The organism is Buttiauxella agrestis (assembly GCF_900446255.1).
Lineage (GTDB): Bacteria > Pseudomonadota > Gammaproteobacteria > Enterobacterales > Enterobacteriaceae > Buttiauxella > Buttiauxella agrestis.
Window position 1 is genome coordinate 1,955,862 of record NZ_UIGI01000001.1, and the last position, 57,671, is coordinate 2,013,532.

The window sequence follows — 57,671 nt, forward strand, 5'->3', positions numbered from 1 at the left end:
CGCGGCACCGGGCCACACGATGGGCTGGTGCGGGTGCGCAGCGATGTGATGAGCCACATGGATTTTGCGCCGATTAATCTGCTGGACAAACAAGCGCCGATTCCGGGGCCGTTTGACGCCATTTTTTGTCGCAATGTGATGATTTATTTTGATAAAGCGACGCAACAGCAAATTTTGCAGCGCTTCGTGCCGCTGCTTAAACCGGGCGGATTGCTGTTTGCCGGGCACTCGGAAAACTTCAGTAACCTCAGCCGGGAATTTTTGCTGCGTGGGCAGACCGTGTACGGACTGAGTAAGGAAAGGTCATGACAAAAATAACCGTGCTTTGTGTCGATGATTCCGCCCTGATGCGCCAGATCATGACAGAGATCGTTAACAGTCACGACGACATGGAAATGGTCGCAACCGCGCCTGATCCGCTGGTGGCACGTGATTTGATTAAGAAATTCAACCCGGATGTGCTGACACTCGATGTGGAAATGCCACGCATGGACGGGCTGGATTTCCTCGAAAAACTGATGCGCCTGCGCCCGATGCCCGTGGTGATGGTGTCATCGCTCACCGGAAAAGGGTCGGAGGTGACATTGCGCGCGCTGGAATTAGGCGCGATTGATTTTGTCACCAAACCGCAGTTGGGGATCCGCGAAGGAATGCTGGCGTACAGCGAAACCATCGCGGAGAAAGTGCGGACTGCCGCGAAGGCGAAACTGGCGGCGCGTGCGCCAGTTGCAGCCCCCATGGCACTGAAAGCCGGGCCACTGCTCAGTTCAGAAAAATTGATAGCTATTGGGGCGTCAACCGGTGGCACCGAGGCGATTCGCCATGTGCTGCAACCGCTGCCGCTTTCAAGCCCGGCGGTGCTCATCACCCAGCATATGCCGCCAGGTTTTACACGCTCGTTTGCCGACAGACTCAATAAACTGTGCCAGATAGCGGTGAAAGAAGCCGAAGACGGCGAACGCGTCTTGCCAGGGCATGCGTACATCGCACCCGGAGATAAACACATGGAGCTCGCCCGCAGCGGGGCGAACTACCAAATCAAGATTCATGATGGCCCGCCCGTGAACCGGCATCGCCCGGCTGTGGATGTGCTGTTCCATTCCGTCGCGAAATTCGCTGGGCGCAATGCCGTGGGCGTGATTCTCACCGGAATGGGGAATGACGGTGCCGCGGGGATGCTGGCAATGCATAAAGCCGGGGCATGGACCATCGCCCAAAACGAAGCAAGTTGTGTGGTGTTCGGCATGCCGCGCGAGGCCATTAACAGTGGTGGCGTCAGCGAAGTGGTCGATTTAAGTCAGATTAGTCAGCAGATGCTGATGAAGATTAGTGCCGGACAGGCAATACGTATTTAACTGAAGGAACTCTATAAATGGCAGATAAAGAACTCAAATTTTTGGTGGTGGATGATTTCTCTACCATGCGTCGCATTGTCCGTAACCTGCTAAAAGAGCTGGGTTTCAACAACGTTGAAGAGGCTGAAGATGGCGTTGATGCGCTGAACAAACTCAACGGTGGTGGTTTTGGTTTTGTGATTTCCGACTGGAACATGCCGAACATGGATGGTCTGGAATTGCTGAAAACCATTCGTGCCGATGGTGGCATGGCAGCGATGCCGGTGCTGATGGTGACGGCGGAAGCGAAGAAAGAAAACATTATTGCCGCAGCGCAGGCGGGGGCGAGTGGTTATGTCGTTAAACCGTTTACTGCCGCGACCCTGGAAGAGAAATTAAACAAAATCTTCGAAAAGCTCGGCATGTAAGGAGAGGCTCATGCACTCATCGACTAATCCCGCGTCAGAGTTACATTCAACCGGCGATATTATCGTCCGGATAGGCAGCCTGACCCGTATGCTGCGTGACAGCTTGCGTGAGCTGGGCCTGGATCAAGCGATTGCCGAAGCGGCGGAAGCCATTCCCGATGCGCGTGATCGCCTGGATTACGTGGTGCAGATGACCGCGCAGGCCGCCGAGCGTGCGCTGAACTGCGTGGAGCTGGCGCAACCGCACCAGAATAAACTGGAGTCAGAAGCCAAAGCCCTGAATGGCCGCTGGGATGCCTGGTTTGAAAATCCCATCGAGCTGGGTGACGCTCGTGAACTGGTGACCGATACACGCAGCTATTTGTCTGGCGTACCGTCGCACACCAGTTTCACCAACGCCCAGCTTCTGGAAATCATGATGGCGCAGGACTTCCAGGATTTAACCGGCCAGGTTATCAAGCGCATGATGGATGTTATCCAGGAAATTGAACGCCAATTATTGATGGTGTTGATGGAAAACATGCCGGAACTGGACGCCCGTGCGAAACGCCCAGCCGACAGCCTGCTCAACGGTCCGCAAATGAACTCCAGCGCGGCTGGAGTTGTAGCAAGCCAGGATCAGGTTGACGATTTGCTGGATAGCTTAGGATTTTAAGTGTGAACATCGTGCGGGGAGGCTTTCCCTGCACGATGATAATTGTCCTTAACGAATATCCATTTTTACCGTGACATTCCCTTCATATTTGCCCGCAGCAGGGCGCGTAGACGTTGTGCTAACTGGTGCGGCTTTGAGTTTTATGCTGCCATTTCCGTCGGTATCCAGCATAACGGGGAAATCGAACGAACCATCCAACACCACGTCCCGATCGTTTTCGTCATACAACCGAACCCCAAGGTCGTCGCGACCAATCATCTTTGCAATCATTCCCTGCGGATCGCTCACGCCTTGATCGGCTGTTAACGTCAGTTTAATTTTGCCGGAGGTGCTTTCTACAGGGTTATCGCAATGATAAGAAATGTCCACATCCCGCAAGCTATAGCCTTTCGGGGGTGCACCGGGTGTCGTGAAGTTGGAACTGACTACGACACCCAGTTCAATCTCAATCGTGTGTCCCGCATTAATCGTGCAGCTTAACGGCGCTGTAAGTTTACCGCTGAGATAGACGTTAGAAACCAGCTGAGTTGTTGCAGCTTTACAACTGCCGCTGCGGCCAAACGAGAGGCAGGAGTAGTATTGAGCCACGAGGGTAGAGGGAATGATCTCCTCCCCCAAAATGGCTTTCTTGATGTAAAACTTAGCGGCAATGACGTTCCATTTGAACTGCCTTTTAATCATGTTAGGTGGGCTTACCGGGCTGGATGAATCGCTGCAAACGGATTCAGACTGCTCGTAGATTGACCAGTTTTGTACACGCGAATTCATGCTTGCCATTTGCGTGGGATAATTGTTGATGACAATTGACGTTAATCCCGAGCCGTCAGGAGAGTTAATCGCGTCGGTGTAACCTTGCACGCTGATATCAATATTACTGGTTAGGAAACCGTAACTGCTGCTATGGCCAGCGCTCAGTGGGCTTCCCACTGCCGTAAGCTCTTTTATTTCTGTATCAGGTTCGAGGCTGGTTGGGCATTCACAACTTGCTGTGATGACAGGGCCGTTGCCCACAAGATGGCCTGGATTTGAGGAAAACTCTTCCCCGGTTTTGTTTATCCCGGCGGATAGCTCCTGCTGATAATCAATGCTGTAAGAGGCCGGGCCGCTGAAACAGTTTTGCAGTACGTCAGCCGAGGCATTGACGTTCCCTAATAACAATGCGCAGCAAAGCAGGTTGCCAGTCTTCAGTGTATGTCGGCAAAAATTAATGATGTTGGGCAACATCGGGCTGCTCCTTGTTGCAGGTTGCACGCAATTCAAGTAACCCAGCAGGGTTGTCCGTTTGGGAGGGGGATTCGGGAAGGATCAGGGTGGCATTGCACTGCTGATCCGGTTTTTCGCCCCATTTTGCGGCGATGTCAGTGTTGCCAGTAATCCCCGCGAGGTAGACCACCCCGTTTTCATCAACAATGCCGCTTTGCGCTGGGTTTTGAATGCTGGCCATGGCACCGAACGGGACTAATTTAGAATTTTCGCGGGTCAATGTGACCAGCGTTCGATAGCCTTTGCGGGCATCGATATGCGCTATGACGGCGGCGTTGCGGGTAGGGACTAAAGTGATTGCCGTCTCGTTGGTTTCAACATCATCAGGCAGGGTGGTGGTATCAACGCCGATGCGATTTTCCTGGTACGCACTTAATGAAGGAATAATCGCGTTACCAAACCAGTCCGTTTGCACGCCGCGTTGGTTTTGAAAACGAACGCCGGATGCGCCGTTAGCATCAATGATGGCGAACTCGTCGCCAAGGGGTTGCGACAGGGTGATTCCAGCAGGGTGCGCAACCAATGCTCCGCTGATGCCGTAACTCAACTGGCTGCTGTTATCTGTTGCGTAATAATATCCCGCATTCAGGTTGGCATATTGCGAGCGATACGTGGCATAAACGCTACTGTTATCAGTACCATCGTGATTCGTTCGGCTTTGCTGGAGCGAATAATTGAGTCGTTGATCATCGAGCATGGAGCCGCTTAACCCGAGTGTTTGGTTAGTGCTGCCATCGCGGCTATTACTGATGTTATAGGTTGCCCAACTGTTCGATAGCCAGCGACCTAAAGGCACACTAAAACCAAAGGCTATCATGCGGTCATCTTCGTTATCGTTGAGCTTGCTGTAGCTGTAGTTCAGATGCCAGCTAATCCCACTGACTACCGAACTAAACCCGGCAGAGATGCTGCGTTCTTTGTTATTAGTTCCCCAGTAGTCTTGTTGATAGCCATTGATATACAAACTACAGTTCAAAATGTTCTGGTTGATGTTGAGCTGAATGCGGCTGCGCTTGTTGTAATTAAATGACCAATCATCTTCTTTACCATCGTATTTTTGGTTTGCATCGGCAAAGTTATAGAAACCGCTGGTCGAATATCGATAACTGGCGACGCTGAAGTTGGTGTCAGTGGTTTCAATGTTTTTGCTGTACATCAGCCGCCAGGATTGACCATCACTTTTTTTACCGCTGTCGAGTTGCGCATCGGCCCAGGTCGCGTCGGCGGAAAGCGACCCAAAATACCCCAACGCCATACCCAGCCCCGAAACCACCGACCAGTAATCAGGCGAACCCAGCAGACCACCATAGATCGTAAAGTTGTTGTTCAGGCCGTAAACCGCACTGCCTTGCACAAACCCAGGCTCATTGGCATAGTCCTCGTCACCCTGCGCGCGATATTTCCCTGCTGTGATTTCATATTTAGTCTGGCCAGGTCGTTGCATTAAAGGGACGCTGGCATAAGGTTGTGTGAATCGATGTTCGGTGCCATCCGCTTCTTTAATGGTGATTTCAAGATCGCCGCTATTGGAGGTTGAGTTAATATCGGTGAGGGCGAAGGCACCCGGAGCGACGTTTGCCCGATAAATCAGATAGCCATTTTGTCGCACGGACACTTCAGCATTGCTGTTGGCAATACCGCGTATTACCGGGGCAAAACCTCGCTGGTTAAAGGGGAGCATCTCATCATCTGAGGCCAGGTTGACGCCGCGGTATTGCAGGCTGTCAAAAACATCTCCACGGGTGTTGCTTTCGCCTGCGGTAAATTGAGATTTCAATGCCTGAACATCGTGCTGGATAAATGTTTGCAGCGCTTCCCAGCTCTGCTGGTCTTCATCTCTATTCCATGTTGAATAATTGCGTAATCGCCAACCTCCAACGTTTAAACCGCTGCGTAAATTCAGATACTGATTCTTTGTCGTCGAGTCGTCGCTACCCTCGGATTGCGACGCTGCAAAGGCATAATCCGAAAACAAAACTGGAACACCGTCGTCCCACAATGCGGGGTCAACGCTGCCCTGGTTCGCCTGAAAAACGGCAATTTGCGGCATACTGATGTTTAAAGTGAGTTTGTTGAAGTCGAACTCTGTGGTGGCGGCGGGGATATAATCACCGATTGGTTTAGCCAGGGGAGTATCGGGCGGTGATGCGGCCAGCTCAGGGAAAGCGTCCACTCTGATTCCCCATTTGCGCAGCATCGTGGGCGTAAGCTGGGGTTGCAGTGAACCATCAGCGGCATTGGTAAAGGCGATGTTTCCTGTGCTCAGGCGCTGTTTATTCATTATCGTAATGGTTTGATAGGTGCCGGGGAGCTGCGCTTTCGTATTTGAAAAGAGCGATAAATCAACATCCTGATATAGGCTGGGATCCCCCTCCAATTCTGACGCATTAAAAGTGTATTCGCCCGCAGTAGCCGTGTGGGAGGACAGGAGATATACCCCGGTGATACACCGTAAAAATGCGTTTAGCCTCCATGAGGAAAAAGGAAAAATGCTGTTGGCGTGATTTGACATTTTTTTGCGTCATCCATGGGTTATTGAGATCTGGCTTCAAACTTCTCCGAGGCATTACCGTAATCAGTAATGCAGTGCCAGTTGACGTTCCTTGCCGCTGCCGTGGAGGGGATTTCAATTTGAACGGTGCTTTTCGGGGCTACCATATCGGCTTTTGGTACGGGTGTAGACCCCAGCAATAAGGAGTCAAAGACAACGTAAAATGCCGCATTGTTGGTTATAGAAATTGCGCTGCCGTGACGTTGAAATTGAAGGTTTTTACAGGCTTCTGCGGGTGTGCCATCGAGGTTTTTAGGACGAAAAAAGAGTTTCAAACGGGTTTTGAAAATCAGTTTTAGGATGTTTTTTTCTTCGTCATCTTTTGGTGTTGCCGGAATGGTGCGGACATTGAGATAGAAGAGTGATTCACGATCCTCAGCCACTGCCGCACCAGTCCACGAAATACGCAAGCTTTGTTCTTTTTGTGCATCAAGCCGGAATAAAGGCGGGGTAACAATAAAGGGACCACGTGTTTTTCCATCACCAGTATCTGTCCAGGATTGCACCAACTAGGGGGATGATTTTTCAGTATTCGCTAACGATAAAGCCACTTCTCTTTTATTTGCATCATAAATAATTCTTGTACGACCTATTTGGATGCCACTCGCATGACCCTGGGGCATAAAAGATGCAGATAAGATAATAAGACAACCTGTGAGAAAAATGCTGCGCATAGGAGTCCTTTCATATTTTTTAATAATGCTAAAATGACATAAAACACCAGTGGGGAGACTGGTGTTTTACGGGTTCAGAATAAGAGGGTTATTTCCCGTTATTAGCGATGGAAATAGTCAGCTCCTAAAAAATATATTCACGCTATCGATACAAAATATTCACCGTCATATCCGCATCTGCAGGGCCTGCGGTCACAGGAATCGCAAAGGCTTTATAACGCGCATTGAAATCCGCAATAATGCTGTCGGTTGCAAGAGATGGAAGCGCTAACGCAATACTCGTCTCATCGGTTCCATCCATTTTCAGCAATGTGGTGCTACCTTTCAGGCTAACTGCAATACCCACATTGGTAGCTGCGGTGGCACCTGCGGAGCTTACATCCAGTAAATTATCACTCTTGGTTAAAGCTGTAGGTCCTTCAAAGGTAAGGTGTATATTGGGTAAGCCGGCGGAAGTCACAGGGCAATTGATAAGCTCAATACTAAACGGTACGAGATCGGATTCATCACTCACTTTGGCAAACAATGAAGTAGGGTACGTGCCTAAAGGAACATTATTAGTCGTACCTGTATCACCTTTGATGGTACAGCTAGGTTCGATAATTTCGCCCGTGAAATGAACAACCCCAGCGTTCATTTCGGCGGCATACGCACTACTTGCAGAGACAGCAACTAGTGCTGTGAGTAATACAAAATCCCTTAACAACATATTGAAATCTCCATGTGTGAGGATACTGCAATGCAAGAAAATTCATTTCTGCAATAAATACTATGATTTAAGATAATTTCATTTTCGAAGTAAAAATCATGTGCGTCAATGTACGGCTATGAACCATTAATACAATAACCACCCATAGGAATTTCGTTAATACAGGCTGGGTGTGCAGCGCGTAGTATATATAATCAGTGAAGCGGTAACAGTCTTTTTTCGGTTAGGTTTGAAATAGGATGCACATTTTGTTTTGATGAATAATATTCATCGGGGTGATCATTTCTTTGTTAAAGATCGATAATTTAAATATATCTGACGGGGTGGGTATTAATAATGTATCGACTTCGAATGTTACTTGTACGCGGAATAAGTATTGATTCTATATATAATAGCTCCATTGCGCAGGGGTTCTCCATAAATCTCCCGTAGCATGGAGCCTCCTGGCGGAGGCTTAAGGATTTAATAATGATTTCATTAACACCGTACAGTTACGCATGAATGTATCTTTAATGTGCTGATTACTAATGTAATTATTTTCATGCTGTTTCTCAAAAAATGTTCTCATTCGTTATTGTCGGTGCTCTCAAAATGGTGACTATTCTGTTTAGCAACTCATCATCCCTATTTTGTTTATGGATGTGCGCGTTGAAATAGAGATTGCTTTGTTGGAAGAAATCACACTTGACCTCTCTGAATGGTAGGAGAGATCGAATGAATGAGGAATATTGTTTAGGAATAATCAGGAGTAAATCTCTTGATAGCGTGGCCAAAAGCAAATTGACTGCGCTTTCACTACGGATTTCAGGGGCAAGAACTCGCGAACTTACCACGCGGCTAAAGTCATTTTTTAACTGCGTATCTGAATGGCGCGGACTAAAGCCGAGGTACTTTTCCTGAGTGAACTGTTCCAGGGTGATACTGTCGCCTACGGTTTTGTGCTGCTGGCGGCATATAATGACGTATTCAAACGAGTAAAGTGTTGTCCCGACAATGTTGCTATCTCCCTGAATCGTAAACCCGATATCCAGGTCCACTTCTCGACTGCGTATTCTATTACTCCGTTGCTCGTTAGTTGGACCTGGGCTGCAGAACTCCACCGTACACTCACCCGGCACGATACCGCTTTCCAACAGTTTCTCGCTAACCCATAGCTCGGTTAAGGATTCTGTTTGGATGAAAATTTTGCGCGTCGCAGTACCTTGTAATTGCTTGAGATTAATCGCTTCAATAATGTCGTTATTGATCAACGTGAATTTCTGATAAAGATTCAGCGCCAGCGAAGTGGGTTTCACACCATTGAGCGAACGAATAAAAAGAGGGTCTCCATAATGATCACGCAGTTTTTTTACCGCGTAACTGACGACTGAAGGCGCAACCCCCAACACTTCTGCTGCACTCACCATACTGCTCGTTTCGACGATAGTGACCAGGTAATGTATTAAATTATAATCAAATTTTCCTTCTTCCTGTTTAGGCATTGCGTCCTTCTCTTCATCTATAGATAAAGACTATAAGTCTAGCTCAATGATTTATTACGTGAATGTATTTCTGTTCAGTGATTTTTACTATGAGCTCATCCATGGTTCAATTACCAGGCACCTAATAAGGCACCTTTAAAGATGAATGTTGGCTAATTTAAAACATGAACTGGAAAGCCACCAGGAAGTGGTCAGACAGAGTATTGTAAACAAATGTTTAACAATCGGGGATAAATGCAAACTTCATCACAAAGCGGTTCAGTTGTAAGTCCTAAATAAGACAAATCCACCCATGTTTTATGGTTTTTGTTTTTCTATTAATATTAATAACTTAAGTTTTTTATCGGTGCATTTATCTGATTTTGTTATTAAAACAAAATTTTGTGTTGATATGGCTTTGTGATGGCCTCGGAGTTAAAGAATCGAAAACTGATCGCTGTGCGATATTTATCTCTTTTTAATATTTTTATGTAGAATTTAAAACTGATTTTAACGTAGCTATAACAATTGCTATCAGTTTTACGTGGAGGATTACGGCTTTTTTGGCTTTATATAGACTACATGAAGTTTGAAGAGAGCCTTAAATTGACAATTAAGATAGTTAGGGCGTTTAACATGTATAAAGATACTTTTGGGTTTTTGATCAATGACAATATCCAGGTGGATATCCGTCGCCGTAGAATCATTAAACTTTTTCTTGATGATGAAAAGAGATCCTACGCGCTGAATGTGAGTGTGATATCCATAAAAGAGTTACAAATGGTGTTGTTAGCCTATTTACTGGCTAATGGCAAAGAGCATCCTGTGAGGCGAGACGATATATTAAAAGCAGTGTGGGATAACCGAAATCTAAAGTCCTCGAGTCAAATTCTCTGGGCTACTCTCAAAGATTTAAAAATTCATCTCTCCCAGGTTGGGTTGGGAGAAGATTTTATAACAAGTGAAAAAGGGGCGTACTACCGAATCCATGCTAAACGGCTGCAGGCATTGTATGTAGGTGGATAAAGGAAATGAAATGATAAAGGATATCAAAAAGGTATAAGTTAGATAGAAAAATTGAGCGCTTATCAAAATCAGAAATAATAAATTTATTGCACTATCCACTTTTTTGTGGCGGCCTGGTTATGCACTAAATTCACTGATTTTGTCTTAGTCACTGGTTGGATATCGTATCAGATATCTATTCCTCATTAATTAAGTCACTCTCATTTAAGTGTGATCAGGTAAAAACATGAACAAATTTTATAGTGTTATATGGAATGCAACTCTGGGCCGTTATATTGTGGCTTCTGAGTTAGCTCAAGGGCGTAAAAAAAGTAAATCTTCCTCAACGGGTAGTGTTACCTCGGAAGGTATTTTCACCAGGAAATTCTTACTGACCTGTATTTTATCCACCTTTGCCACGGAAAAGAGTTTTGCAGCGGACAGTGAAGTTGCGTTTTTCTCACCAGAAACGGCTAATTACTCTATAATAACAGGCCCAATGACTCTTATTCAGGGGGGGAGTAACGGCTTTTCAAATATTTCGAGTGGAGCGTCGGGGTATTATAATAAAACTCTGCAACAAGCATTAGATGCCGGCCTGGTTTCAAAGGGGGCTGAGTATATTAGTGGTGACATTCTAAAATTAGGAACTAAAAGTAAGACGATTTCTTACCTGGACCCTATTACACACAATAATATGACATTCTCTGTCTATGATAGCGCGCAGATGAGCACTTCTCCTGCTGCCAATTTCGTGACGCCTGTATCCTATGCGGTGGGTGAACATGGGCAGTATGTTGATACCAGCCTGTTTTCAATCAACAATTCTGGTGCTCTGAATGTCGAGGTAGGCTCTTCCACTACAGGTTGGATGAACGACCCGGCCAATAGACTTGCTGTTGTTATGAAAGGCAGCCAGGCCGACGTGACTACATCCGCTGTTTTTGATGTGTCGGGTAATGGTGTCCTGAATTACGATGCAAAAACAGTCGCTGAATTAGGCTTTGCGTCGAATAATAACTCTAACTCAAAATCTGCTGCTTCATTTATTGGTGGTTTTAAAGGTGCCGTTGATAGCAAGATCGGTCAATTCACCGTCAATACTCTCAGTGATTTCCAAAGCTATAATACAGCATTGCAAAGCGCTATTATTTCAGGTGCACTTTCAACCACTGATTATGATAGTGAGCTGGAAAAAGCTTATGATAAAACTCTCAAACAAATTTATTTAACTAATAACATCGCTACCAATGATGCTACCAACATGAACGTTGATCGTGGACGTGTTGCGTATATCAAGGCCGATGGTGCCGCGGCGATGGTCAATATTAACCAGGGCGCAAACATTCAAATGTATCGTTCTGATGCGTCGCTGGTTCGATTGTTAAATGGCGCAACACTGAATAATAATGGCGTGCTTGGCACAGTGAATAACTCCCTGCGCGGGGCATATGTGGTTTTTGCCAAAGACAGTGTCATTAATAACAAAGGGGTTATTGATGCGGGCACTAATCAGGAAATGACGGCGTTTAACAAATACTCGTCCAGCGGATATAACACTGGGTCAGGTGAGCAAATTGGGATTAACGCATCAGGAACCAGTAGCATACTTAATGACGGCATAATTAACGTAGCTCCTCGTCAGGATTATGCAGGTACAACAGGCGTAATAACCAACGATACTACCAGCATGGTCAATAACGGTGCGATTAACATCGCGGCACTCACACAACCGTCCACTATTAATGGTAGCTACTTCGCCCAGGGCGTAATATTGCAGCGTCAATCCAGCCTTGATAATAATGGTGAAATCTATATTGGAAGGTTGGCTCAGCAATCATCAAGCGATGGCACAACTGATATTTCTATCACCTCCCCAGGTACGTTGGGTGTCAGTCTTCTCAATGGCGGGACATTAAATAACAACGCCAACGCGAGTATTACCATTGGCAGTAAAGCACAAGGTGTGACGGCTATTCTGGCAAGTGGGGCATCTTCCGTTGTTAACCAAAATGGCACCATTAATATTAATGGTAAAATTTCCAGTAGCGCAGATGCAGGTAATCGCAATATTGGGATCTCGTCCGTAGGGGCAAAAACGGTCACCAACAGTGGAACCATTAATCTCAATGGTATTAATGCCATTGGTATGCAGGTGAGTACCAAAAGTGCGGCCACCAACAGTGGAAGCATCGTTGTCAGCGAAGGTGTTGATACCGCGACAAAAACCGCCAACTACGGGATCTGGTCTGAAGGTACCGGTGCCGTTGCGACTAACTCCGGGATTGTTGAGCTTAAGGGCGATCGCGCCATTGGTATTCACGCGCGTAATCAAGGGGTTGTGAACCTTGAGGGTACGGGCAGGGTAGAGTTTACTACTGGCGAAAATCAGATTGGTTACTTCATCTATGGCGCAGGGTCATCCATTAAAGACAACAGTTCTGGCGAGCAAAATGTTTCAACTAAAGGGTCGACACTGTATCGCATCGATGGAGGCGCAACCTACGCTGGCAGCGGACTCGCCACATCAAGTATGACCGCAGGTGGCGAAAACAGTACCATTTTGTTGGTCACAGGCAAAAGCGCGGATGGCAAAACAACCAGCAAATTAAACACCGGCAAAATGACGCTCAATGTTGATGCGGCTGGAGCCACAGCGGTCAAAGTCGAAGGCGGCGCGCAAGGGGTTTTGGATGCCGGTGTGACGTTAAAACTGTCAGCGGCTAATGCAACGGCAGGTATTGTTGACGGCAATTCGACATCGATTATCGGTGATGCCGGAACAACTGGCGCCTCGCAATTAACCTCTTATGCCACCATCGATAACTCGAATGCTGCAAAGGGGGCGATGGGCTATATCGCGCGTAACAATGGCACGTTAATCCACAAAGGCTCACTGACGTTTACAGCGCAAGACAGCACGGGCGTGCTGGTGGATGGCGGTAAGCTTGAAAACAGCAGTGATATCAGTGTGAACGGCATTGCCGTGGATATTGTTGGCGGCAAATCCTCTGTATCTAACACCGGTACCGTGAAAGCGACAGGTGGAACGGCAGCCTATCGCCTCAAAGATGGTGCATCGCTAGCATTGAGTGGGCAGGGCACGACTATTGCTCAAAATGGTGCTCATGGTGTGTTGATCGAAGCCCCAGCGAAGACGGGGTTACTGAAAGCTACGGGCGATTCTCAACTGACAGTCACAGACGCCACCATCAGTGTGACGGGCTCGGGTAACGCTATCGAGAACGGCGCCGAAGTTGCAGGCATCCGTTTGGTGAATGCCAAACTGAACGTCGATCAAGGTGCGGGTATTCGCTCCGGGGCGGAGTTAGGTACAGCAAACAGCGGTGTGATTACCGTCAATGGTTCGGGTGAGGGCATCTTGCTGGAAAACGCGGATGGCACGACCACAACCGCTACGCTCGACATGCTGGATTCTGATGGCTTAACGATTAATGTTGCTGGGCTGGCGGGTTCTGGCATTGTCACCAACACCAGCGGTGCGGTGAAAAATGGCACTACTATCAACGTCACCGTGGCCGATGGCGGTTCCGCGCTGGCGGTGGGCGGCACGACCAGCAACGTGACTCAGGCAGGGGCGTTAACCTCTAAATCCCTGACCACGGAAGTGGTGAATATCGACAATGGGAAAATAGACAGTTTCACCAATAGCGGCTCGATCAAAGCCAATAGTGCGGCGCAAGTTGCAGTTGCCAGCCAATCTGGCGCGGGGATGACATTCACTAACCTCGCTGGGGCAAGCATTGTGGGTCAGGTGAATTTGTTGACTGGGGATAATACCGTCAACTTAAACAGCGGCAGTACCGGGACCGATTTCACCACGGGTGCCGGGCGTGACATTTTTAATCTCAAAGACGTCACGGCTCAGGAAACGTCTATTTTCACTTCCCTTAATGCGGGGGCTGGTGTTGACGATGTGCTGAATCTGGATAACTCAGCGTATGTTCTGGAAAACGTCAACGCTTTGACTGGCTTTGAAACCATTAATCTGACCAATGGTTCCACCTTTACGGAGCAAAATACCCTGCTGGCGCTGGGTGATGCCGTCGATGATGCAAGCGGGACGACATTTAATATCGATACCAACAGCATCCTTGCGTTAAACAACACCCAGGATGTGGCGTTAAAGAGCCATCTTAAAGGCTCCGGCACGGTCAAAGCTGACCTTTCCAATAAAGCCTTTAGCTTTACCGACAACAACAAAGGTGATGCTTTTGCTGGGACGCTGGAGCTGACAAACAGCAGCTTCGCGCTGGAGGGGATCAACGCTCAAGCGTTAAGTGATGCCAACCTGAAATTGAGCGCCGGAAGCGTTGCGACAGTAGGTGCGGGTACGCAGACTATTGGCGGCCTGAACTTCAATGGCGGGACGGCAAAATTTGGGGCGCTGAACCCAGGTGTGTCGGTGGCAGAGAACACCGTTCATACCGCAAACAGCCTTGATATCAGCGGCCCGGGTGTCGTAGCGGTGTCGTTGACCTCAGCCATTAACGATAATCCATTGCCGGAGAATCATCTTTCTCTGATGGAACAAGACGATGCACAAACGCTGGTCAAACTGGCCGATAGCGCAGGTTCCGTAAGCGGAAGCGGTGGCAATCTTGAGCTGAGAGACCAGGACGATAACGTTATCTCCGACTCTGTAACTGTGGACATCACCCAGCAAGGTGCGACGGTGGCGAAAGGGACGTGGGATTACCGCTTGACCAGCGGCGACAATGCTGACGGTTTGTATATCAACTATGGCCTCAAGCAAGTTGAATTACAAAGCGTGGGAGACGACGCACTGGTACTTAACAGTAACGGTAAAAGCGCACCTGCCAGTGATTTAAGTGCCAAAGTTATCGGCTCAGGCGATTTGCATATCGATAGCCCAACGGGTGCGGTTTCACTTTCTAACCTGGATAACAGCTATACCGGGCAGACCGTGGTTAACAGCGGCACGTTGCAACTGGCAAATGACGGCGTGTTAGGCCAAACCCGTGACCTGCGCATTGAAGAAAATGCGGCCGTCGAGATGCAGGGCCACAGCCAGCAAGTCGGGGCGCTGAACACCGTAGCGGCAAGCCAGTTGCAGTTAACAGCCGGAAGCCAGCTCACCATTTCGGACACCCAGCGCGTAGCGGGTGATACCGATGGCGGGACAATTAATGCTGGCACTCTGAACGGCAGTGGGAAGCTGGTTATCGACCCAAGCGTATTGACGGTAAACGGAGCCAACACCGGCTTTAGCGGAGATGTCACGCTGGAAGGCGGTTCGCAGGCGTTGCTGAATAATGTTTCAGGTTTTGGTGATACCGGCACAGTGACTCTGGCAACGGCACAAGACCGCTTAACCTTTGCAAAACAACTTGCAAGCGATGCCGCCGCAGTTGGGCAGCTTAGTAAGCAATTGGCAGGAGCTGGGGCAGTTGAATTAAAAGATAATTCAGATATCACACTCACGGCGGATAACAGTGCCTTTACCGGGGAATTTGCGGTCGACAGCGGTAGCGACCTGCGTGCTTCGGCGGCTGAAAACCTGGGTGATGCTGACGTGTTGGATAACGGTGTTGTGCATCTGACGGCTGATAGCGACTGGTTATTATCCAACGTCATTACGGGCACCGGTTCTCTCGAGAAATTAGGTAATGCCTCGCTCATTATCGACAACGAGCAGTCTTACAGCGGTACAACTGATGTCCAAAGTGGTCGTCTGATACTGGGCAGTAACGAAAGGGCAAACGGTAAGTTATCCGGCAACGGCGGAGTGAATATCGCCTCAGGAGCAACGCTTGGCGGTAACGGTGAAGTCACTGGCCCGGTTAACAACCAGGGAACGTTAGCGGCGCTCAACGCACTCAGCGGTTATGAAAACCAGGCAGCCAGTACTTTGACTGTTGGAGATCTCCATAACCAGGGTGAGATTCATCTGGCAGGTGCGGCTGTTGGTAACACCTTGATCGTCAATGGTAATTACAGCAGTGACAATGGTCTGCTGGCGCTAAATACCGTATTGGGTGATGACAACTCAGTCACCGATAAACTGGTGGTGACAGGGGATACTTCTGGCAGCACGCGTGTCCAGGTCACGAACCTCGGCGGTAATGGCGCGCTGACCGAAAAAGGGATTGAAGTGGTGCAGGTGGGTGGGGCATCACAAGGTGATTTCACCTTGCAGGGGCGTGCGGTCGCTGGGGCATACGACTACTTCCTGAATAAAGGACAAGCGGATGGCAACTGGTACCTTGCGTCTCAGGCTCCGACTCCTTTCACTCCTGATAATCCGGATACACCGGTTTCCCCTGATACGCCAGTCGATCCGGCGCATTCAGACAACCCGATAGTACGTCCGGAAGCAGGAGCGTATACCGCTAATATTGCAGCGGCGAATACTATGTTTATTACCACTCTCCACGATCGTTTGGGAGAGACAAACTATGTGGATGCGCTGACGGGGGAAACTCATGTCACCAGCATGTGGATGCGTAACATTGGTGGTCACACCGGGTTCCGTGATGACTCGGGCCAATTAAAAACGCAAAGCAACCGCTACGTTTTACAAATGGGTGGTGACATTGCGCAGTGGGGTACAGAAGGCGAGAACCGTACCCATCTTGGCGTGATGGCCGGTTACGGTAATAACCAAAGCAATACCCGTTCGTCCGTCACAAACTACCGTGCGGATGGCTCAGTCAACGGTTATAGCGTTGGAGTTTACGGCACCTGGCTTGCCAATGAAGCGGAAAACACCGGGGCATATGTTGATAGCTGGGCGCAGTACAACTGGTTTAATAACAGTGTTAAGGGTGACGAATTAGCTTCTGAATCCTACAAGTCTGATGGTTTAACGGCCTCGGTTGAGACTGGATATACCTTTAAAACAGGCGAATTCAAAGGCAGTAAAGGCACCACCAACAAGGTGTATGTTCAACCGCAGGCGCAGGCTATCTGGATGGGCGTTAAAGCGGATCAACATACCGAAGCGAATGGTACTCATGTGGAGTCTCAGGGCGATGGCAACGTGATGACGCGTCTGGGCGTCAGGGCGTATCTCAAAAGCCATAACCAAATTGATAATGGTAAAGACCGTGAGTTTGAGCCATTTATCGAGGCCAACTGGATCCACAATACCAATAACTTTGGTGCGGTGATGAATGATGTGTCTTCCTCAATGACGGGGACAAAAAACATTGCTGAATTGAAAGTGGGTGTTGAGGGACAAATTAATAACAACCTTAATGTCTGGGGCAATGTCACAAACCAGGTCGGTGATAAAGGTTATAGCGATGCCTCTGCGATGATCGGCATTAAATATAACTTCAAATAACTGTCACTCAATAAAGGGGAGGGTAGCCTCCCCTTTTTCGGAAGAGTCATAAAATGGATAATATCTCTGTCTATTGCGATAACTGCTATGTTAGGGAAGCGGTGCGTTCTATTATTGGTTGCATTAAAAATAGTCATTATTCTGATGGTGGTTTGTCGGTATTTGTTTTCGAAAAAACATGGCTTAATGAAATTGAACTCACCATGCTACTCAACTGTAAGTCTGAGCGCGTGATAGTCTTTGCCCGCGAGGCATTGCTGGGTTTCTTCTCTTCGTTGATGCTGCCGGGCCACATCTCCTTTGGGCGCTTTGATGTCGCGTTGAATATGATTCGTAAATCATTGGCTGACTTTATTAATCCGACCCTTAAGGATTTACTGATTTCGCGTCGGCGGGTTGCTAATGCAAATAAACTGAGTCCCTGCGAGACAAGAGTGACGTCGCTGTATGTTCAGGGAATATCGGTAATGTGTATTGCAAAATCAATGAATAAAAGTTTTAAAACAGTCAGCCACCACAAACGAAGCGCGATGAAGAAAATGGGTATTTCAAGTAATGTTGAATTAATGCTAAAGGGACGCATATTCTTGATGATGAATAAAGAGTTGTTATTGGCAGCGCAAAAATCAGTTGCATAATGAATTAATGACAATTGCCGGTAGCCCAATTGCTACCGGCAATCATCTCCTCAAATTATCTACCTCAAATGCATCGCAACACCCTTAACGCCACAAACAAACCCACAAATCCCCCCGTTTTCCCGCCATTAGCTTGACCCCCCTCTGGCATGCTGTGTTGGTAATTGCGGCCACGAGATTGTTGCGGTGTCAGAAGAAAGCGACGACGATAAAACAGAAGCTCCCACACCCCATCGACTTGAAAAAGCACGAGAAGATGGGCAGATCCCCCGATCCCGTGAGTTGACCTCACTGCTGATGTTACTGGTGGGGATAAGCATCATCTGGATGGGCGGCGAACCTCTGGGGCGGCAACTTGCTGCCATGCTGTCTGCCGGTTTGCATTTTGATCACAGCATCATTAACGACCCAAATCTGATTGTTAGCCAAATTAGCCTGCTGATAAAACAAGCGGTCTGGGCATTGCTGCCGTTGATCATGGGGCTGGTGATTGTGGCGATTGCCGCGCCCATGCTGCTTGGCGGCCTGCTGTTTAGCGGCAAATCGATACAGTTCAAATTCAGCAAACTTAATCCGATTGCGGGATTAGGGCGGATGTTCTCCGCACAGGCCGGTGCCGAGTTACTTAAAGCCTTTCTGAAAGCGATTCTGGTGGGCAGCGTGACCGTCTGGTACTTGCTGCATAAATGGCCGGAAATGATGCGACTGATCAGCGAACCGCCACTGGCGGCGCTCGGGCATGCGCTGAACATGGTTGCGGTATGCGGGTTATTGATAGTGCTGGGACTGACGCCAATGGTCGGCTTTGACGTTTTCTTCCAGATATTCAGCAACCTCAAAAAGCTGCGCATGAGCCGCCAGGATATTCGCGACGAATTTAAGCAACAAGAAGGCGACCCGCACGTTAAAGGCCGTATTCGCCAGCAACAACGTGCCGCCGCCCGCCGTCGCATGATGACCGACGTGCCAAAAGCAGATGTGATTGTCACCAACCCGACGCACTATTCCGTGGCGTTGCAATATGACGAAAACAAAATGAATGCGCCGAAGGTTGTGGCGAAAGGCGCGGGGCTGGTGGCGCTGCGTATTCGTGAAATTGGCAACGAACATCGTATTCCAATGCTGGAAGCGCCACCGCTGGCGCGTGCGTTATATCGTCACGCTGAAATTGGTCAGCAAATTCCTGGGCAACTTTATTCCGCGGTGGCCGAAGTGCTGGCGTGGGTCTGGCAACTGCGCCGCTGGCGAGTGGCAGGCGGCCTGATTCCGAAAAAACCTGAAAATCTACCAGTGCCAGAAGCGCTGGACTTTGCAAACGAGAAGGACTCCGATGGCTAACCTGTTGGCGCAACTGCGCCTGCCGAGCACCATGAAAGCCGGACAATGGCAGATTCTTGCCGGGCCGGTACTCATCTTGCTTATTTTGTCGATGATGGTGCTACCGCTGCCGGCGTTTGTACTGGATTTGCTGTTCACTTTTAACATTGCGCTGTCGATTATGGTGCTGCTGGTGGCGATGTTCACCCAGCGCACGCTTGAGTTCGCCGCCTTCCCAACCATTTTGCTGTTTACCACCTTGCTGCGCCTGGCGCTGAACGTGGCTTCCACTCGTATCATCTTGATGGAAGGCCACACCGGTGGTGCGGCGGCGGGTAAAGTGGTTGAAGCCTTCGGCCACTTCCTCGTTGGCGGTAACTTCGCCATCGGTATCGTGGTGTTTATCATCCTCGTTATCATCAACTTTATGGTTATCACCAAAGGTGCCGGGCGTATCGCCGAAGTGGGCGCGCGCTTTGTGCTGGACGGGATGCCGGGCAAACAGATGGCGATTGATGCCGATCTAAACGCCGGATTGATTGGCGAAGAAGAAGCGAAAAAACGCCGTTCGGAAGTGACGCAGGAAGCGGACTTTTACGGTTCGATGGACGGTGCCAGTAAGTTCGTGCGCGGTGATGCCGTCGCCGGATTAATGATCATGGTGATTAACGTGATCGGCGGGCTGTTAGTCGGTGTGCTCCAGCATGATATGGCGGTGGGTGCGGCGGCTGAAACTTACACGCTGTTGACCATCGGTGATGGTCTGGTCGCGCAGATCCCGGCACTGGTTATTTCCACGGCGGCGGGCGTGATCGTTACCCGCGTGGCAACCGACCAGGACGTCGGTGAGCAGATGGTGACCCAACTGTTCAATAATCCGCGCGTGATGATGCTCAGTGCGGCGGTTTTGGGTTTGCTCGGTATGGTGCCGGGAATGCCAAACTTTGTGTTTCTGCTGTTTACTGCGGCATTGCTGGCGCTGGCCTGGTGGATGCGCGGGCGTGAAATGGAGGCCCCGGCAGCTCCGGCAGCTCCGGCAAAACCACAGGAAAATCCGCAGGCGGTTGAAGCCACCTGGAATGATGTTCAGCTCGAGGACTCGCTCGGCATGGAAGTGGGTTATCGACTGATTCCGATGGTCGATTTCCAGCAAGACGGCGAGCTACTGGGGCGGATACGCAGTATCCGTAAAAAATTCGCTCAGGATATGGGGTTCTTGCCGCCAGTGGTGCACATCCGCGACAACATGGACCTGCCGCCTGCGCGTTATCGCATTCTGATGAAAGGGGTGGAAATTGGTAGCGGCGACGCCTACCCAGGGCGCTGGCTGGCGATTAACCCAGGCACTGCCGCAGGCACGCTTCCGGGTGAAGCCACCACCGATCCGGCATTTGGTCTGGCCGCGACCTGGATTGAAAGCGCATTAAAAGAGCAGGCGCAGATTCAGGGCTTTACAGTGGTTGAAGCCAGTACCGTGGTGGCAACGCATCTTAATCATTTAATTGGTCAGTTTGCCCCGGAACTGTTTGGGCGCCAGGAAGCACAACAGTTGCTTGACCGCGTGACGCAAGAGATGCCGAAGCTGACAGAAGATCTGGTGCCGGGCGTAGTGACGCTGACCACGCTGCACAAAGTGCTGCAAAACCTGCTCGCCGAAAAAGTGCCAATCCGCGATATGCGCACCATTCTCGAAACGCTGGCAGAACATGCGCCGATTCAAAACGATCCTCATGAATTAACCGCTGTGGTTCGTGTCGCGCTGGGACGCGCCATTACGCAGCAATGGTTCCCTGGCAACGGCGAAGTGCAGGTAATTGGCCTGGATGCGGCTCTTGAACGTCTGCTGTTACAGGCTTTGCAGGGCGGAGGGGGGCTGGAACCCGGCCTTGCCGACCGTCTGCTGGAACAGGCGCAGGAAGCACTTAAGCGCCAGGAAATGCTGGGTGCGCCGCCTGTTCTGCTGGTTAATCATGCGTTGCGTCCACTCCTGGCACGTTTCTTACGCCGCAGCTTGCCGCAGTTAATGGTGCTTTCAAGTCTTGAACTCTCTGAAAACCGCAATATCCGTATGACTGCGACCATCGGAGCGAAATGATGAACCGACTATTGATGCTGATGTTATTGCCTTTTATGACGCACGCCAGCGGTGAAGGGGCGTGGCAGGCGAGCGGTGTGGGGGCGACACTCAGCCATCGCGGGGTGGCCGCTTCGTCACGCGCTCTGGCACCGTCTCAGCCCGTCACGGGCGTGATGACGATGGTCGCCTGGCGCTATGAACTGATTGGGCCGACGCCTGCGGGTCTGAATGTCAGGCTTTGCTCGTCAACACGTTGCGTTGAGATAGAAGGGCAGAGCGGGACGACGCGCGGGCTAACGAACGTTGCAGCAAACGAGCCGCTGCGGTTTGTCTGGCAAGTCCCCGGTGGCGGAGCGCTTTTCCCGGCGCTGAAAGTGCAAAGCAATCAAGTCATTGTTAATTACAGATAGCCCTAACAGCCGCAATTTGTGCAGCTTTTTCCTTTCTGCATCTCATTTCCAGTCCAATCTTTTGATAAAAACAAACCACTGTTTTATAAATCGGTGACGCTAGTGCCGGGACTCTTTGTAATTTTGCCAGGTTTTATCATCCCATGGCAAAAATGAAAAGGTTTCAATTGCCCCGTCCTTCTACCTTAGCAAGGTAAAGTTCTCGCAGGCCTGATAAGGCACGGGATGTGCAATCTCCAATAACTAAAAACAACGGGGTTTGACGGCAATGAAAACACGTAAGATTGGACTGGCAAATTATCTTGCCTACGGCTCAGGGGATTTCCTCGGAGCGGGAACAACGGCGCTCACCGCCGCCTGGTTGCTCTACTTCTATACGACCTTCTGCGGACTGACACCGATTGAAGCCACCTTTATTTTTGCGATGGCAAGGGTGCTGGATGCCGTCGTGAGCCCGTTAATGGGGTTCCTGACCGATAACTTTGGTTCAACCTGGCTTGGCAAGCGCTTTGGCCGCCGTAAGTTCTTTATTCTGCTCGGTATTCCGTTGGTCTTCAGCTACAGCTTTATGTGGGTTGGAGAGATGAGTTACTGGTACTACCTGGTGACGTACCTGATCTTTGACGTGGTTTACACCATGATTCTGGTGCCATACGAAACGCTGGTTCCAGAAATGACCGATGACTTCAAACAGAAAACCAAGTTCTCGGGTGCGCGTATTTCGATGGCGCAACTCTCGGCGATTCTCGCCGCATTCCTGCCGGGCATCTTGTTAAATCACTTCGGTAAAGACAACGCGGTTTCCTTCTTCTATTCAAGCCTGGTGTTCGCCACGTTATGCGCCATCGTGCTGACCTTTGTCTGGTTCTTTACCTGGGAGCGTCCGCGTTCCGAATGGACCGAAGCGGCATTGCGTGCAGAAGAAGAGAAGAAAACGCTGACCTTCGCTCAGAGCATGAAACGCCTGAACGTTGAGCTGACTTCAACACTCCGGGTGAAGATTTTCCGCCAGCATCTGGGTATGTACCTGGGGGGTATATTGCGCAGGACGTGTTCAACGCCGTGTTTACCTATTATGTGGTGTTTGTTCTGATGCAGAGCGCGAGCATGGCATCGAGCCTGCTCGGGACCATGGCGATTCTGCAATTTATTGCGGTGATCGGCATGATTCCACTGTGTATTAAATACGGCCCGGCACCGTCTTATCGTATGGTCGTTGTACTGTTCGGTCTCAGTTCGGTTTCCTACGCGGTGCTTTATTACGCGGGCTTAAGCGATGTGTTCTCGCTGCTGATGCTGGTGTCAGCCGTCGCGGGTCTGGGTCGTGGGGGCATCAACTATGTGCCGTGGAATACTTATACCTACATTGCTGACGTAGACGAAGTGATTACCGGGCAGCGCCGCGAAGGTATCTTTGCCGGGATCATGACGCTGACACGTAAAGCGTCGCAGGCGGGAGCGGTGATGCTAGTCGGTATCGTGATGCAGCTTTCTGGTTTCGTTTCCGGCCAGACCACGCAACCGCCAGCGGTCAGCCACACCATTTTGATGATTTTAAGTTTCGGTACGGTTGCGGTGCTGGCATGCGGTTTCCTGGTTTCCCTGCGCTTTAAACTCAATTTGCAAACGCACAGTGTCTTGCGTGAAGAGACCGCGAAGATGCGTGAGGCTGGGCGTCCGGTTCCTGAAGCGACCACGCCAGAAGCTCGTGCTACGGTCGAAATGCTCGCGGGTATGCCGTACGACACACTGTGGGGCAACAACAATATTGGTTATCTCAATCGTAATAAGCCAGTCGCCCCGTCGTTAAAAGAGGCTGCTGCAATGAATTCGAATACATCACAGAGGTTAAGCTAATGATTATTTATCCCGTCAAACACAGTCCTTTACTGTGCCAGCCGGAGCATTTTATTGCCCGGGATGAACTGAAATCCCTGATCCACAAGGTGACGGACAACCTGATTAATATTACGGATGAAACGGGCCAATTTTTGCTGCGACTGGATGACGGACGAGTCATTGATACCAAAGGTTGGGCGGGCTGGGAGTGGACGCACGGCGTCGGTTTGTACGGTATGTATCAGTATTATCGCCAGACCGGCGATAAGAAAATCTGTGAGATTATTGATAGCTGGTTTGCCGATCGTTTTGCTGAAGGGGCAACCACCAAAAACGTGAATACCATGGCGCCGTTCCTGACGCTGGCTTATCGATTTGAGGAAACGCGCGACCCATCGTATTTACCGTGGCTTGAAAGCTGGGCGGAGTGGGCGATGTACGAAATGCCACGCACCGAACACGGTGGTATGCAGCACGTAACGCTCGCCGAAGAAAATCATCAGCAAATGTGGGATGACACGTTGATGATGACGGTGTTGCCGCTGGCGAAAATCGGCAAATTGCTGGGACGCCCGGAATACGTGGAAGAGGCCACATATCAGTTCCTGCTGCATGTACAGAATCTGATGGACAGAGAAACCGGGCTGTGGTTCCACGGCTGGAATTATGAAGGCAATCATAATTTTGCGCAGGCGCGTTGGGCGCGGGGTAACAGCTGGTTGACGATCGTTATTCCTGATTTCCTTGAGCTGGTGGATTTACCCGAAAACAATGCGGTGCGCCGCTACCTGGTACAAGTGCTGGAAAGCCAGGTCGCTGCGCTGGCAAAATGTCAGGATGACAGCGGTTTGTGGCACACTTTGCTGGACGATCCCCATTCTTATCTTGAAGCGTCGGCCACCGCCGGTTTTGCTTACGGGATACTCAAAGGCATTCGTAAACGCTATATCGGCAAGCAATACGCTGAAGTGGCTGAGAAGGCGATGAAAGGGATTGTGAAAAATATCTCGCCTGAGGGCGAGCTGCTGCAAGTTTCGTTTGGGACGGGGATGGGCAGTAATCTGGAGTTTTATCGTCAGATCCCGCTGACGTCGATGCCGTACGGTCAGGCGATGGCAATTCTGTGCCTGGGTGAGTATTTACGTATTTATCTCTAAGCACATTTCAATCGCAAAAGGCCTGTCTAATCAGACAGGCCTCTTTTTTCTGAATGGTTCCCAAAAAATAAGAAATTAAATAAGGAGTATTCAGCGGCACAATTCATTATGCTCCGCGCTGTTGCTTGTCCCCCACCAGGATCACCTTTTGTCCATTTCTCCTTTTGCTCGTATTGCCGCCAATAGTTTGGTGGAAGCGGGAGCCGTTATTGGTGCCAATGTCACTATTGGCCCATTTTGTGTTATTTCCGCAGGTGTCGTGATAGGTGAGGGGACGATTATTGGCTCTCACTCAGTGATCACCGGCCTGACAACCCTGGGTTGTGACAATAATTTTGGTTCGTATTCATCTATAGGTGAAGTGAATCAGGATCTAAAATATGCGGGTGAACCGACGACATTAGTCATTGGCGACCGCAACCATTTCGGCCACCACGCCACGGTTCATCGCGGCACGATTCAGGGTTCCGGCGTGACCCTGATTGGTAACGACAATCTCTTTAGTAATGGCGTGCATATCGGACACGATTGCGTCGTGGGAGATCACACGCAGATTGGCGATAACAGTGGCCTGGCCGGGCACGTAGAGCTGGATGATGATGCGCAAATTGGTTATATGTGCGCGATCCATCAGTTTTGCATGCTGGGGAACGGGGTAAAGATCCTCGATCAATCCGGAGTCGTTCAGGATGTGCCACCGTTTGTGATGGCGGGGGGGAACCACGCGCAGCCCCTGGGCGTAAACGTGGAATCCCGCGCGTTTCTGGCACTTAATCAGGAACAGCAGGATTTGGTTCATACACTTTATGAGCGTTTTTACCATCAGGCGCTGTCGATTGATGAAGTGAAAAGGTCTTTAAAAGTGATGGAAAGTGATTTTCCGGTGATTGGCTTTTTTGACCGCTTTTTTGCGCGGTCGGCACGGGGCATAGTACGTTAAACACATTAAAAAAGGCTCGCCATTAACGGCGAGCCTTTTGTTCATAAAAGCAAAAATTACATACGTTCTACGGTTTCAATCCCCAACGTGTCCAGACCCAGCTTCAGCGTTTTCGCCGTTAACAGAGCCAGTTTCAGACGGCTGTTACGCGCTTCAATGCTGTCAGCGGCCAGAATCGGGCAATGCTCGTAGAAGCCTGAGAACAGACCCGCTACGTCGTACAGATAAGTACACATCACATGCGGCGTACCGTCACGCGCAACCACGTTCAGCGTTTCTTCAAATTGCAGCAGGCGAGCCGCGAGCTGCGCTTCGCGATCTTCGGTAATCACCACAGGCGCTTTCAGCAACTCGGCTTCATCAATATTGGCTTTACGGAACACTGACAGCACACGGGTATAAGCGTATTGCATATACGGTGCCGTGTTGCCTTCGAAGGCCAGCATGTTGTCCCAATCAAAGATGTAGTCAGTGGTACGGTTCTTGGACAGGTCCGCGTATTTCACGGCGCCAATGCCGACTGCGTTTGCCAGCGCTTCTAACTCATCAGCAGGCATGTCCGGGTTCTTCTCAGTCACCAGACGACGAGCGCGTTCAAGGGCTTCATCCAGCAGGTCAGTCAGTTTTACGGTCCCGCCAGAACGGGTTTTGAATGGCTTACCGTCTTTGCCCAGCATCATGCCGAACATGTGGTGCTCTAATGGCACAGAATCTGGCACATAACCGGCTTTACGCACGATAGTCCAGGCTTGCATCAGATGCTGGTGCTGACGCGAATCGATGAAGTACAGCACGCGGTCAGCATGCAGGGTTTCAAAGCGATATTTCGCACAAGCGATATCGGTGGTGGTGTACAGGTAGCCGCCATCCTTTTTCTGGATGATAACGCCCATCGGCTCACCGTCTTTATTCTTGTATTCGTCGAGGAATACTACCGTAGCGCCTTCGCTTTCAACCGCCAGACCTTTTGCTTTCAGATCCGCCACAATACCCGGAAGCATTGGGTTGTAGAGGCTTTCACCCATCACGTCGTCACGGGTTAATGTAACGTTCAGACGCTTATAGGTGATTTGGTTTTGCGTCATGGTCACATCGACCAGTTTGCGCCACATGTTACGGCAGTATTCGTCGCCGCCTTGCAGTTTCACCACGTAGGCGCGAGCACGCTCGGCAAATTCTGCATCTTCGTCGTAATGTTTCTTCGCCGCACGGTAGAACTCTTCGAGGTCAGCCAGCGCCATTTCACCTGCGTTTTCCTGCTGCTGTTTTTCGAGATACGCAATCAGCATCCCGAACTGCGTGCCCCAGTCGCCGACGTGGTTGGCGCGGATAACTTTATGACCCAGGAATTCGAGGGTACGAACAGCGGCATCACCGATGATGGTAGAGCGCACATGCCCGACGTGCATTTCTTTCGCAACGTTTGGCGCGGAGTAATCCACTACCACTGTTTTCGGTTCGGAAACGGTGACACCGACGCGATCGGAGGCGACAGCTTCATCGACACTCTTCGCCAGAAACGCAGCGTCGAGGAAAATGTTGATAAAACCAGGGCCGGCGATTTCGACTTTGCTGGCAATTCCGGTCAAATCCAGATTGGCAATCACCAACTCGGCGACTTGTCGTGGCGGCTTGCCCAGTGATTTCGCAACTGACATCACGCCATTGGCCTGATAGTCGCCGAACTGAACTTTTGCTGACTGACGAACCTGTGGTTCGCAATCCGCAGGAGCACCTGCGGCAATCAGTGCCTGACTGACTTTATCTGAGAGAAGTGCCTGAATATTCACCGGGATACCTTACATTTTGCTTAAGACTGCTGTGACTGATACAGCAGCCGTATCGTTGGGGATAAAATTAGGGCGTAAGTATAACTGTTTTTAATCTCCCGAGTCAGCAAAAGCCTTGCTCTACGCGCCCTGTACTAACCTTAACGGTATAGTGATTAACCATTCAGAGCGTTCGCGGCTCCATGGGTGTTGGTGATGCTGGCCGAAAAAGGTAGATTACGCGCATTCGTGATTTCGAGGATAAGGCGATGGCCAACTGGCAGACAATTGCAGAACTGAGTGATATTTCAGAGGATCTCCCGCGTTTTATACAAGCGTTAACCCAACTGGCTGCACGTCTGGATCTCGAGATTGCATCGCTCGACGCCGATCATATTTCCCTGCGCTGCCACCAGAATACGACGGCTGAACGCTGGCGTGCGGGTTTTGAAAAGTGCGGCACGTTGCTTTCAGAAAATATTATTAACGATCGCCCCATCTGCTTGTTCAAACTCAACGAGCCAGTATGCGTTGCGCACTGGGAATTTAGCGTGGTGGAACTGCCGTGGCCGGGTGAAAAACGTTACCCGCACGAAGGCTGGGAGCATGTAGAAATTGTATTGCCAGGTGAGACTGAAACGCTGAACGCGCGGGCGCTGGACTTAATGTCTGACGCGGGATTGCGCCAGACGGGGATTTCGGTGAAAACCAGTTCACCAAAAGGCGAACGTGAGCGCCTGCCAAATCCAACGCTCGCCGTCACCGACGGCAAAGTGACGATCAAATTCCATCCCTGGAGTATTGAAGAGATTGTCGCCAGTGAGTTAGCTGATTGATTTTACAGCGCTGTTCATCCGTTTAATCGCTTCTTCAAGCGTTGCGGATGTGCAGCCAAAGTTAATTCGCACGAATTTTTTCTCGCCAAAATCCGCCCCTGGCGAGAAACCCAGGCCCGCTTTCTGGAAGAACAGCGTCGGGTTTTCTACGGGCAAAGCAGTGGCATCGACCCAGCCCAGATACGTCGCTTGCGGCGAAACCATCGTCAGGCCAGGCATCTCGTTTACCGCGCTGACCAGACGGTCACGATTGCGGCGCAAATACGGCAGTAACTCTTGCAACCACGACTCGCCATCACGCCAGGCCGCGGTGGCCGCCGTCAGGGCGAGCACATCGACGCTCGGCACAATTCCATCACGCACTGTGTTAAAACGTTTGCGCAATTCCGGGTCGGGAATAATCGCCAGTGAGGCACCAAGCCCGGCGATGTTAAACGTTTTAGACGGTGAAAGCAGGGTGACGGATCGTTGCTCGGCATCGGCGCTGAGAGTGGCGAAGGGAATATGCTTCGCACCCGGTTCGAGCAGCAAATCACAGTGGATCTCATCTGAACAAACAATCAGGTCATGGCGTTGCGCGAAAGCCAACTGTTGCTCTAATTCTTCCCGGGAGTAAATCGTGCCGCCGGGGTTTTGCGGATTGCAGAGCATCAGTAATTTTTCTTTGCCGGTGCACTGAGATTCAAGGGCGGTTAAATCCATTACCCAGCGGCTTTTCTCAAGGCGCAGAGGGGCATTGAGTTGTGGGCGTTGGGCAAAAGCGGATGATTTTCGGAAAGGGGGATAAATCGGGCTGGGGGCAATCGTGGTTTCATCGGCTGCGGTAAATGCGCGAACGCTTAAATTCAGCCCGGCGACAACACCGGGTAAAAAGACAATCCATTCAGGTTTGATTTGCCACTGGTAACGGCTGGCCATTCGCTCAACGACAACATCGACTAACTCCTGGGGCCGGGCGCCGTAGCCAAAAACACCGTGTTCAACACGCTGATGAAGGGCATTGAGAATACAGGGCGGGGAGCGAAAATCCATATCGGCGACCCACATTGGCAAAACCTCATGACCAAATTTATTCCACTTCGAACTGTCGCTGTGACGGCGGTCGATGCCTTCATCAAAATTGAATGCCATCATTGATTACCTTTTTTGTGACTGTCGTTTGAGATTATCATTCTGAACCGTTGGCACAACCGCCAGGCTAAAGATTTTTAAGGAGTAATCAATGCCTTTGCTTGAGATATGTTGTTATGGAATTGACTGTGCAGTTACTGCACAACAAGCCGGAGCGGATAGAATCGAATTATGTGCAGCGCCGAAAGAGGGCGGATTAACCCCTTCAGCGGGCGTGCTGCGTAAAGTTAAAGAGCGGGTGTCGATTCCTGTGCATCCGATTATTCGCCCGCGCGGCGGTGATTTTTGTTACACCGATGCTGAATTTGACACCATGCTGGAAGATATCGCTTTCGTGCGCGAACTCGGATATCCGGGTCTGGTCATCGGCATGTTAGATGGTGAAGGTCATATCGATTTGCCGCGTATGAAACGGGTGATGGAGCAGGCGCAGGGAATGGCGGTGACGTTCCATCGCGCGTTCGATATGTGTCACAACCCGCATCAGGCGCTGGAGCAATTAACCGATTTAGGCGTGGCGCGTATCCTGACTTCGGGCCAACAACAGAATGCAGAGACAGGACTTTCATTACTTAGGGAACTAAAACAGCATTCCCGTGCTCCAATCATTATGGCGGGTGCAGGAGTCAGGCTGAGCAACTTGAAAAAGTTCGTCGAAGCGGGTATTGACGAGATGCACAGCTCCGCAGGGCAGTCAGTGCCTTCACCGATGCGATACCGCAAGGCTGGCGTGTCAATGAGTGCGGATGCCGAAGCCGATGAGTTTAACCGTTACTGCGTTGATGGCGACGTGGTAGCAGCAATGAAAACGGTGTTAGTTGCCAGCCACTGAGCAACCTGACACTTAGATTTTTGCCCGCGCATCATGTCGCCCATGTGATGCTGCTCGTACCAGGCCCCGATGTTTTATCGGGGCTTTTTTTATTCAATTTTGGTACAAATTAATATCACTTCTATTTACTGAATTTAGTATTGAATTTACTCTTTCGGCAATCAAAGATATTAAGTAATAATCTTGTGTGATATTTGTTATTAAATTGTCTTGTTCGCTCTGTGAACGGCATTATTGCTGCGATGTACATTGCGTTACATACGGATACTAATCACTTAAGGAATAGAACCCTCCGGTCCTTTATGATTAAAATCCGTTTAAAAATATGCTGATAGAGTCGGTTTCTATTTTTTATTTTTAATTAGTCGCATGTGATTTAGTGTTAATTATGAAGATAAATAAAAATCTCTGTTTGCATATTTCGATGGCCGTGCTTGCCGCTCTGGTTTTGTCTCTACCACCTCTTATCGATAGCCAGCAGGTTGAATTAAAATTTCAGCCGTTAATTAAAACCATGGAAGGGACACGCAAGGTTCAGGCTGAAAAAATAGCGACTATTTCGCACGCCCTGAACGGCAATGCACTGTTTTTCCTTGGCGCCTCTGAAGTCGCGACCTCTGAAGATGAGCATTTTGCCGTCTACAATTTCTTTAATACTCAACTGCATCAGCCGACGGTTGCCTATGGCGACAGTTACGTCGATGACATGACGCAGCTTGCTTTGCTGACTCGCTTTAAACAAGATCTTTCGCCTAAAACGAAACTGGTATTGCTGCTGGCACCAGATAGTTTTTACTTCAATGGTATCCCACCGACTATTTTTGCCGACCATTTTCCAGACGCAATCTTTAAGCCACTGATGTCGGATAAAACATTACGTCCGATATTGTCAAATTACCTTAAGCACATTGATGCGCAAGATGTTGACCATCTGACATTTAGCCAGATGCGTATTTTTGGATGGCATTACGATATTGTCTGGCGTGAAATAAACTATCAGTTTTCTTCATTCTGCGAACTGATCAGAGATTATTTCCTGACGCTGTTCCATATCCGTCATCCCTGCTCGCAACCCTGGCCGCTAATAAACAAAACGTGGCTAAATATTGACTGGGATGCACAGCTTCAGCAGGCAGAAAAACTTAACCACGCCCGACATGAAAGCCCAGCCACGTTATGGATGGATAAAGACGTTTTTGCGGATGATAAAACGGCGGAAGAATGGTATCCGGCACCACCGTCGTTGCAGGAAGAGCAGGCATTTGAGGACATGATAAAGCTGTTACATGAGCGCCAGGTCAATGTAGTGGTCATTATCGATCCGTTAAATCCGTGGGCATTAAAGCACACAGAAAAATTCAAAAATACCGACCGCTATATCCAGTCCGTATTACAAAAGTACAACACGCCATACTTCGATATGTATAGCCAGAAATACCAGAATGGCTGGAATTGGGATCGTATTCATCCTACCGAGCTGGCTTGGGTCGCCATGGATCGTTATATCGCAGAGGCGTTTAAAAAATGAAGAAAGCTATTCGACTCTTTTTCCTCTACCTCTTTTTGCTGGCAACCGTAGTCGCATGGTCATCCATCGACAACAGTATGAATTTAAAGCTGCATTTTGAATATCAGCAGTTTTAAAGGATAAGAAAATGTATACAAGCGCACCTTTTTTTGCAGTTTTATTTGCCAGTTCACTGCTGTTGGCTGGGATAAATCGTTTACTGGGTAATCGGTTAAGCTACCTGTCGCTATTTTCGACTTTTGCACTGTTTGCGGTATGGGAATACATCTTTAAAAACCAGATACTGATTCCGATTCTGATGTTCGGCTATTTGTATGGCATCGCCACTTGCAAAGATAAATCATGGATAAAAACCTGGCAGTCAGTGATTTTGAGTTTACTGCCGCTCATTCTGGTGAAATTACATCTGAATAACCACTGGGGAATGATAGGGCTTTCTTTTATGACTTTCCGTGCGGTGGATGTTTTGCTCTATCGTAATAAAAAGGATTCCCGCAGTTTCTTGCAATATTTTAGTTATCTCTTTTCCCCCTTTATTATGCTGGCGGGGCCGATGTATCGCTGGCGAACCTGGGTGCAGGATATAACGCAAACTTCATTTCGCTTAACGACAGACGTTTTCCTGCAATCTATGGAACAGATTTTCTATGGCATTGTGCAGAAATTCCTGTTTGCGATGCTCATTGATAACCTGGTGATTAGCCACTGGAGCCATCGCCCGTTCACCTTGACGGTGGGCGTTGTGATGTCGCTGGCTTACAGTTTTTATCTTTACTTTGACTTTGCGGGTTACAGCAATATGGCGATTGGCGCCGGACGGCTATTTGGTTTGAATATCCCGGTCAATTTTAACTTGCCTATTTTAGCCAAAAATCCGCAGGATTTCTGGCGCAGATTTCATATTAGTTTGTCAGAGTGGCTGCGTGACGTTGTTTTTATGCCTGTTTATATGAACCTGATGAAAATAACGTTCTTCAGGAATCATAAAGCCACCGCTCAGAATGTCGGTATTTTTTGCACCTTGTTTTGCATGGGCGCATGGAATGGTCTGGAGCTGAATTATGTCGTCAGCGGCGCACTGTTCGGAGGGATTTCAGTTATCCATAATATGATTCTTTGGCTCGCAAAGCGCAGTCCCGTTATCACTATCTGGTTAAATAAACCCGTGATGATGTGGGTGGGGCGTATTTTAACCCTGGCAAGTGCTGCGGTATCTCTTTATATCTTTAGCGGAATGTCTCCTGTATGACTAATGACTCTGAATTACAACAGCTAAATGAATATCTGCGGGCGGTTTTGCTTGATCCGCAAAATGCTCAACAACCCGCTATCAGTGGAAGTGATAATACCCTGAGCTGGCAGCAATTAAGTACGGCGGTCATTGACTGGAAGGCTCGTTTTTCCGCACTTAATATGGAATCTAACGTTCCTGTTGTGCTCTACGGTCATCAGCAGGCAGAATTCGCCTGTGCGATTTACAGCTGCTTATTACACAGCATTCCTTATATCCCGGTAGATAATATTTACCCGGCAGAGCGCCTGAAAGAGATCTGCGAATTAGCCAGTGCTCCTTATTATTATGACGTTGAACAACGTTCATTTAAGGCGACCGGTGTACCAGCCCAGAATCTGGAACAGCAAGATTTGGCCTACATCATGTTTACCTCTGGCAGTACCGGTAAGCCAAAAGGGGTGCAAATTGGTCGTGAAAGCGTGTGGAATTTCATGCAGTGGGTACGCGATGATTTTTCCCTGCCAGCCAATCCCGTATTAATGAACCATGCGGTATTCAGTTTTGATTTATCGTTAATCCCACTGCTCGGAAACCTTGCTACCTGCGGGCATATTGTTCTGAATGCCAAGGAAGATATTGCTGCCGAGAATTGGTTGGCAAAACTAAAACAGCAAAAAGTGTCCGTATGGGTTTCAACACCGTCTTTTGCCTACCAGAAATTATTGCATCCGGAGTTTCGCGCAGAATTCTTAACCGATTTGAAAGTGTTTGTCTTTATCGGTGAAGTTCTCAGTAAAGCGTTGGTAAAACACCTGCGCCGCCTTTTCCCGGACGCGAAAATACTCAACTCCTATGGCCCAACCGAAGCGACTATTGCGACTACAGTGGTCGAAATTAGCGATGAAATACTGAAGTCAGATTGCGAGTTGTTGCCTATTGGTCAGATGATGCCGCATTCAGAAATGGAAATTACTGCTGATAATGAACTGATTATCTGGGGTAAAAATGTGATGCACGGCTACCTTGGTTTGCCAAAGGAAAATGCTGAAAAACTTTTATGGAATGAAGCGAAGCATTGGCGCGGGTATAAAACTGGCGACCTGGGGAATATGAGTAAAGGAAATTTATACTGCCAGGGGCGCAACGACAGCCAAATAAAAATGAACGGTTATCGTATTGAAATTCACGAAATCGAAAACCGTCTGTTAGCCCTTTCAGGGGTTAGTGAAGCGGTGGTCTTGCCGCTGACTAAAAAAGATGGTGCGGTGTTGCGACTTGCTGCTTTTTGCTCATCAAAACTTTCAGAGAAAGAAATTAAAGCGAATCTCACCCAAATTCTACCGTCTTATATGGTGCCATCGCAGATTGTCATCATGGACGCATTACCTCTCAATACTAACGGGAAAATCGACCGTAAGTTACTTGATGCGCACGCTCGTACTTGTTAATCCTAAGGATCAAAAATGGAACAGAAAATTTTAGCGTTATTTGAAAATGTATTGTCGCGCAAAGTTGAATTTAACGATGAGCTGATTGAATCAGGTATTCTCGACTCGATCACGGCCGTTGATATTGTACTGGACGTCCAGGCGGAGTTTGGTTGTGCTATTCCGCCAACAGAAGTGGCAAATATTTTAAAAACGCCAGCAATCCTGGCGGCGTGGATTGAAGAAAACGCCTGAAGATCATGTTCAAAACTTGATAGCCCTGGCGTTTTGCCTGGGCTTATTAAGTTAATGATTTAAACGTGTTAGTCTGCCGTCTCAACGACGGAGAATAATATGAATATCACCGACAAAGAACTTTACGATGAGATGTGCAGGGTTGTTGGAAAGGTTGTGCTTGAAATGCGTGACCTGGGCCAGGAACCGAAACACGTTGTGATTGCAGGTGTGGTCAGAGCAATGTCTGCCAATAGCAAAATTCAACGTTCACCGCTGACAAATGCGGCGATGAGCGAAGTGATTCGCGCACTCGGGTTTGCTTCAAAATAAATAAGGCCACATTTTGTGGCCTTTCAGGTTCTTACGGCTTACGTGCAACCAACACCGCACGTAGCGGGGCAGGGTAGCCTTCGACAGTTTTGCGTGCATCATTTGGGTCGAGGAAATCGGCCAATGATTCCGTCGTCAACCAGCTTGTGCGGCGCTGCTCTTCGCTTGTGGTATAGCAATGATCCACAATTCTCACATCAACGAAGCCACATTTTTCCAGCCAGTTTTTCAACGCTAACGCCGACGGAATGTAATACACATTGCGCATTTGCGCGTATCGGTCACCCGGCACCAACACAGTATTTTCGTCGCCTTCGACAACCAACGTTTCCAGTACCAGTTCGCCATCTTTCACCAGTTGGTTTTTCAACTGATAAAGATGATCAAGCGGAGAACGGCGGTGGTAGAGCACGCCCATCGAGAACACCGTATCAAAGATATTCAGCTCAGGAAGTTGCTCAATGCCGAGCGGCAAAACATGTGCACGTTGATCGTTACCCAGCAATTTACGCACGGCTTCAAACTGGCAAACGAATAGCTGCATCGGGTCAATACCCACAGCCAGATGCGCACCCGCACCAATCATGCGCCACAGGTGATAACCGCTACCGCAGCCGACGTCCAGAATGGTGCGCCCGGCGAGCGGGGAAATATGCGGCAGAACGCGGTCCCATTTCAGGTCAGAACGCCATTCCGTGTCGATATCCACACCGTAGAGCGAATACGGCCCTTTACGCCACGGCATCAGGTTGCGCAGCAGCTTTTCAATGCCCAGGCGTTGACCTTCGCTCAGTGGGGCTTCTGATTCCGCCGTCACGCTATGCAATAAATCCAGACGATACGGCGTTAGTTCAGGCAGGTATTCAACGGTGTTGTACCAATGTTTGAACTGTCCGTGCAGATTCTCGCGCTGCCAGGTGGCAATTTGCCCAGGCAGGGTTTCTAACCACGGAGCCAGCGGGCTTTTCGCGATAAGCTGATAAAAATTACCAAAGTCGATCATGCAGATGTTCCTGATTTCAGTGCAACCAAAGAGCCAAAGTTAAAGCACTGGAACCATAATTCTGCGTGGTCAAATCCGGCTTGTTTGAGGCGTTGTTTATGAGTTTCGACGGAGTCGGTGAGCATGACGTTTTCCAGCATGCTGCGTTTTTGGCTGATTTCCAGCTCGCTATAACCGTTCGCGCGTTTAAAGTCGTGGTGCATATTGAACAGCAGATCACCGACTTCGCCATCTTCAAAGCTGAACTTCTCAGACAGCACTAGCGCGCCACCCGGATTCAGACCTTGATAGATTTTTTCCAGCAGCAGTTTACGGTCGTCTGGTTCAAGGAATTGCAGGGTGAAGTTCAGCACTACCATTGACGCATTTTCGATAACGATATCGCGGATATCACCTTCGATAACGTCCACCGGCGTTTGCGCTTTAAACGCGTCGAGATGACGGCGGCAGCGTTCAACCATAGCCGGTGAGTTGTCTACCGCGATAATTTTGCAGTTGTCATGATGAATGTTGCGACGCACCGACAAAGTTGCCGCGCCAAGGGAACAGCCGAGATCATAAACCTGGCTTCCCGGTGCCACAAAGCGCTCCGCCAGCATGCCAATCATCGAAATAATGTTGGAATAGCCGGGCACCGATCGTTGAATCATATCGGGGAAAACTTCTGCTACACGTTCATCAAAAGTCCAGTCACCTAATTTGGCAATGGGGGCGGAAAACAGCGTATCGCGGTCAGACATAATGTTAAATCCGGAAATTCGAAATTTCGAAAGGGGCATATTTTGCGTTAATGCAGCGAGAAAACCAACTCCCATGGCATATACCACAGGTTAGCCAGCACCATCAGCAGCAAAGAACACCAGGTGGCACTCATGCCAGAACGACGCCAGGAAATTAAACGATGATGAAAACCATAAGCATGCATCAGGCGCCCGGCAATCAGCAGAAGCCCGCAAATATGCACCATCCAGGTTTCGGCACCGTTCATTTCCATCAGCAATAAAAGGAGTAATGCCACCGGGATATATTCCACGGCATTACCATGAATTCGAATCGCGCTCTGAAGTTCGCTAAAACCGCCATCGCCATATGAGACGCGGTACTGCAAACGCATACGAACAACATCAAACGAGAACTTAATCAGCAACAAAGCACCCAAAACGGCATAGAGCGCGCTTACCATACTCACATCCTATAGAGATAGTTCCAGCACGCCTATGATAGCAGCGCGAACCATATGCTGTCGCTACCCCTAAAATAGGGAGTTTTGTTTTGGAATTGCCGGTTCGTTACCCAGTTCAGGGACGGCGTGTTGCAGCCCTGGCCATAATGTATGAACCAGGTCCTGCACCAGCCCGATATCTGGCGTGTGTAAAAAGAGGTAGGGCGTGGTGGTCTGTTCCCACTTTGGCAAGGTTTTAATCCAGGCGTTAAAGAACGTCAGATTCTGCTCCATATCGTCGCTGCCGATGAATCGCACCATGGGATTTTTGGCCGTCACGAGTGCGTGAACCGGAACTATAGGCTTTTTGCGTTGCGCTTCACGAATGGCTTCGTTGTGGGGTTTCGCGCTGTGAACCGGGCGACTATCCAAAATCACGCGATTGACGCCGCGCTCGTGCAGGCCACGATTTAGCGCTTGCTCATCGACACTTTTATCGAAGAAAGAAGGGTGGCGAACTTCAACGCCATAGGTGAAATCTTTTGGCAACGAATCGAGGAAATTCCACAACGCGGGTAAGTCAGAAGGCCCAAATGCAGCGGGAAGCTGGAGCCAGTATTGCCCGATGCGATTTGCCAGGGGCGACATGCGGTCGAGAAATTCCGCCGTTAAATCTCCACACTGGCGTAAGGCTGCATTGTGGGAAATCGTCGCCGGGAATTTAAAGCAGAAGCGGAAATCATCGGAGGTCATCTCGCGCCAGCGCGACACAATCTCTGCTTTAGGTAGTGCATAAAGCGTGGTGTTGCCTTCCACACAATTAAAATGGCGAGCGTAATCTTCAAGAGAAGTGATACCAAGCCGCACCCAATGCGGATGCGACCATTGTGGAAGGCCAATGTAGATCACAGCGCTGCGAGGACCTCTTCAGTGCTACGAACGCGGCCAATGCGCGGGAAGATGTTCGTCATGCTGCCCTGATGTTGTTCGCTACTTGCGGCACTGCACGCATCTTCGGCAATCACCAGGTTAAAGCCTAATTCCCAGGCGTTACGCGCGGTGGATTCGACGCCGATATTGGTGGAAATCCCGCAAAGCACAATGGTGTCGATACCACGGCGGCGCAGTTGGAGTTCCAGGTCGGTGCCGTAAAATGCGCCCCACTGGCGTTTTGTCACTTCAATATCAGTGTCTTTTTTGCCTAAAGCCTGCGGGTAAACCCACCAGTTGTCAGGCAAAGAATGTGCGCCAGCCTGCGCATCAACCGGTTGTTTGAGTGCTTCGGCAAAATCTTTAGACCAGCCCACGCGTACCATAATTACCGGCGCACCCTTCGCGCGGAATTTCTCTGCCAGTTTGGCTGAGCGAGCCACCACGTTCTGTGCACTGTGCGGACCGCCCGCAAATGGCAGGATGCCTTCCTGCAAATCAATAACGACGAGTGCGGTTTTGGAAGTATTCAGTTCTAACATGAGGTGACTCCGGGTCAAAATAAGGTTATCGCGTAATACCTTACGACGGAACAGGAGCGCGATAGTTTACAAATTTTGTTAATTTTTGTGAGAATAAGCCAAACGAGGCGCATTGAAACGATGCTGACCCATGTATCGGGCTTATCGTGGAGCATTATTTCCAGTATAATAGCCCCCTTTTTTCAACTATATCTGACTGACAAAAAATAGTGGCCACCGATAAAAAAGTGAGCGGCTAATTTAAGGGATATCTCATGCGTACAGTATATTGCGGGCAGCTCAATCAATCCCATGTGGGACAACAAGTAACACTGTGTGGTTGGGTCAATCGTCGTCGTGACCTCGGTAGCCTTATCTTTATTGATATGCGCGATCGCGAAGGCATCGTGCAGGTGTTTTTCGATCCGGATCGTCAGGATGCGTTCCAGCTTGCTTCCGAACTGCGTAATGAGTTCTGCATCCAAATCACCGGTACCGTTCGCCCGCGTGATGAAAAAAACATCAATAAAGATATGGCAACGGGTGCGGTAGAAGTCTTCGCCACCGATTTGACCATCATCAACCGTTCCGAAGCGCTGCCGCTGGACTCTAACCACGTCAACACTGAAGAAGCGCGTTTGAAATTCCGTTACCTGGATCTGCGTCGCCCTGAAATGGCGAACCGCCTGAAGACCCGTGCGAAAATCACCAGCTTCGTGCGCCGCTTTATGGATGACCACGGTTTCCTGGATATCGAAACCCCAATGCTGACCAAAGCCACGCCAGAAGGTGCGCGTGACTACCTGGTGCCGAGCCGTGTGCATAAAGGCAAATTCTACGCGTTGCCGCAATCCCCTCAGCTGTTCAAACAGCTGCTGATGATGTCCGGTTTTGACCGTTACTATCAGATTGTTAAGTGCTTCCGCGATGAAGACTTACGTGCTGACCGTCAGCCTGAATTTACTCAGATCGACGTCGAAACTTCCTTCATGACCGCACCACAAGTGCGCGAAGTGATGGAAAAACTGGTGCGCGATCTGTGGCTGGATGTGAAAAACGTCGATCTGGGTGATTTCCCAATTATGACCTTCGCAGAAGCGGAGCGTCGTTACGGTTCTGACAAACCAGATTTGCGTAACCCAATGGAGCTGGTGGATGTTGCTGACCTGCTCAAAGACGTTGAGTTTAAAGTCTTCGCGGGCCCGGCAAATGATGCTAAAGGCCGCGTTGCAGCGCTGCGAGTGCCAGGTGGCGCACAGTTAAGCCGTAAACAGATTGACGACTACGGCAAGTTCATTGAGATTTACGGCGCGAAAGGGCTGGCTTACATCAAAGTGAACGAGCGTGCGAAAGGCATCGAAGGTATCACTAGCCCTGTGGCTAAGTTCCTGAATGCTGAAATCGTAGAAGCTATTCTGGAGCGTACTGGTGCGCAAGATGGCGACATGATCTTCTTCGGCGCAGACAACAAAAAAGTGGTTGCGGATGCACTTGGCGCGTTACGCCTGAAAATCGGTAAAGATCTGAGCATCACCGATGAAAAAGCATGGGCACCACTGTGGGTTATCGACTTCCCTATGTTTGAAGACAACGGCGAAGGCGGCCTGACCGCAATGCACCACCCGTTCACTGCCCCGAAAGATATGTCCCCGGAAGAATTGGCGGCAGATCCAGAAGCGGCTGTGGCAAACGCCTACGATATGGTTATCAACGGTTACGAAGTTGGCGGCGGTTCTGTGCGTATCCACAACGGCCAGATGCAGCAGACTGTGTTCGGCATTCTGGGTATCACTGAAGAAGACCAGCGCGAGAAGTTTGGCTTCCTGCTCGACGCCCTGAAATACGGTACACCGCCGCACGCGGGCCTGGCATTTGGTCTGGATCGTCTGACCATGCTGTTGACCGGCACCGACAACATCCGTGATGTTATCGCGTTCCCTAAAACCACCGCAGCAGCGTGTCTGATGACCGAAGCACCAAGCTTCGCCAACCCAACAGCGCTGGCTGAACTGGGTGTGGCAGTGATTAAAAAGGCTGAGAAAGAATAAATGGCCTTTAAGCCTCCCGTTTCGGTGTTAGTGGTCATTTATGCTCAAGACACCGGGCGGGTGCTCATGTTACAGCGGCGCGACGATCCTGAATTCTGGCAGTCGGTTACCGGCAGCATAGAAGAGGGTGAAACCGCGCTGTATGCCGCGCAGCGTGAAGTAAAGGAAGAGGTCGATATCGACGTTGAGTCAGAGCATCTGACCTTGAATGACTGCCAACGCTGCGTGGAATTCGAGATTTTTACACATTTGCGTCATCGCTATGCGCCGGGCATTACGCGCAACACAGAATATTGGTTCTGTCTTGCGCTGCCAAATGAGCGCCAGATAACCATTTCGGAACATCTGGCCTGGGAATGGGCGGACGCACCTGTTGCGGCGGCTATGACTAAGTCGTGGAGCAACCGGCAGGCGATTGAAGAGTTTGTAATTAATGCTACCGCCAGGTAGCCATTTTGGAGATATTTTTATGGCAGGTCATAGTAAGTGGGCCAACACAAAGCACCGTAAAGCTGCGCAGGATTCCAAACGCGGTAAAATTTTCACCAAAATTATCCGTGAGCTGGTAACAGCAGCCCGTCTGGGCGGTGGTGATCCGGGTTCTAACCCGCGTCTGCGTGCGGCGATTGATAAAGCGTTATCCAACAACATGACGCGTGACACCTTAAACCGTGCGATCGCACGTGGTGTGGGTGGCGATGAAGACACCAACATGGAAACCATCATTTATGAAGGTTACGGTCCTGGTGGTTCTGCGGTCATGGTTGAATGCCTGAGTGACAACCGTAACCGTACCGTGGCGGAAGTGCGTCACGCGTTCAATAAATGTGGCGGCAACCTGGGAACTGACGGTTCTGTAGCTTATCTGTTCACCAAAAAAGGTGTTATCTCTTATGCCCCAGGCAAAGACGAAGACACCGTGATGGAAGCGGCTCTGGAAGCGGGTGCTGAAGATGTTGTCTCTTATGACGACGGCGCAATTGACGTGTTCACCGCATGGGAAGAAATGGGTGCGGTACGTGACGCGCTGGAAGCTGCGGGCCTGAAAGCCGACGAAGCAGAAATTTCTATGATCCCATCTACCAAAGCGGATATGGACGCGGAAACCGCGCCGAAACTGATGCGCCTTATCGACATGTTGGAAGACTGCGATGACGTGCAAGAGGTTTATCACAACGGCGAGATCTCTGACGAGGTTGCGGCAACTCTGTAATGGCGATCATTCTCGGTATTGACCCGGGATCGCGCGTCACCGGTTATGGCGTTATTCGCCAGACCGGGCGGCAGCTAACCTATTTAGGCAGCGGCTGCATTCGTACACAGGTGACCGACTTACCCTCGCGTTTGAAGCTTATTTACGCGGGGGTGAGCGAAATTATTACCCAGTTTCAGCCTGAATATTTCGCCATCGAATCAGTGTTTATGGCGAAAAATGCAGATTCCGCTTTGAAACTCGGTCAGGCTCGCGGGGCGGCGATTGTCGCCGCCGTAAACCATGATTTGCCGGTGTTTGAGTATGCCGCCCGTCAGGTAAAACAGACGGTGGTGGGCATCGGGAGTGCGGAGAAAAGCCAGGTGCAACATATGGTGCGCACCTTGCTGAAACTCTCCGCCAACCCGCAAGCGGATGCCGCCGATGCGCTGGCGATTGCCATCACGCATTGCCACGTGACGCAGAACTCGATGCAGATGAGCGATACGCGGCTTAATTTGTCGCGGGGACGATTAAAATAAATATGGCTGGATATTCATCCAGCCTTTTTTATATGATAAGCAAAATTTTTGGCATAACCGCTAAACGCAGGAGCATATTGTGATTGGTCGACTCAGAGGCATCATCCTTGAAAAACAGCCGCCGCTGGTACTTATGGAAGTCGGTGGCGTGGGGTACGAAGTCCATATGCCGATGACCTGCTTCTATGAACTACCGGAAATCGGTAAAGAAGCGGTGGTGTTTACCCAGTTTGTGGTGCGTGAAGACGCGCAGTTGCTCTACGGTTTCAATAACAAACAAGAACGCACGCTGTTCCGCGAGCTGATTAAAGTCAATGGTGTCGGCCCGAAACTGGCACTCGCTATTCTTTCTGGTATGTCCGCCCAGCAGTTTGTGAATGCAGTGGAACGCGAAGAAATTGGCTCACTGGTTAAGCTGCCTGGTGTGGGTAAGAAGACCGCCGAGCGCTTGATTGTTGAGATGAAAGACCGCTTCAAAGGCATGCATGGCGATCTGTTTACCCCGGCATCAGACCTCGTACTGACTGCGCCGGAAAGTGGAGTCACTGACGACGCCGAACAGGAAGCAGTTGCCGCACTGGTATCGCTGGGCTATAAACCACAAGAAGCGAGTCGTATGGTGAGCAAAGTAGGCAAAGCTGGCGCCGATTGTGAAACCCTGATCCGCGAAGCGCTCCGTGCCGCACTTTGAAGCCTCTGAGGTAGATGAAGGATGATTGAAGCAGACCGTCTGGTATCGCCAGACACCATCACCCCTGATGAGTTAATTGACCGTGCAATTCGCCCGCGTTTCCTGGCGGATTATGTCGGCCAGTCGCAGGTCACATCGCAAATGGAGATTTTCATCCAGGCGGCGAAACTGCGTGGGGATGCGCTCGATCATCTGTTAATTTTCGGCCCGCCAGGGTTGGGTAAAACGACGCTGGCGAATATTGTCGCCAACGAAATGGGTGTGAATCTGCGAACCACTTCCGGCCCGGTGCTGGAAAAAGCAGGGGATTTGGCAGCCATGCTGACCAATCTTGAACCCCATGACGTTCTCTTTATCGATGAAATCCACCGTTTATCGCCCGTTGTTGAAGAAGTGCTGTATCCCGCGATGGAAGATTATCAGCTCGATATCATGATTGGTGAAGGCCCGGCGGCACGTTCGATTAAAATTGATTTACCACCCTTTACCCTGATTGGTGCGACGACGCGTGCTGGCTCGTTGACTTCACCGCTGCGTGATCGTTTCGGCATTGTGCAGCGTCTGGAGTTTTACCAGGTCGCTGATTTGCAGCACATTGTAGGCCGCAGCGCGAGTGTACTGGGGCTTGAGATGAGCGAAGAGGGTGCATTCGAAGTGGCGAAACGAGCGCGTGGTACACCGCGTATTGCTAACCGCTTATTGCGCCGCGTACGTGATTTTTCGGAAGTCAGACATGATGGCACCATTAATGGTGACATTGCTTCGCAAGCGTTGGATATGCTGAACGTGGATACCGAAGGGTTTGACTATATGGACCGCAAGTTATTGCTGGCGGTGATAGACAAATTCCTCGGTGGCCCGGTTGGGCTGGATAACCTTGCGGCTGCAATTGGGGAAGAACGGGAAACTATCGAGGATGTGCTGGAGCCATTTTTGATTCAGCAGGGCTTCCTGCAACGGACTCCTCGCGGCCGAATGGCGACACCAAGAGCCTGGACTCACTTCGGGATTGTGCCGCCAGTAGCTTAATTTCGACTTAAACGGTGGATGGCGCTAGCGCGTATCCGCCCTACGGTTTTCAGCGCCATCCAACATAAATTAACTCGCCTGCTTCTTCGCCATACTCAACACAAACAACACCGCCGAACTCAGCACGACTGAAGGCCCGGCGGGCGTGTCATAAAATGCTGAAAAGGCCAGCCCACCGGTGACTGAGAGCATCCCGATAATCACGGCGAAACCCGCCATTTGCTCTGGTGTACGCGCAAAGCGACGTGCGGTTGCCGCAGGAATAATCAGCAGGGAAGTGATGATCAGCGCACCGACAAATTTCATCGCCACACCGATAGTTAGCGCCGTCACCAGCATTAACAGCATCTTCACGCGTTGCAGATTAACCCCATCAACATGGGCCAGATCCGGGCTAATGGTCATCGACAACAGATTACGCCACTGCCAGAGAAGCACGCCAACGACCACGGCGACGCCCAAAGCAATAGAAATAATATCGGGCATTGTCACGGAGAGCAGATCGCCAAACAGATACGCCATCAAATCGACGCGCACGTTTGACATTAAACTGACAACCACCAGGCCAAGAGAAAGCGCACTGTGCGCCATAATGCCCAGCAACGTATCCAGAGCCAGATGCGGACGCTTCTCAAGCCACACCAAACCCAGTGCCAGCATCAAGGTCACGGCAATCACCGCATAAAACGGATTTACATTGAGCAGCAGACCAAATGCCACGCCTAACAACGAAGCGTGGGCGAGGGTATCGCCAAAGTAGGACATCCTGCGCCAGACAACAAACGAGCCTAATGGCCCTGCGGCGCACGCCAGCAAAATCCCGGCAAGCCAGCCGGGCAACAACAATTCAATCATGGTTGGCCATTCCCTCTGCGCAAAACAATACGTCCTGTTAGATCGTGACGATGATTATGGTGGTGACGGTAAATCCCTAATTGTTCAGCGCCGCGCGCACCAAACATCGAAATAAATTCTGGATGCATCGACACCACTTCTGGGGTGCCAGAGCAGCAAATGTGGTGGTTGAGACACAACACATCATCCGTTTTTGCCATCACTAAATGCAGGTCGTGGGAAACCATCATCACTGCGCAATCTAACTCATGACGCAACTGGTCAATCAAGTTATAGAGCGCCAGTTGCCCATTAACATCAACACCCTGGGTGGGTTCATCCAGCACCAGTAACTGCGGCTGATTTAATAAAGCACGCGCCAGCAGTACACGTTGGTTCTCACCGCCGGACAGCTTTTGCATTGGGGCTTCAATCAGGTGAGCGGCCTGCACGCGTTTAAGCGCGGGCAAAATATCTGCTTTTTTTACGCCTGGACGTAGACGCATAAATCGACTGACCGTTAACGGCAGCGTGGTATCGAGATGCAGTTTTTGCGGCACATAGCCAATGCGCAAATCGCGGTCTCGCTTGATCACACCTTCATCAGGTGCTACCAGACCCAGCACCACGCGAACCAGCGTTGATTTTCCTGCGCCGTTAGGTCCCAGCAGCGTTAAAATTCTACCCGGTTTGAGATCGAGCGAAATATCAGACAGCACGCGGCGTTGTCCGAATGAAACAGAGATATTTTCCAGTGATACCAGATTTGTCATGACAATTTCAGGGGTTGCAGAAGTTAGCGGATGTTATAATATCACACATCTCACATTCATAACGATGAAAAGTCGCATTATGTTACATAAAAACTCATTTCTTTGCGCAGCTTTAACAACTGCATTTTTGGGTGCCACAGCCGTCCCGGCTCAGGCCGCCGTTGTTGCCTCTATCAAGCCATTAGGATTTATTGCTGCGGCAATCGCAGATGGCGTCACACCAACTGAAGTTTTGCTGCCAGACGGTGCTTCCGAGCATGATTATGCACTTCGTCCATCTGATGTAAAACGCTTACAAAGCGCGGACTTAGTGGTGTGGGTAGGCCCAGAAATGGAAGCCTTCATGCAGAAGTCAGTCAGCCAATTAGCTGAACAAAAACAAGTGCAACTGGCGGCTTTGTCAGGCGTGAAACCGTTGCTCATGAAAGGTGACGACGATGATGACCACGGCCATGAAGGTCATGACCATTCAGCCGAAAATAGTGACGAAGATCACCATCACGGTGAATACAACATGCATATTTGGCTTTCCCCAGAGGTAGCGCGGCTGTCGGCGGTTGCAATCCACGATAAATTAGTGGAACTTATGCCCCAAAATAGAGCCAAACTAGACGCCAACTTGCAGACTTTCGAGTTAGGATTAGCCAACATCGATAAGCAAGTTGGTAGCGTGCTCGCACCGCTCAAAGGAAAAGGGTATTTCGTTTTTCACGACGCTTATGGCTACTTTGAAAAACATTACGGTCTAACACCGCTTGGTCATTTTACCGTAAACCCTGAAATTCAGCCTGGTGCGCAGCGTTTACATGACATCAGAACACAGTTGGTTCAGCAAAAAGCTGTATGCGTTTTTGCTGAACCACAATTCAGGCCAGCCGTCATCAATGCCGTTGCCCGTGGCACTAACGTTCGTTCCGGAACGCTGGACCCGCTGGGGATTGAGGTTAAGCTCGGCAAAGACAGCTATATGCAGTTTTTGAATGGGCTTGCGAATCAGTATGCGAGCTGCCTGAAAGGAGAATAGTGAGGAAGTGAATACGTGCAACAGATAGCCCGCTCTGTCGCCCTGGCATTCGACAATTTGTCCCGGCCCCATCGCGTTATGCTGGGGTCTCTTACAGTTCTTACACTTGCGGTCGCTGTCTGGCGACCGTACGTCTATCACCCTGAAGCCAGCCCCGTTATCAAAACCATTGAGCTTGAGAAGAACGAGATTCGTTCGTTACTTCCTGAAGCCAGTGAACCGCTTGATCAGTCCCCGGACGCCGAAGATGACACCATCCCGCAAGATGAACTCGATGATAAAACAGCGGGTGAAACCGGTGTTCATGAGTATGTTGTCTCCACAGGGGATACGCTCAGCAGCATTCTTAACCAGTACGGCATTGATATGGGCGATATCGGCCAGCTTGCAGCAGTGGATAAAGACCTGCGTAATCTGAAAATTGGCCAACAAATTTCCTGGACGCTCAACGACAACGGCGAATTACAGCGCATGACGTGGGAAATGTCGCGCCGTGAAACCCGTACTTACGACCGTTCAGGCAGCACTTTCAAACTCAGCAGTGAAATGCAGCAAGGCGAGTGGGTCAACAATGTGCTCAAAGGCACGGTTGGCGGCAGCTTTGTCAGCAGTGCGAAAGACGCCGGTTTAACCAGTGCTGAAATCAGCGCGGTTATCAAAGCGATGCAGTGGCAGATGGACTTCCGCAAACTGAAAAAAGGCGATGAATTCTCCGTCCTCATGTCTCGTGAAATGCTTGATGGAAAGCGTGAGCAAAGCCAACTGGTTGGTGTGCGTTTGCGTAGCAGTGGTAAAGATTATTACGCCATTCGTGCGGAAGACGGTAAATTCTACGACCGTAACGGTTCCGGACTGGCCAAAGGTTTTATGCGTTTCCCGACGGCCAAGCAGTTCCGCATCTCGTCAAACTTTAACCCGCGCCGCCTCAACCCGGTAACCGGGCGTGTGGCACCGCACAAGGGTGTCGACTTTGCGATGCCTCAGGGTACGCCAGTGCTGTCAGTGGGTGATGGTGAAGTGGTGATGGCAAAACGTAGCGGTGCTGCCGGTTATTTTGTTGCGATTCGTCATGGTCGCACTTATACCACGCGTTACATGCACCTGAAGAAACTGCTGGTTCAGCCTGGTCAGAAAGTTAAACGTGGTGATCGTATCGCCCTTTCGGGGAATACCGGGCGCTCAACCGGGCCACATTTGCACTACGAAGTGTGGGTTAACCAGCAGGCGGTCAATCCATTAACCGCGAAACTACCGCGTACCGAAGGGCTAACCGGTTCAGATCGTAGTGATTATCTGGCGCAGGTTCGTGAAGTTACACCGCAGCTTAGATTCAATTAATTAAGCCTTTTGAAAAAAGCCGGTACTCAGTGACCGGCTTTTTCTTTGTCTGATGGGCATTACCCCGCTAATATACTTACAAATTCATGTCATCAATGATTTGATGCTGTACTGAGAATATGCATGGAAAAAGCAAAAAAAAGTCACAGTGAGTTCATTCCAGAATTTCAAAACGCCTTCTTGCATCCGAAATTTTGGGGCGCCTGGTTAGGCGTTGGCGCGTTCGCTGGACTGGCAATGTTACCGCCTTCATTACGCGACCCTCTATTGGGCAAAGTAGGGAGCCTTGCCGGACGCTTTGGGAAAAGTGCCCGCCGTCGCGCACAAATTAACTTACTGTATTGCTTCCCTGATATGCCGGAAGCAGAGCGTGAAGCGGTCATCGACGAGATGTTTGCCACCGCCCCGCAAGCGATGGTGATGATGGCGGAGCTGGCGATTAAAGGACCGCAAAAAATCATGCCGCGTGTTGACTGGCATGGTTTAGAGATTATCGAAGAGATAAAACAGCGCGAAGAAAACGTTATTTTTCTCGTTCCGCATGGTTGGGCCGTGGACATTCCCGCGATGTTATTGGCGTCCCAGGGCCAAAAAATGGCGGCGATGTTCCATAACCAGGGCAACACGCTTTTTGACTATATGTGGAATACCGTGCGCCGCCGTTTTGGTGGGCGTTTGCACGCGCGTAATGATGGAATTAAGCCGTTTATTAGCTCAGTGCGTCAGGGATACTGGGGATATTATCTCCCCGATCAGGATCACGGCGCCGAGCACAGTGAATTTGTTGATTTCTTCGGGACTTATAAAGCCACACTGCCAGCAATTGGGCGATTAATGAAAGTGTCGCGTGCACGGGTAGTGCCACTTTTCCCGGTGTACAACGGGAAAACTCATCGCCTGGATATTTATATTCGCCCGCCGATGGACGATTTACTTGAAGCCGATGACAACACCATTGCCCGGCGCATGAACGAAGAAGTCGAAATTTTAGTGGGGCCAAATCTTGAGCAGTACACCTGGATATTAAAACTGCTTAAAACGCGCAAAGAAGGGGAAACCGAACCCTACCAGCGTAAAGAGTTGTATCCGAGAAAATAAAGAATCAGAAATAACAAAGGGGCCGATCGGCCCCTTTTGCTTTTATGCTTTGGATGAATTACTCAACACACAGAATACGCGTGGTGTTGGTCGTACCAATGGTACTCATCACGTCACCCTGGGTAACGATAACCAGATCGCCAGAAACCAGGTAGCCTTTGTCGCGCAGCAGATTCACCGCATCGGTTGCGGCAATAACGCCGTCGCTGGTGCTGTCGAAATACACAGGCGTGACGCCGCGGTACAAAGAGGTGAGGTTCAGTGTGCGCTCATGGCGAGACATAGCGAAGATTGGCAAACCGGAGCTGATACGGGAAGTCATCAATGCGGTGCGGCCAGACTCGGTCATGGTGATGATGGCCGTCACCCCTTTCAGGTGGTTTGCTGCATACATTGCAGACATCGCAATGGCTTCTTCAGTGTTGTCGAACTGAACGTCCAGGCGGTGCTTAGAAACGTTGATGCTTGGGATTTTCTCAGCGCCCAGGCAAACACGCGCCATCGCAGCAACGGTTTCAGCCGGGTATTGACCTGCCGCCGTTTCAGCAGACAGCATTACCGCATCTGTACCATCCAGAACGGCGTTCGCCACGTCCATAACTTCTGCGCGAGTTGGCATTGGGTTGGTAATCATCGACTCCATCATTTGAGTCGCAGTGATAACCGCACGGTTCAGTTTACGAGCGCGGCGAATCAGGGTCTTTTGAATACCGACCAGCTCAGGATCACCGATTTCAACGCCCAGGTCGCCACGAGCAACCATTACGACGTCGGAGGCCAGGATAACATCGTCCATCGCGGCTTCGCTGCAAACGGCTTCTGCACGTTCGACTTTAGCAACAATCTTCGCGTCACAACCTGCATCACGCGCCAGACGGCGAGCGTAGTTAATGTCTTCACCACAGCGAGGGAAAGAAACCGCCAGATAATCGACGCCGATTTTCGCCGCAGTCAGAATGTCTGCTTTGTCTTTGTCGGTCAGCGCTTCAGCGGACAGACCGCCACCCAGCTTGTTGATACCTTTATTGTTCGACAGCGGGCCACCCACAGTGACTTCGGTGAACACTTTCATCCCCTGTACTTCAAGGACTTTTAACTGAACGCGACCATCATCAAGCAGCAGGATATCGCCGGTCACGACGTCAGCAGGCAAACCTTTGTAGTCGATACCGACTTTTTCTTTGTCGCCTTCGCCTTTGCCCAGGTTGGCATCCAGCAGGAATTTATCACCAATATTAAGGAAGACTTTGCCTTCTTTAAAAGTGGATACACGAATTTTTGGTCCTTGCAAATCGCCCAGAATAGCGACATGACGACCCAGTTTCGCGGCAATTTCACGAACTTTATCAGCACGGATCTGATGATCTTCTGCGGTGCCATGTGAAAAGTTCATACGCACCACGTTTGCGCCAGCAGCGATAATCTTTTCCAGATTATTGTCGCGGTCGGTAGCTGGGCCTAAAGTGGTAACGATTTTGGTTCTACGTAGCCGTCTGGACATGTATTACTCCGTTGACTGAAACAACTTTGGTGTTGCGTTAACAAAAAATTCGGTGAGTCAGGGTGCTTGAAAATTTCAAAACAACAACTTAACCGAATGACCTAAAAAGTTACAGCTTTGTTATAAAAACTTAGGTATTTTCGCCAGAGACGAACATACCCTTATCAAAACGCGATTCCTTGAGCGCTTCTTTGACTCGCTTCAAGTTATCTCTGAATTTTGCGCCACGACGTAACGTAAAACCGGTTGCCAGCACATCTATCACTGTTAGCTGCGCCAGTCGTGACACCATTGGCATATAGATATCGGTATCTTCAGGAACGTCGAGTAATAAAGAAAGCGTGGCTTCGCGAGCCAGTGGCGAACCTTCGGACGTTATCGCCAGTACAATGGCGTCGTTTTCCCGCGCCAGTTGGGCAAGTTCAACCAGGTTTTTTGTCCGACCGGTGTGCGAGATAAGGACAACGACATCTTCTTCGCTGCAATTCATGCAGCTCATGCGCTGCAAAACGACATCGTCGGAATAGATGACGGGTACATTGAAACGGAAGAATTTGTTCATGGCATCATGCGCGACGGCGGCAGAGGAACCTAAACCAAAAAAGGCGATTTTCTTGGCCTGGGTGAGTAAATCTACCGCGCGATTGACCGCTGCCATATCCAGCGATTGCCTGACCTGGTCAAGACTCGCCATTGCAGATTCGAAAATTTTGCCGGTATAGGCTTCAACGCTATCGTCTTCGTCAACATTCCGGTTTACATAAGGTGTGCCATTCGCCAGACTTTGGGCTAAATGTAATTTAAAATCCGGGAAGCCCTTAGTTTCCAGACGGCGGCAGAAGCGGTTGACGGTCGGTTCACTGACTTCAGCACTGCGGGCAAGGGTGGCAATGCTTGAGTGAATGGCATCTTGTGGTGCGGTAAGAATCACTTCTGCGACTTTACGTTCTGATTTGCTAAGGTGTTCCAGTTGGGACTGGATTTTGTCCAGCATATTCATAGGTGTCCGGCACTCATGGATTTTGTCGATTTCAACAATTGGAGAAATCGCAGCACGATTTAGCAAGAATATACTCTTGCCACTCCGTGAAGGGGCAAGTTAATCAGGGTAATGATGTTGTTTTTTTTCATTACATGATCAGTGTCTAACTTTAGGCACGATAGACATCGACAACAAATCGTCAGAAAATTCCACGATACATCGCTTAAAGTGGCACTGACGGGCAAATGTTGCCCACGAATGCGATCAAATAATGGGCAAGGGTTTACCTGATTTCACCAAAAGCAGTACATTGTTCTGTAATAAAATTACAAACGGGCCGGTGCATCCCCCGGAATAATTCGAGTTGCAGCCAACACGCCTGCAACTTGAAGTATGATGGGGGAAACTGGGACATCCGAAACGAGGAGAATAGACATGGCGGTAACGCAGACAGCTCAGGCATGTGACCTGGTGATTTTCGGTGCAAAAGGCGACCTTGCGCGTCGGAAACTGCTGCCATCCCTGTATCAGCTAGAAAAAGCGGGGCAAATCCACCCGGATACACGCATCCTGGGTGTGGGCCGCGCTGAGTGGGATAAAGAGGCTTATACCAAAGTTGTGCGCGAAGCGATTGAAACCTTCATGAAGGAAAAGATCGATGAAAGCCTGTGGGACAAGTTGAGCAGCCGTCTGGATTTTTGCAATCTGGATGTCAACGATACTGCCGCTTTTACCAAACTCGGTAAGATGCTCGATCAGCAAAATCGCGTCACCATTAACTACTTTGCGATGCCACCGAATACCTTTGGCGCAATCTGTAAAGGTCTGGGCAAGGCAAAGCTGAATGCTAAACCTGCGCGTGTCGTGATGGAAAAACCACTTGGCACCTCGCTGGCGACTTCTCAGGAAATCAACAACCAGGTTGGTGAATATTTTGAGGAATGCCAGGTTTATCGTATCGACCATTACTTAGGTAAAGAAACGGTTCTGAACCTGTTGGCGCTGCGTTTTGCTAACTCCTTGTTTGCGAATAACTGGGATAACAAAACTATCGATCACGTGGAAATCACTGTGGCCGAAGAAGTTGGGATTGAAGGGCGTTGGGGTTACTTTGATCAGGCCGGGCAGATGCGCGACATGATTCAAAACCACCTGCTGCAAATTCTGTGCATGATTGCCATGTCTCCGCCATCAGACCTTACCGCTGACCACATTCGTGATGAGAAAGTAAAAGTCCTGCAATCTTTGCGCCGTATCGATCGCAGTAATGTGCGTGAGAAAACCGTACGCGGCCAATATTCCGCAGGTTTTGCGCAAGGTAAAAAAGTCCCAGGTTATCTGGAAGAAGAAGGGGCCAACAAAAGCAGCAGCACTGAAACTTTTGTCGCTATCCGCGTAGATATCGACAACTGGCGTTGGGCTGGCGTGCCATTCTACCTGCGTACCGGTAAGCGTCTGCCGACCAAATGTTCTGAAGTCGTGGTCTATTTCAAAAGCCCATCTTTAAACCTGTTTAAAGATTCCTGGCAGGATCTGCCGCAGAATAAGCTCACTATTCGTCTGCAACCGGATGAAGGCGTGGATATTCAGGTGCTTAACAAGGTTCCAGGACTTGAGCACAAGCACAACCTGCAAACCACTAAGCTTGATTTGAGCTACTCCGAAACCTTCAACGAATCACATCTGGCCGATGCTTACGAGCGCCTGTTGCTGGAAACCATGCGTGGGATTCAGGCACTGTTCGTTCGTCGTGATGAAGTAGAAGAGGCATGGAAATGGGTCGACTCCATTACTGAAGCATGGGCTGCCGATAACGATGCACCGAAGCCGTACCAGGCCGGTACCTGGGGGCCAGTTGCCTCAGTGGCGATGATCACCCGTGATGGGCGTTCGTGGAACGAGTTCGAATAAATCCGCGTCATCCTTAGAGTTGCAGGGGTGTTGGCTGCGCTCTCTCACCCGACAAATCGGCTGAAAGCTGATTTGAACGCTGCTTGCAGCGGCCCTAAGGGGTGAGGCCCATAAGTGGGCCGAGTAATCACTTACTTATGTAAGCTTATCGGGATTCGATCGTTTGCCGCCTACCTGCAACTCGAATGATTTAGCGGATGGAATAGGTGTTATTTTGCAAAAACTGCGTAACAAATGATTCATATTTTACCGGTAACATGATCTAACACCAAAGTGGTGCAAATTTTTTAATTTAAAAGCCCTGACTGGATTCACCAGCAGGGCTTTTTTATTTACACTAGCTGAAGCGATTTTGCCCTGATGGTACGGATTGCCGCCTCACGAGAAGAAAACAGAGCCGGTAATGTCGACCACCTGCCCACAGCGACGGCAGCCACTTTTTGAGGACCTGTTATGAATCCTAATTTGTTACGCGTAACAAAACGCATCGTTGAACGCTCTCGTGAGACCCGTGAAACTTATCTGGCGAGAATTGAAAAAGCGAAGAGTAAAACCGTACATCGCTCAGAGCTTGCCTGCGGAAATTTAGCCCACGGCTTTGCGGCCTGTCAGCCAGAAGATAAAGCTGCGCTGAAAAGTATGCTGCGTAACAACATTGCGATCATCACGTCCTATAACGACATGCTTTCCGCGCATCAGCCGTATGAATCCTATCCCGATCAAATTCGTAAAGCGCTGCATTCTGTTGGTGCAGTAGGGCAGGTTGCAGGCGGGGTTCCAGCCATGTGCGACGGCGTGACGCAAGGCCAGGATGGCATGGAGCTGTCACTGCTGAGTCGCGAAATTATCGCGATGTCCACGGCAATCGGCCTGTCTCATAATATGTTCGATGGCGCGTTGTACCTCGGCGTTTGCGATAAAATCGTCCCAGGTTTAACCATGGCGGCATTGTCATTTGGCCATCTCCCTGCGGTGTTTGTGCCATCAGGCCCGATGGCCAGTGGTTTACCCAATAAAGAAAAAGTGCGTATTCGCCAGCTATATGCTGAAGGCAAAGTTGACCGCCTCGCATTGCTGGAATCAGAAGCGGCGTCTTATCACGCGCCTGGCACCTGCACATTTTATGGCACCGCCAATACCAACCAGATGGTGGTTGAGTTTATGGGGATGCAGTTGCCTGGTTCTTCATTTGTTCACCCGGATGCCCCCCTGCGCCATGAATTAACCGCCGCAGCAGCACGCCAGGTTACTCGTCTGACCGGAAACGGCAACGAGTGGATGCCCATCGGCAAATTGATCGATGAAAAAGTCGTGGTCAACGGCATTGTTGCGTTGCTGGCGACGGGCGGCTCAACCAACCACACCATGCACCTGGTGGCGATGGCGCGTGCAGCGGGCATTATCATCAACTGGGATGATTTCTCCGACCTTTCAGATGTGGTGCCGTTGCTGGCGAAGTTGTATCCAAACGGCCCGGCTGACATTAACCACTTCCAGGCCGCAGGTGGTGTTCCAGTGCTGATGCGCGAATTGCTCAAAGGCGGTTTGTTGCACGAAGACGTGAACACTGTCGCGGGCTTCGGTCTGCATCACTACACCATGGAGCCATGGCTGGATAACGGCCAACTGGCCTGGCGTGAAGGCGCAACAACCGCGCTCGATACTGATGTTATCGCCACCCTCGACAAGCCTTTCTCAAAACACGGCGGTACAAAAGTACTTAGCGGCAACCTGGGGAGGGCAGTGATGAAAACGTCTGCTGTACCTGTAGAAAACCAGGTTATCGAAGCGCCAGCGGTGATTTTTGAAAGCCAGCATGACGTATTACCCGCCTTCGAAGCAGGCCTACTTGACCGTGATTGCGTGGTCGTTGTCCGTCATCAAGGGCCAAAAGCGAACGGCATGCCAGAATTACATAAACTTATGCCGCCACTTGGGGTATTATTGGACCGCTGTTTCAAAATAGCGTTAGTCACTGATGGACGGCTGTCGGGTGCTTCAGGTAAGGTGCCCTCTGCAATCCATGTTACCCCAGAAGCGTATGATGGTGGGCTGCTGGCAAAAGTCCGTGATGGCGATATGATTCGCGTCAACGGTCAAACGGGTGAACTGACATTGCTGGTCGATGATGCCGAGCTTGAAAAACGCACTGCATATCACCCGGATCTCAGCGCGGATCGTGTTGGTACCGGCCGTGAACTATTTAGCGCGTTACGCGAACAGTTATCTGGCGCGGAACAGGGCGCGACCTGCATTAAATTTTAAGGACCGGATGTAGCACTTGCTGCGCTGGAAACGAATTATAAAGTTGGTTGAAGAGGCTTGAGATGAAAAACTGGAAAACTACTGCGGAACAGATCCTGAAAACAGGACCGGTTGTCCCGGTTATCGTAATTAACAAACTGGAACACGCAGTACCGATGGCTAAAGCATTAGTTGCTGGCGGCGTGCGCGTTCTGGAAGTGACTCTGCGTACTCCATGTGCAATGGACGCAATTCGCGCTATCGCTAAAGAAGTACCAGAAGCGATTATTGGTGCGGGTACCGTTCTGAACCCAGAGCAACTGGCAGAAGTGACCGAAGCTGGCGCGCAGTTCGCCATCAGCCCTGGCTTGACTGAGCCATTGCTGAAAGCAGCCACCGAAGGTTCCATTCCATTGATCCCGGGTATCAGCACTGTTTCTGAACTGATGCTGGGCCTGGACTACGGCTTGAAAGAATTCAAATTCTTCCCGGCTGAAGCGAATGGCGGCACCAAAGCACTGCAAGCTATCGCAGGTCCATTCTCTCAGGTTCGTTTCTGCCCAACTGGCGGGATCACACCGGCTAACTACCGTGACTACCTGGCGCTGAAAAGCGTTCTGTGTATCGGTGGTTCTTGGTTGGTTCCGGCTGACGCGTTGGAAGCTGGCGATTACGATCGCATAACTACTCTGGCCCGTGAAGCAGTCGAAGGCGCGAAATAACACGTCATCCTTCGAGCCGTAGATGCGTTGGCTACGTTCACTCACCCCGGTCACATAGTTATCTATGCTCCCGGGGATTCTTTCTCTTGCCGCCTTCCTACGACTCGAATGATTCGTGTTATTGAATCCCTGCTCATTTGAGCGGGGATTTTTTTTATCCTTTGACGATTACGGCTTTGGTTGCGGCAATGGCGCGCGCAATCGCATCTTCTACGCTCGAGCCGGTCGCTAAAGCGACACCCATCCGACGCTTGCCGTTAATCTCCGGTTTACCAAACAGGCGTACCTGCAAACCCGCACCTACCGCTGCACCGACGTTGCCGTACTGCACGTTGTCACTGGTTAATTCCGGGAGAATGACCGCTGATGCCGCCGGGCCATACTGGCGAATGTCACCAATCGGCAAGCCGAGAAATGCGCGGACATGCAAGGCAAATTCTGACAAGTCCTGGGAAATCAGCGTCACCATGCCGGTATCGTGTGGGCGAGGGGAGACTTCGCTGAAAATAACCTCATCACCGCACACGAACAACTCAACGCCAAACAGCCCGTAGCCACCCAACGCTTTCACGACTTTCTCAGCGACTTCCTGAGCACGAGCCAGAGCAACGTCGCTCATTTTTTGTGGCTGCCAGGATTCGCGATAATCGCCATCTTCCTGACGATGACCGACCGGGGCGCAGAAATGCACCCCATCGACAGCACTGATGGTCAACAGAGTGATTTCGAAATCAAAATTCACCACGCCTTCGACAATCACTTTTCCTTTGCCAGCTCGGCCGCCTTCTTGCGCGTAGGCCCAGGCTTTGGCTAACTGATCTGCTGTGCGGATAAAACTTTGCCCTTTGCCGGAAGAGCTCATTACCGGTTTAACGATGCATGGCAGGCCGATTTCTTCGACGGCTTGTAAGAACGCCGCTTCGCTATCGGCAAAACGGTAGCTGGAGGTGGGAAGAGTTAAATCCTCCGCGGCCAGGCGACGAATACCTTCGCGGTTCATCGTCAGTTGTGTGGC

The 57,671-nt window shown here is 50.0% G+C and carries 48 protein-coding genes and 1 pseudogene (2 of these 49 cut by a window edge); 32 read left to right on the top strand and 17 right to left on the bottom strand.

Translation table 11 applies throughout. The features are described 5' to 3' along the window. The 4 genes in view from cheR to cheZ are tightly spaced (at most 17 nt apart) and all read left to right on the top strand, a layout consistent with a single transcriptional unit that may run on beyond the window. Window positions 1–309, top strand: partial view of a protein-glutamate O-methyltransferase CheR gene (cheR, locus tag DY231_RS09385; protein WP_034496061.1) — the 3' end only. It extends 558 nt beyond the left edge of the window; 309 of the gene's 867 nt are visible here — the last part of the coding sequence; its start codon lies off the left edge, out of view; its stop codon occupies window positions 307–309. Beyond that, window positions 306–1,355 carry a protein-glutamate methylesterase/protein-glutamine glutaminase gene (locus tag DY231_RS09390; RefSeq protein WP_115628126.1) on the top strand — a complete coding sequence of 350 codons (1,050 nt, stop codon included), beginning with the start codon at window positions 306–308 and terminating at the stop codon, window positions 1,353–1,355. The genes cheR and DY231_RS09390 overlap by 4 nt, the downstream gene beginning before the upstream one ends. Window positions 1,356–1,372: 17 nt before the next feature. Further along, window positions 1,373–1,762 (top strand): chemotaxis response regulator CheY, encoded by a 390-nt coding sequence (cheY, locus tag DY231_RS09395; RefSeq protein ID WP_034496057.1) that lies wholly within the window; start codon window positions 1,373–1,375, stop codon window positions 1,760–1,762. A gap of 10 nt (window positions 1,763–1,772) precedes the next feature. Then, window positions 1,773–2,417: a protein phosphatase CheZ gene (cheZ, locus tag DY231_RS09400; RefSeq protein ID WP_115628127.1), complete on the top strand. Its 645-nt coding sequence runs from the start codon at window positions 1,773–1,775 to the stop codon at window positions 2,415–2,417. A 48-nt stretch (window positions 2,418–2,465) separates the two neighbouring features. Here the strand turns inward: cheZ and DY231_RS09405 are convergent, their stop codons facing one another. From DY231_RS09405 to DY231_RS09425, 5 genes are all read right to left on the bottom strand, one after another. Beyond that, a complete protein-coding gene (locus DY231_RS09405) occupies window positions 2,466–3,641 on the bottom strand; it encodes a fimbrial protein (protein WP_115628128.1) in 1,176 nt (391 codons plus the stop codon). Beyond that, window positions 3,622–6,192 (bottom strand): fimbria/pilus outer membrane usher protein, encoded by a 2,571-nt coding sequence (locus DY231_RS09410; RefSeq protein ID WP_115628129.1) that lies wholly within the window; start codon window positions 6,190–6,192, stop codon window positions 3,622–3,624. Before DY231_RS09410 ends, DY231_RS09405 begins: the two co-directional genes overlap by 20 nt. A 20-nt stretch (window positions 6,193–6,212) precedes the next feature. After that, window positions 6,213–6,737 (bottom strand): fimbrial biogenesis chaperone, encoded by a 525-nt coding sequence (locus DY231_RS09415; RefSeq protein ID WP_305954888.1) that lies wholly within the window; start codon window positions 6,735–6,737, stop codon window positions 6,213–6,215. Between the two features lie 310 nt (window positions 6,738–7,047). Continuing rightward, window positions 7,048–7,614 carry a fimbrial protein gene (locus tag DY231_RS09420; protein WP_115628130.1) on the bottom strand — a complete coding sequence of 189 codons (567 nt, stop codon included), beginning with the start codon at window positions 7,612–7,614 and terminating at the stop codon, window positions 7,048–7,050. Window positions 7,615–8,165: 551 nt separating this feature from the next. Beyond that, window positions 8,166–9,095, bottom strand: coding sequence for a LysR family transcriptional regulator (locus tag DY231_RS09425; RefSeq protein WP_115628131.1), 930 nt, complete (start codon window positions 9,093–9,095; stop codon window positions 8,166–8,168). A 615-nt stretch (window positions 9,096–9,710) separates the two neighbouring features. On the opposite strand from DY231_RS09425, the gene DY231_RS09430 reads away from it, so the two are divergent. The 9 genes and pseudogenes from DY231_RS09430 to lpxA all read left to right on the top strand — a co-directional run bounded on the left by DY231_RS09430 (window position 9,711) and on the right by lpxA (window position 25,787). Then, window positions 9,711–10,100: a winged helix-turn-helix domain-containing protein gene (locus tag DY231_RS09430; RefSeq protein WP_172588666.1), complete on the top strand. Its 390-nt coding sequence runs from the start codon at window positions 9,711–9,713 to the stop codon at window positions 10,098–10,100. A 226-nt stretch (window positions 10,101–10,326) separates the two neighbouring features. Further along, entirely contained in the window at window positions 10,327–17,409 is a 7,083-nt protein-coding gene (locus tag DY231_RS09435; RefSeq protein ID WP_115628133.1) for an autotransporter outer membrane beta-barrel domain-containing protein, read from the top strand. Window positions 17,410–17,462: 53 nt separating this feature from the next. Beyond that, window positions 17,463–18,047 carry a helix-turn-helix transcriptional regulator gene (locus DY231_RS09440; protein ID WP_115628134.1) on the top strand — a complete coding sequence of 195 codons (585 nt, stop codon included), beginning with the start codon at window positions 17,463–17,465 and terminating at the stop codon, window positions 18,045–18,047. A gap of 186 nt (window positions 18,048–18,233) precedes the next feature. Beyond that, entirely contained in the window at window positions 18,234–19,385 is a 1,152-nt protein-coding gene (gene flhB, locus DY231_RS09445; protein WP_115628135.1) for a flagellar biosynthesis protein FlhB, read from the top strand. Next, a complete protein-coding gene (flhA, locus tag DY231_RS09450; RefSeq protein WP_115628136.1) occupies window positions 19,378–21,459 on the top strand; it encodes a flagellar biosynthesis protein FlhA in 2,082 nt (693 codons plus the stop codon). Before flhB ends, flhA begins: the two co-directional genes overlap by 8 nt. Then, the gene (flhE, locus tag DY231_RS09455; protein WP_115628137.1) at window positions 21,459–21,851 is read left to right on the top strand and encodes a flagellar protein FlhE; all 393 of its coding nucleotides are present in this window, start codon (window positions 21,459–21,461) and stop codon (window positions 21,849–21,851) included. The genes flhA and flhE overlap by 1 nt, the downstream gene beginning before the upstream one ends. A gap of 268 nt (window positions 21,852–22,119) precedes the next feature. Then, window positions 22,120–23,708 (top strand): annotated as a pseudogene (locus DY231_RS09460) (MFS transporter). Then, window positions 23,708–24,847, top strand: a complete 1,140-nt coding sequence (gene bglB, locus DY231_RS09465; protein ID WP_115628138.1) for a beta-galactosidase BglB — start codon at window positions 23,708–23,710, stop codon at window positions 24,845–24,847. Before DY231_RS09460 ends, bglB begins: the two are co-directional and overlap by 1 nt. A gap of 148 nt (window positions 24,848–24,995) precedes the next feature. Further along, window positions 24,996–25,787: an acyl-ACP--UDP-N-acetylglucosamine O-acyltransferase gene (gene lpxA, locus DY231_RS09470; protein ID WP_115628139.1), complete on the top strand. Its 792-nt coding sequence runs from the start codon at window positions 24,996–24,998 to the stop codon at window positions 25,785–25,787. Window positions 25,788–25,843: 56 nt separating this feature from the next. Here the strand turns inward: lpxA and argS are convergent, their stop codons facing one another. Further along, a complete protein-coding gene (gene argS / locus DY231_RS09475; RefSeq protein ID WP_115628140.1) occupies window positions 25,844–27,577 on the bottom strand; it encodes an arginine--tRNA ligase in 1,734 nt (577 codons plus the stop codon). A gap of 248 nt (window positions 27,578–27,825) precedes the next feature. On the opposite strand from argS, the gene DY231_RS09480 reads away from it, so the two are divergent. Beyond that, window positions 27,826–28,392 (top strand): VOC family protein, encoded by a 567-nt coding sequence (locus DY231_RS09480; RefSeq protein WP_115628141.1) that lies wholly within the window; start codon window positions 27,826–27,828, stop codon window positions 28,390–28,392. Here the strand turns inward: DY231_RS09480 and DY231_RS09485 are convergent. Then, complete coding sequence (locus tag DY231_RS09485; protein WP_115628142.1) at window positions 28,381–29,523, bottom strand: MalY/PatB family protein; 1,143 nt, start codon at window positions 29,521–29,523, stop codon at window positions 28,381–28,383. The genes DY231_RS09480 and DY231_RS09485 overlap by 12 nt on opposite strands. Before the next feature lie 91 nt (window positions 29,524–29,614). On the opposite strand from DY231_RS09485, the gene cutC reads away from it, so the two are divergent. From cutC to fumD, 6 genes are all read left to right on the top strand, one after another. Then, window positions 29,615–30,355: a copper homeostasis protein CutC gene (gene cutC, locus DY231_RS09490; RefSeq protein WP_115628143.1), complete on the top strand. Its 741-nt coding sequence runs from the start codon at window positions 29,615–29,617 to the stop codon at window positions 30,353–30,355. Window positions 30,356–30,743: 388 nt separating this feature from the next. Continuing rightward, complete coding sequence (locus DY231_RS09495) at window positions 30,744–31,883, top strand: D-alanyl-lipoteichoic acid biosynthesis protein DltD (protein WP_115631812.1); 1,140 nt, start codon at window positions 30,744–30,746, stop codon at window positions 31,881–31,883. Window positions 31,884–32,010: 127 nt separating this feature from the next. After that, on the top strand, window positions 32,011–33,132 hold the full coding sequence (locus DY231_RS09500) for an MBOAT family O-acyltransferase (protein WP_115628144.1): 1,122 nt from the start codon (window positions 32,011–32,013) through the stop codon (window positions 33,130–33,132). Continuing rightward, window positions 33,129–34,565, top strand: a complete 1,437-nt coding sequence (locus DY231_RS09505) for an AMP-binding protein (protein WP_115628145.1) — start codon at window positions 33,129–33,131, stop codon at window positions 34,563–34,565. Before DY231_RS09500 ends, DY231_RS09505 begins: the two co-directional genes overlap by 4 nt. Window positions 34,566–34,580: 15 nt before the next feature. Continuing rightward, entirely contained in the window at window positions 34,581–34,799 is a 219-nt protein-coding gene (locus DY231_RS09510) for an acyl carrier protein (RefSeq protein WP_034496026.1), read from the top strand. Between the two features lie 99 nt (window positions 34,800–34,898). Then, window positions 34,899–35,111, top strand: coding sequence for a fumarate hydratase FumD (fumD, locus tag DY231_RS09515; protein ID WP_034496024.1), 213 nt, complete (start codon window positions 34,899–34,901; stop codon window positions 35,109–35,111). A 31-nt stretch (window positions 35,112–35,142) separates the two neighbouring features. On the opposite strand, the gene cmoB is transcribed toward fumD, so the two are convergent. The 5 genes from cmoB to DY231_RS09540 form a co-directional block, all read right to left on the bottom strand. After that, window positions 35,143–36,114 (bottom strand): tRNA 5-methoxyuridine(34)/uridine 5-oxyacetic acid(34) synthase CmoB, encoded by a 972-nt coding sequence (gene cmoB / locus DY231_RS09520; RefSeq protein ID WP_115628146.1) that lies wholly within the window; start codon window positions 36,112–36,114, stop codon window positions 35,143–35,145. Further along, window positions 36,111–36,854, bottom strand: coding sequence for a carboxy-S-adenosyl-L-methionine synthase CmoA (gene cmoA, locus DY231_RS09525; RefSeq protein ID WP_034496021.1), 744 nt, complete (start codon window positions 36,852–36,854; stop codon window positions 36,111–36,113). The genes cmoB and cmoA overlap by 4 nt, the downstream gene beginning before the upstream one ends. 47 nt (window positions 36,855–36,901) lie before the next feature. Continuing rightward, entirely contained in the window at window positions 36,902–37,297 is a 396-nt protein-coding gene (locus DY231_RS09530; protein ID WP_115628147.1) for an MAPEG family protein, read from the bottom strand. Between the two features lie 69 nt (window positions 37,298–37,366). Then, entirely contained in the window at window positions 37,367–38,185 is an 819-nt protein-coding gene (locus tag DY231_RS09535; protein WP_115628148.1) for a DUF72 domain-containing protein, read from the bottom strand. Beyond that, window positions 38,182–38,748 (bottom strand): hydrolase, encoded by a 567-nt coding sequence (locus DY231_RS09540; protein WP_115628149.1) that lies wholly within the window; start codon window positions 38,746–38,748, stop codon window positions 38,182–38,184. The genes DY231_RS09535 and DY231_RS09540 overlap by 4 nt, the downstream gene beginning before the upstream one ends. A 254-nt stretch (window positions 38,749–39,002) precedes the next feature. Here DY231_RS09540 and aspS point away from each other — a divergent pair, with 254 nt between their 5' ends. The 6 genes from aspS (at window position 39,003) to ruvB (ending at window position 44,229) form a co-directional block, all read left to right on the top strand. Further along, window positions 39,003–40,775: an aspartate--tRNA ligase gene (aspS, locus tag DY231_RS09545; RefSeq protein ID WP_034496015.1), complete on the top strand. Its 1,773-nt coding sequence runs from the start codon at window positions 39,003–39,005 to the stop codon at window positions 40,773–40,775. Then, entirely contained in the window at window positions 40,776–41,225 is a 450-nt protein-coding gene (nudB, locus tag DY231_RS09550; RefSeq protein WP_115628150.1) for a dihydroneopterin triphosphate diphosphatase, read from the top strand. 19 nt (window positions 41,226–41,244) lie between these two features. After that, complete coding sequence (locus DY231_RS09555) at window positions 41,245–41,988, top strand: YebC/PmpR family DNA-binding transcriptional regulator (RefSeq protein WP_034496310.1); 744 nt, start codon at window positions 41,245–41,247, stop codon at window positions 41,986–41,988. After that, on the top strand, window positions 41,988–42,509 hold the full coding sequence (ruvC, locus tag DY231_RS09560; RefSeq protein WP_034496011.1) for a crossover junction endodeoxyribonuclease RuvC: 522 nt from the start codon (window positions 41,988–41,990) through the stop codon (window positions 42,507–42,509). The genes DY231_RS09555 and ruvC overlap by 1 nt, the downstream gene beginning before the upstream one ends. Before the next feature lie 79 nt (window positions 42,510–42,588). Further along, window positions 42,589–43,200, top strand: a complete 612-nt coding sequence (gene ruvA / locus DY231_RS09565; protein ID WP_034496009.1) for a Holliday junction branch migration protein RuvA — start codon at window positions 42,589–42,591, stop codon at window positions 43,198–43,200. A 21-nt stretch (window positions 43,201–43,221) separates the two neighbouring features. Then, on the top strand, window positions 43,222–44,229 hold the full coding sequence (gene ruvB / locus DY231_RS09570) for a Holliday junction branch migration DNA helicase RuvB (protein WP_115628151.1): 1,008 nt from the start codon (window positions 43,222–43,224) through the stop codon (window positions 44,227–44,229). A gap of 69 nt (window positions 44,230–44,298) precedes the next feature. Here the strand turns inward: ruvB and znuB are convergent, their stop codons facing one another. Both znuB and znuC read right to left on the bottom strand, forming a co-directional pair. Beyond that, complete coding sequence (gene znuB / locus DY231_RS09575; RefSeq protein ID WP_115628152.1) at window positions 44,299–45,084, bottom strand: zinc ABC transporter permease subunit ZnuB; 786 nt, start codon at window positions 45,082–45,084, stop codon at window positions 44,299–44,301. Then, window positions 45,081–45,836 carry a zinc ABC transporter ATP-binding protein ZnuC gene (gene znuC / locus DY231_RS09580; protein ID WP_115628153.1) on the bottom strand — a complete coding sequence of 252 codons (756 nt, stop codon included), beginning with the start codon at window positions 45,834–45,836 and terminating at the stop codon, window positions 45,081–45,083. The genes znuB and znuC overlap by 4 nt, the downstream gene beginning before the upstream one ends. A gap of 79 nt (window positions 45,837–45,915) precedes the next feature. On the opposite strand from znuC, the gene znuA reads away from it, so the two are divergent. From znuA to lpxM, 3 genes are all read left to right on the top strand, one after another. After that, entirely contained in the window at window positions 45,916–46,860 is a 945-nt protein-coding gene (gene znuA, locus DY231_RS09585; RefSeq protein WP_115631813.1) for a zinc ABC transporter substrate-binding protein ZnuA, read from the top strand. Between the two features lie 15 nt (window positions 46,861–46,875). Further along, on the top strand, window positions 46,876–48,198 hold the full coding sequence (gene mepM, locus DY231_RS09590) for a murein DD-endopeptidase MepM (RefSeq protein WP_115628154.1): 1,323 nt from the start codon (window positions 46,876–46,878) through the stop codon (window positions 48,196–48,198). Between the two features lie 123 nt (window positions 48,199–48,321). Then, window positions 48,322–49,296, top strand: a complete 975-nt coding sequence (gene lpxM, locus DY231_RS09595; protein WP_115628155.1) for a lauroyl-Kdo(2)-lipid IV(A) myristoyltransferase — start codon at window positions 48,322–48,324, stop codon at window positions 49,294–49,296. 58 nt (window positions 49,297–49,354) lie between these two features. On the opposite strand, the gene pyk is transcribed toward lpxM, so the two are convergent. Beyond that, window positions 49,355–50,797, bottom strand: coding sequence for a pyruvate kinase (pyk, locus tag DY231_RS09600; RefSeq protein ID WP_034496000.1), 1,443 nt, complete (start codon window positions 50,795–50,797; stop codon window positions 49,355–49,357). 130 nt (window positions 50,798–50,927) lie between these two features. Then, window positions 50,928–51,797 carry a MurR/RpiR family transcriptional regulator gene (locus DY231_RS09605; RefSeq protein WP_034495998.1) on the bottom strand — a complete coding sequence of 290 codons (870 nt, stop codon included), beginning with the start codon at window positions 51,795–51,797 and terminating at the stop codon, window positions 50,928–50,930. A gap of 417 nt (window positions 51,798–52,214) precedes the next feature. Here DY231_RS09605 and zwf point away from each other — a divergent pair, with 417 nt between their 5' ends. From zwf to DY231_RS09620, 3 genes are all read left to right on the top strand, one after another. Continuing rightward, the gene (gene zwf / locus DY231_RS09610; RefSeq protein WP_034495997.1) at window positions 52,215–53,690 is read left to right on the top strand and encodes a glucose-6-phosphate dehydrogenase; all 1,476 of its coding nucleotides are present in this window, start codon (window positions 52,215–52,217) and stop codon (window positions 53,688–53,690) included. A gap of 453 nt (window positions 53,691–54,143) precedes the next feature. Further along, window positions 54,144–55,955, top strand: coding sequence for a phosphogluconate dehydratase (edd, locus tag DY231_RS09615; protein ID WP_115628156.1), 1,812 nt, complete (start codon window positions 54,144–54,146; stop codon window positions 55,953–55,955). 62 nt (window positions 55,956–56,017) lie between these two features. Continuing rightward, the gene (locus tag DY231_RS09620) at window positions 56,018–56,656 is read left to right on the top strand and encodes a bifunctional 4-hydroxy-2-oxoglutarate aldolase/2-dehydro-3-deoxy-phosphogluconate aldolase (protein ID WP_034455128.1); all 639 of its coding nucleotides are present in this window, start codon (window positions 56,018–56,020) and stop codon (window positions 56,654–56,656) included. Window positions 56,657–56,810: 154 nt separating this feature from the next. Here DY231_RS09620 and purT read toward each other — a convergent pair whose 3' ends face one another. Then, window positions 56,811–57,671: the 3' portion of a formate-dependent phosphoribosylglycinamide formyltransferase gene (gene purT / locus DY231_RS09625; protein WP_115628157.1), read on the bottom strand. It continues 318 nt past the right edge of the window; only the last 861 of its 1,179 coding nucleotides appear in the window; its start codon lies off the right edge, out of view — the gene reads right to left on this strand; it ends in the stop codon at window positions 56,811–56,813.

What these genes read in the sequence shown, in the direction of transcription:
- DY231_RS09495 (WP_115631812.1), top strand. Translation starts at nt 30,744, where the DNA reads ATGAAGATAAATAAAAATCTCTGTTTGCATATTTCGATGGCCGTGCTT.
- zwf (WP_034495997.1), top strand. Translation starts at nt 52,215, where the DNA reads ATGGCGGTAACGCAGACAGCTCAGGCATGTGACCTGGTGATTTTCGGT.
- edd (WP_115628156.1), top strand. Translation starts at nt 54,144, where the DNA reads ATGAATCCTAATTTGTTACGCGTAACAAAACGCATCGTTGAACGCTCT.
- DY231_RS09430 (WP_172588666.1), top strand. Translation starts at nt 9,711, where the DNA reads ATGTATAAAGATACTTTTGGGTTTTTGATCAATGACAATATCCAGGTG.
- pyk (WP_034496000.1), bottom strand. Translation starts at nt 50,797, where the DNA reads ATGTCCAGACGGCTACGTAGAACCAAAATCGTTACCACTTTAGGCCCA.
- bglB (WP_115628138.1), top strand. Translation starts at nt 23,708, where the DNA reads ATGATTATTTATCCCGTCAAACACAGTCCTTTACTGTGCCAGCCGGAG.
- DY231_RS09605 (WP_034495998.1), bottom strand. Translation starts at nt 51,797, where the DNA reads ATGAATATGCTGGACAAAATCCAGTCCCAACTGGAACACCTTAGCAAA.
- DY231_RS09410 (WP_115628129.1), bottom strand. Translation starts at nt 6,192, where the DNA reads ATGTCAAATCACGCCAACAGCATTTTTCCTTTTTCCTCATGGAGGCTA.
- DY231_RS09425 (WP_115628131.1), bottom strand. Translation starts at nt 9,095, where the DNA reads ATGCCTAAACAGGAAGAAGGAAAATTTGATTATAATTTAATACATTAC.
- aspS (WP_034496015.1), top strand. Translation starts at nt 39,003, where the DNA reads ATGCGTACAGTATATTGCGGGCAGCTCAATCAATCCCATGTGGGACAA.
- DY231_RS09435 (WP_115628133.1), top strand. Translation starts at nt 10,327, where the DNA reads ATGAACAAATTTTATAGTGTTATATGGAATGCAACTCTGGGCCGTTAT.
- DY231_RS09440 (WP_115628134.1), top strand. Translation starts at nt 17,463, where the DNA reads ATGGATAATATCTCTGTCTATTGCGATAACTGCTATGTTAGGGAAGCG.
- DY231_RS09500 (WP_115628144.1), top strand. Translation starts at nt 32,011, where the DNA reads ATGTATACAAGCGCACCTTTTTTTGCAGTTTTATTTGCCAGTTCACTG.
- cmoA (WP_034496021.1), bottom strand. Translation starts at nt 36,854, where the DNA reads ATGTCTGACCGCGATACGCTGTTTTCCGCCCCCATTGCCAAATTAGGT.
- flhA (WP_115628136.1), top strand. Translation starts at nt 19,378, where the DNA reads ATGGCTAACCTGTTGGCGCAACTGCGCCTGCCGAGCACCATGAAAGCC.
- cheY (WP_034496057.1), top strand. Translation starts at nt 1,373, where the DNA reads ATGGCAGATAAAGAACTCAAATTTTTGGTGGTGGATGATTTCTCTACC.
- DY231_RS09420 (WP_115628130.1), bottom strand. Translation starts at nt 7,614, where the DNA reads ATGTTGTTAAGGGATTTTGTATTACTCACAGCACTAGTTGCTGTCTCT.
- flhE (WP_115628137.1), top strand. Translation starts at nt 21,459, where the DNA reads ATGAACCGACTATTGATGCTGATGTTATTGCCTTTTATGACGCACGCC.
- cheZ (WP_115628127.1), top strand. Translation starts at nt 1,773, where the DNA reads ATGCACTCATCGACTAATCCCGCGTCAGAGTTACATTCAACCGGCGAT.
- fumD (WP_034496024.1), top strand. Translation starts at nt 34,899, where the DNA reads ATGAATATCACCGACAAAGAACTTTACGATGAGATGTGCAGGGTTGTT.
- cmoB (WP_115628146.1), bottom strand. Translation starts at nt 36,114, where the DNA reads ATGATCGACTTTGGTAATTTTTATCAGCTTATCGCGAAAAGCCCGCTG.
- lpxM (WP_115628155.1), top strand. Translation starts at nt 48,322, where the DNA reads ATGGAAAAAGCAAAAAAAAGTCACAGTGAGTTCATTCCAGAATTTCAA.
- znuC (WP_115628153.1), bottom strand. Translation starts at nt 45,836, where the DNA reads ATGACAAATCTGGTATCACTGGAAAATATCTCTGTTTCATTCGGACAA.
- DY231_RS09405 (WP_115628128.1), bottom strand. Translation starts at nt 3,641, where the DNA reads ATGTTGCCCAACATCATTAATTTTTGCCGACATACACTGAAGACTGGC.
- DY231_RS09540 (WP_115628149.1), bottom strand. Translation starts at nt 38,748, where the DNA reads ATGTTAGAACTGAATACTTCCAAAACCGCACTCGTCGTTATTGATTTG.
- DY231_RS09480 (WP_115628141.1), top strand. Translation starts at nt 27,826, where the DNA reads ATGGCCAACTGGCAGACAATTGCAGAACTGAGTGATATTTCAGAGGAT.
- ruvB (WP_115628151.1), top strand. Translation starts at nt 43,222, where the DNA reads ATGATTGAAGCAGACCGTCTGGTATCGCCAGACACCATCACCCCTGAT.
- DY231_RS09555 (WP_034496310.1), top strand. Translation starts at nt 41,245, where the DNA reads ATGGCAGGTCATAGTAAGTGGGCCAACACAAAGCACCGTAAAGCTGCG.
- znuA (WP_115631813.1), top strand. Translation starts at nt 45,916, where the DNA reads ATGTTACATAAAAACTCATTTCTTTGCGCAGCTTTAACAACTGCATTT.
- DY231_RS09485 (WP_115628142.1), bottom strand. Translation starts at nt 29,523, where the DNA reads ATGGCATTCAATTTTGATGAAGGCATCGACCGCCGTCACAGCGACAGT.
- DY231_RS09390 (WP_115628126.1), top strand. Translation starts at nt 306, where the DNA reads ATGACAAAAATAACCGTGCTTTGTGTCGATGATTCCGCCCTGATGCGC.
- DY231_RS09620 (WP_034455128.1), top strand. Translation starts at nt 56,018, where the DNA reads ATGAAAAACTGGAAAACTACTGCGGAACAGATCCTGAAAACAGGACCG.
- znuB (WP_115628152.1), bottom strand. Translation starts at nt 45,084, where the DNA reads ATGATTGAATTGTTGTTGCCCGGCTGGCTTGCCGGGATTTTGCTGGCG.
- cutC (WP_115628143.1), top strand. Translation starts at nt 29,615, where the DNA reads ATGCCTTTGCTTGAGATATGTTGTTATGGAATTGACTGTGCAGTTACT.
- ruvC (WP_034496011.1), top strand. Translation starts at nt 41,988, where the DNA reads ATGGCGATCATTCTCGGTATTGACCCGGGATCGCGCGTCACCGGTTAT.
- nudB (WP_115628150.1), top strand. Translation starts at nt 40,776, where the DNA reads ATGGCCTTTAAGCCTCCCGTTTCGGTGTTAGTGGTCATTTATGCTCAA.
- DY231_RS09530 (WP_115628147.1), bottom strand. Translation starts at nt 37,297, where the DNA reads ATGGTAAGCGCGCTCTATGCCGTTTTGGGTGCTTTGTTGCTGATTAAG.
- DY231_RS09510 (WP_034496026.1), top strand. Translation starts at nt 34,581, where the DNA reads ATGGAACAGAAAATTTTAGCGTTATTTGAAAATGTATTGTCGCGCAAA.
- DY231_RS09505 (WP_115628145.1), top strand. Translation starts at nt 33,129, where the DNA reads ATGACTAATGACTCTGAATTACAACAGCTAAATGAATATCTGCGGGCG.